Annotated in this window: 53 protein-coding genes (1 of these 53 cut by a window edge); 35 read left to right on the forward strand and 18 right to left on the reverse strand. The window is 75.0% G+C overall.

Annotated elements, in window-relative coordinates:
- On the forward strand, positions 1-418 hold a 418-nt coding region (locus tag MJ876_RS06780), incomplete at its 5' end, for a winged helix-turn-helix domain-containing protein (protein WP_240235481.1).
- Positions 419-558: 140 nt separating this feature from the next.
- Here the strand turns inward: MJ876_RS06780 and MJ876_RS06785 are convergent.
- The 3 genes from MJ876_RS06785 to MJ876_RS06795 are packed head-to-tail and all read right to left on the reverse strand — an operon-like array spanning position 559 to position 4,111.
- A complete protein-coding gene (locus tag MJ876_RS06785; RefSeq protein ID WP_240235482.1) occupies positions 559-1,302 on the reverse strand; it encodes a hypothetical protein in 744 nt (247 codons plus the stop codon).
- Positions 1,299-2,819 (reverse strand): glycosyltransferase family 2 protein, encoded by a 1,521-nt coding sequence (locus MJ876_RS06790; protein ID WP_240235483.1) that lies wholly within the window; start codon positions 2,817-2,819, stop codon positions 1,299-1,301. The genes MJ876_RS06785 and MJ876_RS06790 overlap by 4 nt, the downstream gene beginning before the upstream one ends.
- Complete coding sequence (locus tag MJ876_RS06795) at positions 2,816-4,111, reverse strand: collagen binding domain-containing protein (RefSeq protein WP_240235484.1); 1,296 nt, start codon at positions 4,109-4,111, stop codon at positions 2,816-2,818. The genes MJ876_RS06790 and MJ876_RS06795 overlap by 4 nt, the downstream gene beginning before the upstream one ends.
- Positions 4,112-4,320: 209 nt before the next feature.
- On the opposite strand from MJ876_RS06795, the gene MJ876_RS06800 reads away from it, so the two are divergent.
- Together MJ876_RS06800 and MJ876_RS06805 are read left to right on the forward strand one after the other, a co-directional pair.
- A complete protein-coding gene (locus MJ876_RS06800) occupies positions 4,321-5,205 on the forward strand; it encodes a hypothetical protein (RefSeq protein ID WP_240235485.1) in 885 nt (294 codons plus the stop codon).
- Positions 5,202-5,693, forward strand: a complete 492-nt coding sequence (locus MJ876_RS06805) for a SigE family RNA polymerase sigma factor (RefSeq protein WP_240235486.1) — start codon at positions 5,202-5,204, stop codon at positions 5,691-5,693. The genes MJ876_RS06800 and MJ876_RS06805 overlap by 4 nt, the downstream gene beginning before the upstream one ends.
- Here the strand turns inward: MJ876_RS06805 and MJ876_RS06810 are convergent.
- Both MJ876_RS06810 and MJ876_RS06815 read right to left on the reverse strand, forming a co-directional pair.
- Positions 5,646-6,908, reverse strand: a complete 1,263-nt coding sequence (locus MJ876_RS06810; RefSeq protein WP_240235487.1) for a MalY/PatB family protein — start codon at positions 6,906-6,908, stop codon at positions 5,646-5,648. The two genes, MJ876_RS06805 and MJ876_RS06810, sit on opposite strands and share 48 nt — an antisense overlap.
- Positions 6,909-6,964: 56 nt before the next feature.
- Entirely contained in the window at positions 6,965-7,849 is an 885-nt protein-coding gene (locus MJ876_RS06815; protein WP_240235488.1) for a LysR family transcriptional regulator, read from the reverse strand.
- A gap of 84 nt (positions 7,850-7,933) precedes the next feature.
- On the opposite strand from MJ876_RS06815, the gene MJ876_RS06820 reads away from it, so the two are divergent.
- From MJ876_RS06820 to MJ876_RS06835, 4 genes are all read left to right on the forward strand, one after another.
- Positions 7,934-9,043, forward strand: a complete 1,110-nt coding sequence (locus MJ876_RS06820; protein ID WP_240235489.1) for a mandelate racemase/muconate lactonizing enzyme family protein — start codon at positions 7,934-7,936, stop codon at positions 9,041-9,043.
- An 87-nt stretch (positions 9,044-9,130) separates the two neighbouring features.
- Positions 9,131-11,212, forward strand: a complete 2,082-nt coding sequence (locus MJ876_RS06825) for an FAD-dependent oxidoreductase (RefSeq protein ID WP_240235490.1) — start codon at positions 9,131-9,133, stop codon at positions 11,210-11,212.
- 18 nt (positions 11,213-11,230) lie between these two features.
- On the forward strand, positions 11,231-12,502 hold the full coding sequence (locus tag MJ876_RS06830) for an SRPBCC family protein (protein ID WP_240235491.1): 1,272 nt from the start codon (positions 11,231-11,233) through the stop codon (positions 12,500-12,502).
- Positions 12,499-13,548: a hybrid-cluster NAD(P)-dependent oxidoreductase gene (locus MJ876_RS06835; RefSeq protein WP_240235492.1), complete on the forward strand. Its 1,050-nt coding sequence runs from the start codon at positions 12,499-12,501 to the stop codon at positions 13,546-13,548. Before MJ876_RS06830 ends, MJ876_RS06835 begins: the two co-directional genes overlap by 4 nt.
- A gap of 422 nt (positions 13,549-13,970) precedes the next feature.
- Here the strand turns inward: MJ876_RS06835 and MJ876_RS06840 are convergent, their stop codons facing one another.
- The 3 genes from MJ876_RS06840 to MJ876_RS06850 are packed head-to-tail and all read right to left on the reverse strand — an operon-like array spanning position 13,971 to position 17,643.
- Complete coding sequence (locus tag MJ876_RS06840) at positions 13,971-16,067, reverse strand: xanthine dehydrogenase family protein molybdopterin-binding subunit (protein WP_240235493.1); 2,097 nt, start codon at positions 16,065-16,067, stop codon at positions 13,971-13,973.
- On the reverse strand, positions 16,064-17,068 hold the full coding sequence (locus MJ876_RS06845; protein ID WP_240235494.1) for a xanthine dehydrogenase family protein subunit M: 1,005 nt from the start codon (positions 17,066-17,068) through the stop codon (positions 16,064-16,066). Before MJ876_RS06845 ends, MJ876_RS06840 begins: the two co-directional genes overlap by 4 nt.
- Positions 17,065-17,643, reverse strand: a complete 579-nt coding sequence (locus MJ876_RS06850) for a 2Fe-2S iron-sulfur cluster-binding protein (RefSeq protein ID WP_240235495.1) — start codon at positions 17,641-17,643, stop codon at positions 17,065-17,067. The genes MJ876_RS06845 and MJ876_RS06850 overlap by 4 nt, the downstream gene beginning before the upstream one ends.
- A gap of 70 nt (positions 17,644-17,713) precedes the next feature.
- Between MJ876_RS06850 and MJ876_RS06855 the strand changes: the two genes are divergently transcribed.
- A complete protein-coding gene (locus MJ876_RS06855) occupies positions 17,714-18,535 on the forward strand; it encodes a triacylglycerol lipase (RefSeq protein WP_275694588.1) in 822 nt (273 codons plus the stop codon).
- Positions 18,536-18,712: 177 nt separating this feature from the next.
- Positions 18,713-18,937, forward strand: a complete 225-nt coding sequence (locus MJ876_RS06860; protein WP_240235496.1) for a LuxR C-terminal-related transcriptional regulator — start codon at positions 18,713-18,715, stop codon at positions 18,935-18,937.
- Between the two features lie 4 nt (positions 18,938-18,941).
- Here the strand turns inward: MJ876_RS06860 and MJ876_RS06865 are convergent, their stop codons facing one another.
- From MJ876_RS06865 to MJ876_RS06880, 4 genes are all read right to left on the reverse strand, one after another.
- Positions 18,942-20,348 carry an HNH endonuclease signature motif containing protein gene (locus MJ876_RS06865; protein ID WP_240235497.1) on the reverse strand — a complete coding sequence of 469 codons (1,407 nt, stop codon included), beginning with the start codon at positions 20,346-20,348 and terminating at the stop codon, positions 18,942-18,944.
- 373 nt (positions 20,349-20,721) lie between these two features.
- Positions 20,722-22,536 carry a hypothetical protein gene (locus tag MJ876_RS06870; protein ID WP_240235498.1) on the reverse strand — a complete coding sequence of 605 codons (1,815 nt, stop codon included), beginning with the start codon at positions 22,534-22,536 and terminating at the stop codon, positions 20,722-20,724.
- Complete coding sequence (locus tag MJ876_RS06875; protein WP_240235499.1) at positions 22,533-24,389, reverse strand: hypothetical protein; 1,857 nt, start codon at positions 24,387-24,389, stop codon at positions 22,533-22,535. Before MJ876_RS06875 ends, MJ876_RS06870 begins: the two co-directional genes overlap by 4 nt.
- A gap of 204 nt (positions 24,390-24,593) precedes the next feature.
- Entirely contained in the window at positions 24,594-25,874 is a 1,281-nt protein-coding gene (locus MJ876_RS06880; RefSeq protein WP_240235500.1) for a citrate synthase, read from the reverse strand.
- Positions 25,875-26,105: 231 nt separating this feature from the next.
- On the opposite strand from MJ876_RS06880, the gene rplM reads away from it, so the two are divergent.
- The 12 genes from rplM to MJ876_RS06940 all read left to right on the forward strand — a co-directional run bounded on the left by rplM (position 26,106) and on the right by MJ876_RS06940 (position 37,686).
- Entirely contained in the window at positions 26,106-26,549 is a 444-nt protein-coding gene (gene rplM, locus MJ876_RS06885) for a 50S ribosomal protein L13 (protein WP_240235501.1), read from the forward strand.
- Positions 26,550-26,619: 70 nt separating this feature from the next.
- On the forward strand, positions 26,620-27,135 hold the full coding sequence (gene rpsI, locus MJ876_RS06890) for a 30S ribosomal protein S9 (RefSeq protein WP_240235502.1): 516 nt from the start codon (positions 26,620-26,622) through the stop codon (positions 27,133-27,135).
- Between the two features lie 28 nt (positions 27,136-27,163).
- Positions 27,164-28,513 (forward strand): phosphoglucosamine mutase, encoded by a 1,350-nt coding sequence (gene glmM, locus MJ876_RS06895; protein ID WP_240235503.1) that lies wholly within the window; start codon positions 27,164-27,166, stop codon positions 28,511-28,513.
- Positions 28,514-28,603: 90 nt separating this feature from the next.
- Positions 28,604-29,038: an Ohr family peroxiredoxin gene (locus tag MJ876_RS06900; RefSeq protein ID WP_240235504.1), complete on the forward strand. Its 435-nt coding sequence runs from the start codon at positions 28,604-28,606 to the stop codon at positions 29,036-29,038.
- 52 nt (positions 29,039-29,090) lie between these two features.
- Positions 29,091-30,119: a GNAT family N-acetyltransferase gene (locus MJ876_RS06905; protein ID WP_240235505.1), complete on the forward strand. Its 1,029-nt coding sequence runs from the start codon at positions 29,091-29,093 to the stop codon at positions 30,117-30,119.
- A 30-nt stretch (positions 30,120-30,149) separates the two neighbouring features.
- Complete coding sequence (locus tag MJ876_RS06910) at positions 30,150-30,752, forward strand: ATP-binding cassette domain-containing protein (RefSeq protein ID WP_240235506.1); 603 nt, start codon at positions 30,150-30,152, stop codon at positions 30,750-30,752.
- The gene (locus MJ876_RS06915) at positions 30,749-31,531 is read left to right on the forward strand and encodes an ATP-binding cassette domain-containing protein (RefSeq protein ID WP_240235507.1); all 783 of its coding nucleotides are present in this window, start codon (positions 30,749-30,751) and stop codon (positions 31,529-31,531) included. The genes MJ876_RS06910 and MJ876_RS06915 overlap by 4 nt, the downstream gene beginning before the upstream one ends.
- Positions 31,528-32,796: an MFS transporter gene (locus tag MJ876_RS06920; RefSeq protein ID WP_240235508.1), complete on the forward strand. Its 1,269-nt coding sequence runs from the start codon at positions 31,528-31,530 to the stop codon at positions 32,794-32,796. The genes MJ876_RS06915 and MJ876_RS06920 overlap by 4 nt, the downstream gene beginning before the upstream one ends.
- Positions 32,793-34,319: an ABC transporter substrate-binding protein gene (locus tag MJ876_RS06925; RefSeq protein ID WP_240235509.1), complete on the forward strand. Its 1,527-nt coding sequence runs from the start codon at positions 32,793-32,795 to the stop codon at positions 34,317-34,319. The genes MJ876_RS06920 and MJ876_RS06925 overlap by 4 nt, the downstream gene beginning before the upstream one ends.
- 7 nt (positions 34,320-34,326) lie before the next feature.
- A complete protein-coding gene (locus tag MJ876_RS06930; protein WP_240235510.1) occupies positions 34,327-36,096 on the forward strand; it encodes an ABC transporter permease subunit in 1,770 nt (589 codons plus the stop codon).
- Positions 36,097-36,133: 37 nt separating this feature from the next.
- The gene (locus MJ876_RS06935) at positions 36,134-36,952 is read left to right on the forward strand and encodes a hypothetical protein (RefSeq protein WP_240235511.1); all 819 of its coding nucleotides are present in this window, start codon (positions 36,134-36,136) and stop codon (positions 36,950-36,952) included.
- Positions 36,949-37,686 carry a hypothetical protein gene (locus MJ876_RS06940; RefSeq protein WP_240235512.1) on the forward strand — a complete coding sequence of 246 codons (738 nt, stop codon included), beginning with the start codon at positions 36,949-36,951 and terminating at the stop codon, positions 37,684-37,686. The genes MJ876_RS06935 and MJ876_RS06940 overlap by 4 nt, the downstream gene beginning before the upstream one ends.
- 45 nt (positions 37,687-37,731) lie before the next feature.
- On the opposite strand, the gene coaA is transcribed toward MJ876_RS06940, so the two are convergent.
- Positions 37,732-38,730 (reverse strand): type I pantothenate kinase, encoded by a 999-nt coding sequence (coaA, locus tag MJ876_RS06945; RefSeq protein ID WP_240235513.1) that lies wholly within the window; start codon positions 38,728-38,730, stop codon positions 37,732-37,734.
- A 72-nt stretch (positions 38,731-38,802) separates the two neighbouring features.
- Between coaA and glmS the strand changes: the two genes are divergently transcribed.
- The 8 genes from glmS (at position 38,803) to MJ876_RS06985 (ending at position 46,563) form a co-directional block, all read left to right on the forward strand.
- A complete protein-coding gene (gene glmS / locus MJ876_RS06950; protein ID WP_240235514.1) occupies positions 38,803-40,674 on the forward strand; it encodes a glutamine--fructose-6-phosphate transaminase (isomerizing) in 1,872 nt (623 codons plus the stop codon).
- Positions 40,675-40,686: 12 nt separating this feature from the next.
- Positions 40,687-41,040 (forward strand): holo-ACP synthase, encoded by a 354-nt coding sequence (locus tag MJ876_RS06955; protein WP_240235515.1) that lies wholly within the window; start codon positions 40,687-40,689, stop codon positions 41,038-41,040.
- Positions 41,041-41,107: 67 nt separating this feature from the next.
- Positions 41,108-42,538 (forward strand): NAD(P)H-hydrate dehydratase, encoded by a 1,431-nt coding sequence (locus MJ876_RS06960; RefSeq protein WP_240235516.1) that lies wholly within the window; start codon positions 41,108-41,110, stop codon positions 42,536-42,538.
- 4 nt (positions 42,539-42,542) lie between these two features.
- Positions 42,543-43,709 (forward strand): alanine racemase, encoded by a 1,167-nt coding sequence (gene alr / locus MJ876_RS06965; protein ID WP_240235517.1) that lies wholly within the window; start codon positions 42,543-42,545, stop codon positions 43,707-43,709.
- The gene (locus tag MJ876_RS06970) at positions 43,706-44,749 is read left to right on the forward strand and encodes an alpha/beta fold hydrolase (RefSeq protein ID WP_240235518.1); all 1,044 of its coding nucleotides are present in this window, start codon (positions 43,706-43,708) and stop codon (positions 44,747-44,749) included. Before alr ends, MJ876_RS06970 begins: the two co-directional genes overlap by 4 nt.
- Complete coding sequence (gene tsaE, locus MJ876_RS06975) at positions 44,736-45,233, forward strand: tRNA (adenosine(37)-N6)-threonylcarbamoyltransferase complex ATPase subunit type 1 TsaE (RefSeq protein WP_240235519.1); 498 nt, start codon at positions 44,736-44,738, stop codon at positions 45,231-45,233. Before MJ876_RS06970 ends, tsaE begins: the two co-directional genes overlap by 14 nt.
- A gap of 191 nt (positions 45,234-45,424) precedes the next feature.
- Complete coding sequence (gene tsaB, locus MJ876_RS06980) at positions 45,425-46,060, forward strand: tRNA (adenosine(37)-N6)-threonylcarbamoyltransferase complex dimerization subunit type 1 TsaB (protein WP_240235520.1); 636 nt, start codon at positions 45,425-45,427, stop codon at positions 46,058-46,060.
- Positions 46,057-46,563: a GNAT family N-acetyltransferase gene (locus tag MJ876_RS06985; RefSeq protein WP_240235521.1), complete on the forward strand. Its 507-nt coding sequence runs from the start codon at positions 46,057-46,059 to the stop codon at positions 46,561-46,563. Before tsaB ends, MJ876_RS06985 begins: the two co-directional genes overlap by 4 nt.
- Here MJ876_RS06985 and MJ876_RS22145 read toward each other — a convergent pair.
- Positions 46,548-47,276 carry a GNAT family N-acetyltransferase gene (locus MJ876_RS22145; RefSeq protein ID WP_240235522.1) on the reverse strand — a complete coding sequence of 243 codons (729 nt, stop codon included), beginning with the start codon at positions 47,274-47,276 and terminating at the stop codon, positions 46,548-46,550. The two genes, MJ876_RS06985 and MJ876_RS22145, sit on opposite strands and share 16 nt — an antisense overlap.
- Before the next feature lie 32 nt (positions 47,277-47,308).
- On the opposite strand from MJ876_RS22145, the gene tsaD reads away from it, so the two are divergent.
- The 4 genes from tsaD to MJ876_RS07010 all read left to right on the forward strand — a co-directional run bounded on the left by tsaD (position 47,309) and on the right by MJ876_RS07010 (position 51,331).
- The gene (gene tsaD, locus MJ876_RS06995; RefSeq protein ID WP_240235523.1) at positions 47,309-48,352 is read left to right on the forward strand and encodes a tRNA (adenosine(37)-N6)-threonylcarbamoyltransferase complex transferase subunit TsaD; all 1,044 of its coding nucleotides are present in this window, start codon (positions 47,309-47,311) and stop codon (positions 48,350-48,352) included.
- Positions 48,353-48,467: 115 nt separating this feature from the next.
- Positions 48,468-49,568, forward strand: a complete 1,101-nt coding sequence (locus MJ876_RS07000) for an S-(hydroxymethyl)mycothiol dehydrogenase (RefSeq protein WP_240235524.1) — start codon at positions 48,468-48,470, stop codon at positions 49,566-49,568.
- Entirely contained in the window at positions 49,568-50,188 is a 621-nt protein-coding gene (locus tag MJ876_RS07005) for an MBL fold metallo-hydrolase (protein WP_240235525.1), read from the forward strand. The genes MJ876_RS07000 and MJ876_RS07005 overlap by 1 nt, the downstream gene beginning before the upstream one ends.
- A 102-nt stretch (positions 50,189-50,290) precedes the next feature.
- Positions 50,291-51,331 (forward strand): B12-binding domain-containing protein, encoded by a 1,041-nt coding sequence (locus MJ876_RS07010; protein WP_240235526.1) that lies wholly within the window; start codon positions 50,291-50,293, stop codon positions 51,329-51,331.
- A gap of 27 nt (positions 51,332-51,358) precedes the next feature.
- Here the strand turns inward: MJ876_RS07010 and MJ876_RS07015 are convergent, their stop codons facing one another.
- Positions 51,359-52,549 (reverse strand): class I SAM-dependent methyltransferase, encoded by a 1,191-nt coding sequence (locus tag MJ876_RS07015; RefSeq protein WP_240235527.1) that lies wholly within the window; start codon positions 52,547-52,549, stop codon positions 51,359-51,361.
- Between the two features lie 236 nt (positions 52,550-52,785).
- Between MJ876_RS07015 and groES the strand changes: the two genes are divergently transcribed.
- Together groES and groL are read left to right on the forward strand one after the other, a co-directional pair.
- A complete protein-coding gene (gene groES, locus MJ876_RS07020; RefSeq protein ID WP_240235612.1) occupies positions 52,786-53,079 on the forward strand; it encodes a co-chaperone GroES in 294 nt (97 codons plus the stop codon).
- Between the two features lie 89 nt (positions 53,080-53,168).
- Entirely contained in the window at positions 53,169-54,788 is a 1,620-nt protein-coding gene (gene groL / locus MJ876_RS07025) for a chaperonin GroEL (protein WP_240235528.1), read from the forward strand.
- Between the two features lie 67 nt (positions 54,789-54,855).
- Here groL and MJ876_RS07030 read toward each other — a convergent pair whose 3' ends face one another.
- The 3 genes in view from MJ876_RS07030 to MJ876_RS07040 are tightly spaced (at most 9 nt apart) and all read right to left on the reverse strand, a layout consistent with a single transcriptional unit that may run on beyond the window.
- Positions 54,856-55,317, reverse strand: coding sequence for a VTT domain-containing protein (locus MJ876_RS07030; RefSeq protein ID WP_240235529.1), 462 nt, complete (start codon positions 55,315-55,317; stop codon positions 54,856-54,858).
- A 2-nt stretch (positions 55,318-55,319) separates the two neighbouring features.
- On the reverse strand, positions 55,320-55,961 hold the full coding sequence (locus MJ876_RS07035; protein WP_240235530.1) for a CDP-alcohol phosphatidyltransferase family protein: 642 nt from the start codon (positions 55,959-55,961) through the stop codon (positions 55,320-55,322).
- 9 nt (positions 55,962-55,970) lie between these two features.
- Positions 55,971-56,905 carry the 3' portion of a hypothetical protein gene (locus tag MJ876_RS07040; RefSeq protein ID WP_240235531.1) on the reverse strand. It continues 595 nt past the right edge of the window, so only the last 935 of its 1,530 coding nucleotides appear in the window; its start codon lies off the right edge, out of view; the stop codon is at positions 55,971-55,973.

The following is a 56,905-nucleotide window of genomic DNA, read 5'->3' on the forward strand; positions in this document are numbered from 1 at the left end:
CCCGCCGCCGGTGCCGGCCCCGGCCCCGCCGGCCCGGGTCGGCGCGGGCGCAGCGGTCGAGCCGGACCCCAGCGGCGTCATCTGGCAGGGCGACATCGCGTACGCCGGGCCGCTGGTCGTCGACGCCCGGGCGGGCTCGGTGCTGCTCTCGGGCCGGCGGGTCGCCCTGCCGGCCGAGGAGCTCGACCTGCTCGTCGCCCTGCTGCGCACCGGGCGCCGCGTGCGCAGCCGCGCCGACCTCGTCCTCGCCATGCGAGGTGAGGGAGCGACCTCCCACTTCGTCAACGAGGCCGACAAGCGGGTCGTCGACCAGCACGTCGAGAGCCTGCAGCAGCACCTCGGCGACGACCCCGCGAACCCCCGTCTCGTCGAGACGGTGCGGGGCGTGGGCTTCCGCATGGCCGTCCGGCCCGCCTGATCCTGCGCCTCGACGCGACGAGGCCGCCGGAGCTGACCGGCCGGGCCCGGCGGCGGGGGGCCGCCGGGCCCGACCGGCTCGGTGCCGGCGCCCTGGTGCAGTGGGGGAGGGGCGTGGTCGGAGGGACCCGGCCGACGGGCTCAGTCGCGGGTGACCTTGTCGGACCTCGTCCGCTCGTCGAAGGCGAAGATCGCGACCGGCACGTCGGTGGAGATGGTGCGGCGCACGACGTCGTCGCTGCCCGCGGTGGTCTCGACGTACACGGTCGCGTCGAACGACAGCGTGACGCCGCGGGAGCCGGCGGGCACGGAGCCCAGCTTCTGGTCCTGGAGCTCGAAGGACCCCTTCGGGGAGGTGATGAGCATGCCGTCGGCGTTGCCGGCCGGCTCCGGGTCCAGCGTCACGTCGCGGGCCTCGGCGTCCAGGCGGTAGGGCTCGCGGGCCCGACGGTCGGCCTTCCCGTCCGCGCCGACGACGGTCGAGGTCACGTCGACGTCGCCGAGGTAGACCTCCCGCTTGCTGTCGAACGGGTCCCGCTCGCCGCGGGAGGTGTCGAACGCCTGGATCGTGTAGGTGAAGTACTTGCCGCCCTTGGCGAACCACTCGTGGGTCCGCGGGGTGCGGGCGGTCGGGTACATCGTGAGGACGACGTCGATGTCGTCCTCGCCGCGGACCGACAGGTGCTTCTGGACGGTGCCGTCGCGGGTGAACTCCGAGGCGATCGGGTCGGGTGCGGCCTCGGGGGCCGCGGCGGCCGGCTGCGGGTCGCCGCCGACGAGACCGGCGGCGGTGTCGACGAGCCCGCAGGACGAGGTCGCCACCGCGGTGGCGGCGAGCAGGGCGCCCAGGGCGAGCCTGGTGCGGAGACGGGACGAGACACTCACGACTGGAACCCCCGGTTGCGCTTCATGATCTTGAGGACCATCCAGGCGGTCTGGATGACGGTGACGATGCCGAGCAGCGGCCAGCCCACGGCGAGGACGGCGGAGCGAAGGTCGACGGAGAGCTGGACCCAGATGGCCAGCCCGGCCAGCACGACGACGAGCAGGGTCAGGTAGGGGTACAGCCAGGCGCTGCCGCGCCCGCTCTCCGCCTTGGCCTGGGCCGCCCAGTTGTCGGACTGCTGGTGGGAGAAGAACTTGAGCCAGGCGCGGACGAAGTGCCCCATGCGGACCCACATGTAGACCTCGGCCTGCACGAGCGTGCCCGCGAACAGGTAGTCGCGCTTGTTGGCGTTCGCCATGGAGCGGACGACCTTGAGGTTCAGCAGGATCGCCACCGTCGGCGGGATCAGCCACCAGGCCTGGAACACGAACGCGTCGATGGTGAGCGAGCCGATGAGCAGCAGGAGGAAGCCGACGCGGGTCAGGATGTTGAGGACCATCGAGGCGTGCTCGAACCAGCGCAGCCGCAGGTTCGGGTGGAGCGGTTGGCCGCGGGTGTCGCCGCGCTGGCCGGGCCACATGAGGTCGATGGCGCCGAAGTTCCACTTGACCTGCTGGGCGTCGAGCGAGCGCAGGGTGGTCATGCCGCCGACGTGGGCGCGGGCCGACGCGCTGATCTTGGTGAGGTAGCCGGCGCTCTTGATCTGCAGGGAGAGCAGCGAGTCCTCGACCTCGCTGTCGTTCACCCACGGCGTGCGCTGGTGGCTCTGCGCCATGACCTCGCGCAGGGCGCGGGTCGAGAAGAGCGAGAACTGGCCGCCGAGCACCGCCATGTTGCGGCCCCGCAGCAGGTTCTGCATGTTGAAGGCGGCGAACTGGGCGCGCTGCCCGGCGACCAGCCAGCGGCCGACGCGGGTGTCCATCGCGCTGTCGTCGATGGAGTAGATGGCGGAGATGCCGCCGATCCGGTCGTCGCTGGTGATCTCGGCGACCAGCGCCTCGACGGCGTCGGGCTCCGGCGTGGTGTCGCCGTCGACGCCGAGCATGTAGTCGAAGTCGGAGACCAGGGCGAAGCCGTGGTTCAGGGCGCCGACCTTCTTGTCGGGGTTCACGCCGATGTCGTGGACGTAGATCTCGGTGGTCTGCGTGCCGAGCTCGGTGGTCCGCTCGTGCTTGCCGGCCCAGTGCGACGCGATCTCGACGGTGTCGTCGCTGGTGTTGTTGACGATCAGGTGGATGACGTCGGGCAGCCGGGTCTGCATCAGCAGGCTGTCGAGGACGCCCCCGATGGTCTCGGCCTCGTTGTACGCCGGGATCACGCACCCGACGGTCGGGCGGCGCTCCTCGATCGCAGCGACCTCGGCGAGGAACTGCTCGGCGTAGGCGTTCATGCCGGGGTCGGGGACGCGCACGTAGTGCGGGTCGACCGCGGGGGCGGCGGCCGGGGGGGCCGGCTGCGGGATGACGACCGGGGCCGGGGCCGGGGCGGCGGCGCGGGTGCGGGTGCGGCGTGTCATGAGGGGTCCTCGTCGGTGGTGGTGGGCGAGGGGGGGACGGTGGTGTGGCACTGCTCGCCGTCCTGGTCGGCGTCGGGCAGGTGGGGCAGCCCGAGCCGGCCGAGCACGGTCTCCTGACCGGTCCGGACGGCCACGGGGGCGACGGTGAGGTCGTCGTACTTGCAGTAGCTGGTGCCCCGTCCGAGGTAGGGGCTGTAGGGCCCGGGGCCGACCACGATCCGCAGGTCGGTGCGGGTGGTGAGCTGGCCGCCGAGGCGGAAGGCGCCGTTCTCGTCGGTGGTGGCGGAGGCCAGGACGGTGCCCCGCGCGTCCATCAGCTGGACCTGGCCGTCCTCGAGGGGGGCGTCGGGGCGGTTGGCGTCCACCAGGGTGCCGCGGAGCGAGGCACCGCGCTCGGTGAGCTGCACGGAGTCGAACGCCGGGCGCCCGGGCCGGACCTCCTTGCGCAGGGTGGCCGTGGTGCCCAGGTAGTTGCCGGAGCCCGGGACGATGACGCGGTAGCGCCCGGGGTAGAGGCCGGTGAAGGTGTAGGAGCCGCCGCGCATCCGGGTGACCCAGAACTGGCCGGTCCGCGCCGAGACGGCGGTGGCCCAGCCGTCGCCGGACGCCCTCGAGTCACCGGCGAACACGTCGACGAGCAGGGTGCCGGCCCTCGTTGCGAGCGCGATGTCGACCGGCTTGTAGGCGCCGGCGCGCAGGCGGGGCAGGTAGAGGCTCTTCGCGGTCCAGCCGCCCTTGGCGTCGTAGGTGAACACCGAGTAGGCGCCGGCGGGCAGGCCTCCGAGGGCGTAGCCGCCCGAGCTGTCCGCGGTGGTGGTGAAGACCGTCTGGTCCTTCCGCGCGGCGACGACCCGCGCCCGCGGGGCGACCTTGCCGCCCGCCCTCACGGTCCCGCCGATGGCCGCGCCCTGCACGAGGCGGACGGTGCGCTGCACGGTGCGGCCGGCGACGACGGTGACCTCGACGGTGGACGGCGCCCGCTTGGTGACGTCGTACGTCGGGCGGCGGTCGCTGACCGTGAGGCGGTAGGTACCGGGCGCGAGGTCGAGGGAGTAGACGCCCCCGGTGACCCGGCGCGTGCCGCTCCGGGTGCCGTCGGTGCCCGCCCAGGTCAGGTCGGCCGCGCTGTCGCCGAGGCCCACGATCGCTCCGCGCACGCCGCCCGTGGGTCCGGCGGCCTGCGCCGGGGCCGCCGTGACGACGAGCGCGCTCATCAGCAGGGCCACCACGGTCGGCACGAGGCCGAGCACGATGGTCACGAGGGCCCCCCGGCCCGGCTGGTCAGTTCGCATGTCTCGACGCTAGGAGGCAGTTGACGCCTCAACCAGTGGCTTGGGGAAGCCTGCAGGGGATGTGGAGGGGGCCCTGAGGACGCCCGGCGCAAGTGATGAGGCTGTCTTGAGGAACGGCGTGACCGGGATCTCCTGGGGCCCCGGGGCAACCGATCGGTCGCCCCGTCCGTAGACGGGGTGAGAGGCTGCAGGCACGACGGGGAGGCGACGTGGGGATCGACTGGGAGCGCGAGCTGGATCGCGCCATCGCGCCGGGCGGCGACCGGCCGCCGTCCGACTTCGTGGCGCCGGGACGTCGTGCGCTGCGTCGTCGCCGGACGGCCGTCAGCGCGGCGTCGGCGGCCGCGGTGGCGGTCGTGGTGGGCCTGGGGTCCCTGGTGGGCGGCTCCGCGGGGCTCGTCGGGGAGCCACCCGCGGGCATCGGTGTCGCGGAGGACCCGTCGCAGGGTCCGTCGGAGGGCGGCACGGTCGACCGGGTCGAGGACGGGCCGACCCGCGGGGGCGCCGCGGACCTTCGGATGTCCTGCCGGATGTGGGACGCCGAGCCCCACCCCGCCCGCTACGACGGCCGCGGCACCCTCTGCCTGGCGGAGGGGGCGGAGGTCCTCGAGCGGGTCCCCGACCCCCTGGGCTACGGCTCGGCGGGCAAGTCCGTGGGCCTGCACCTCGCCGTCGACGGCGGCGAGCAGTTCGCCCTCGCGACGTGGCGCCCGGACGACCGCTCCCAGGTCTCGGACCGCGCTGCGGGTGAGCTGAGCGACTGGCTGCCCGCCCAGGTGGCCGCCCAGCGCGACCGCGACGTCGACGCGGCCGCGGAGGGCTGGGTCAGCCTGACCGACGACGGCGAGATGGTCGCGGGCCCGGGCGTCGACCTCGTCGAGCTGGTCGAGGTCGACCTCGGCCCCGGCTTCGCGCCCGACGGTGTCTCGTCGTGGGCGGCCGAGCTGCGGGTCGACGGCGTCCGCGAGCTGGTGCTGCTGCGCAACCTCGCCGACGGCACCGAGGTCGTCCGGCAGAGCGGCGACTTCGCGACCTTCGAGGCGTTCGTCGCCGACGCGGAGGAGCGCTACCCGGAGATCGGCGGTTCCTGGTGAGGAAGGCCGACCGCGAGGCGGAGTACGTCGACTTCGTGGCCGCCCGGCAGGCCCACCTGCGTCGCATCGCGCGTGGCGTGTGCCGCGACCACCACCAGGCCGAGGACGTCCTGCAGAACGCCCTGGTCAAGCTCTACGTGGCGTGGCCGCGCGTGCGTCTCGAGAACGCGGAGGCCTACACGCGCCGCATCATCGTGCGCGCGCACCTCGACGAGGTGCGCCGCCCCTTCCGCTCCCGCGAGGTCGTCGGGCTGGACGGCCACGACCGCGGGGCGCCCGAGGGTGCGTCGTACGAGGACCGCAGCGCGCTCACCGAGGCCCTGCGGGCGCTGCCGGAGATGCAGCGCAAGGTGGTCGTGCTGCGCCACTGGGTGGGGCTGTCGACGAAGGAGACCGCAGCCGACCTGGGCATCGCGGAGGGCACCGTGAAGTCGTACTGCTCACGGGCGCTGACCCGGCTCGAGGTCGCCCTGGCCGCCACGTCGTGACCCTCGGCGCCGTGCCACGGCGGCGCCCGCGCGGGTCAGGGCCTCGGTGAGCACCTCGGTGGTGGTGGCGTAGTTCAGACGCACGTGCCCCGCGCCCCCGGTGCCGAACGCGTGACCGGCGCTGAGGGCCACCCGGGCCTCGTCGAGGAAGAACCGGGCCGGACCGGCGAGGTCGGTCATCTCGCCGGGCCCGTCCACGGTCGTCTCGCCCCCGGACGGCAGGCCGAGCGACCGGCAGTCGAGCCAGGCCAGGTAGGTGCCCTCCGGGTGGGTGAACCCGACACCCGGCAGGTGCTCGGCGACCAGGTCGCCCAGCAGCGCCCGCTTGCCGGCGAGGCCGGCGAGCAGCGCGTCCAGCCACGGCTCGCCGTGCGCCATCGCGGCGGTGTGGGCGAGGACGGCGACGTGGCTCGCCCCGTGACCCACCTCCTCGGGCAGGCGGGCGAGGTCGTCGGCGGCCTCGGGTCCGGCCACGAGGACCGCCGCCTTCAGGCCCGCCAGGTTCCACGTCTTCGACGCCGACGTGACCGCGAAGGCGTCCTCGGCCCCGGCGACGCTCAGGTACGGCGTGAACGAGGCGCCGTCGAGGACCAGCGGCGCGTGGATCTCGTCGGCGACGACCCGGGCGCCGTGGCGGCGCGCCACCGCGGCGACCGCCTCCAGCTCGGCGCGCGTGTGCACGGCGCCGGTGGGGTTGTGGGGGTTGCTCATCAGGTACGCCGCCCGCCCGCCGCCGGCGACCGCCTCGCCCAGCAGCCGGTCGAGGTCGTCGACGTCGAGACGGCCCTCGGCGCTCAGCGCGGCCTCGACGACCCGGCGTCCGTCGTGGGCGACGAAGGCCGCGAACGGCGGGTAGACCGGCGCGCTGACGACGACCGTGTCACCGGGGTCGGTGACCAGCCGCACCGTCTCGACGACCCCCTGCATGACGTCGGGGACCAGCGCGGTGCGCCCCACGTCCACGCCGCTCCAGCCCCACCGCCGCTCGGCGAAGCCGGCCAGCGCCTCGGCGTACGCCGTCCCGACGGGGTAGCCGGTGTCCCCGCGCCGCATCGCGACCGACACCGCCTCGACCACCGGCTCCGCCAGGACGACGTCCATCTCGGCCACCCACAGCGGCAGCACGTCGGCGGGGTACTGCCGCCACTTGATGCTGGTGCGCTGGCGCAGCTCGGCGAGGCTCAGCTGCTCGAGGGGGTCCGCGACGCTCGTCATGGCCCCAGCGAACCACCCCGGCCGCCGCGGTCGCCGGACGGCGGTCGTCGACCACCTCAGGGGGCGGCGCCCATGGCCGCGAGGGCGGTGGCGACGCGGGGGTGGGCGCGGGCGCCGGTGCGGGCCACGCCGAGCAGGTGGCGGGCCGGGCGGGGGTCGCCGGTGAGCGGCACGCGGACGATGTCGTAGACCGAGGGCAGGTTCGCGAGCTGCGGCACCAGCGCGACGCCGAGGCCCGCGTGGACGAGCGCGGCGCCGGTGTCCCACTCGACCGCCTCGTGGGCCAGGTCGGGGGTGAAGCCCGCCGCGAGGCAGGCGCCGGCGACGAGGCGGTGGTACGGGCGGCCGGGCCGGTCCATGATCCACGGCTCGCCGGCCGCGTCGGCCAGCGAGACGGACGCCCGCCCGGCGAGGGGATGGTCCCGCGGGACGAGGAGGTCGAGGGGGTCCTCACCCAGCGGGTGCTGCTCGAAGCGCCGGTCGCTGCGCGACGGCGTCGCCTCCGTCGCCACGACGACGGCGAGGTCCGCGCGCTCGGCGAGCAGCAGGTCGAAGCACTCCACGGGGTCGGCCTCGACGATCCGGACGACGGTGCCGGGGTGCTGGTCGGCCACCGCGCGGGCGGCGCGGGGGAGCAGCGTCGCCGCCGCCGTCGAGAACCCGCACAGCGTCAGGTGGCCGCCGGGGCCGGCCTGCACCCGTGCCCGCGCCGCCTCCCAGCTCGCCGCCACCTCGTGCGCGTGGTCGAGCAGCACGAGCGCCGCCTCGGTCAGCCGGACGCCGCGCCCCTGCGGCTCGACGACCGGGGCGCCGACCTCCTTCGCCAGCGACCGCAGCTGCGCCGAGACCGCGGAGGGGCTGTACCCGCTCGCCTCGGCCGCGGCGGTGACGCTGCCGTGCTGCGCGACGAGGCGCAGGGCGTGGAGGCGCGCGTCGAGCATGCAGGATCCTTGCACGATCGGCCTCGGACCCTCGCGATGGTCCGCATCGTCGAGGGCGGTGGAGACTGGCCCGGTGATGACCCCGTGAGGATCGAGGAGATCGCCGTCTTCTCCCACCCGCTGCCGGTCGTGGGTGGGACCTACCGGATCGCGAGCGGCGAGGTCGACGCCCTCGACAGCACGCTCGTGCGCCTGACCGCGGACGACGGCTCCGTCGGCTGGGGCGAGACCTGCCCGGTGGGCCCGACGTACCAGCCGCACCACGCCCTCGGCGCGCGTGCGGCGCTGGCCGAGCTCGGCCCCGCCCTGCTCGGTGCCGACCCCACGCACCTGCGCGGTTTGCACCGCACGATGGACGGCGCGCTCGCGGGCCACCGCTACGCCAAGGCCGCCGTCGACGTCGCCGCCCACGACCTCGTCGCGCGCGCCCGCGGCGTCCGCGTCGCCGACCTCCTGGGCGGACCGCTCGTCGACTCGGTGCCGTCCTACTACGCGACGGGCGTCGGCGAGCCCGACGAGGTGGCGGAGGTCGCGGCCGCGAAGGTCGCCGCGGGCTACCGCCGGGTCCAGGTCAAGATCGGCGGGCGACCGGTCGAGGTCGACGTCGAGGTCGTCCGCCGGGTGTGGGGGCGGCTCGCCGGCACCGGGGCGCGGCTGGTCGTCGACGGCAACCGCTCGTTGACCACCGCGGACGTCGTCCGGCTGAGCCAGCAGTGTCGCGACGTGCCGCTGGTGCTCGAGCAGCCCTGCGACTCGCTCGCGGAGATCGAGGCGGTCCGTGACCGCCTCGCCCATCCCGTCCTCCTCGACGAGGCGGGCACCGACCTCGCCACCGCCGTCCGCGCGGCCGGCCGCGGCGCCGTCGACGGGTTCGCCATGAAGGTCACCCGGATCGGCGGGCTGCTGCCGATGGCGACGTTCCGCGACGTCTGCGAGGCGACGTCGCTGCCGCACGCCGTGGACGACGCGTGGGGCGGCGACGTCATCGCGGCCGCCTGCGTGCAGCTGGCCTCCACGGTGAGCCCGCGCCTGCTCGAGGGCGTGTGGATCGCCCAGCCCCACATCGCCGAGCACCTCGACCCGGACCACGGCCCCGAGGTGGTCGACGGCCGGATCGCGTTGCCCGACGGACCGGGGCTCGGCGTCGTGCCGCGCGAGGACCTGCTCGGGGTGCCGGTCGTCGTCCACGGCTGACACCGGGCGACCGTGCACTCCAGGCGCACGGTCCTACCTTGTTTCTCGCGATGGTGTGCACGGTCCCTGACTTGCAGACTGACGCTCATGACGACCCTCGCCGCGCGGGAGCACGCGCCCACCGCCGGCCCGGCCGACCCGCTCCTGCAGCCGTTCACGCTCGGCCACCTCGAGCTCCGCAACCGCGTCGTCAGCGCGTCGCACGAGCCGTCGTACACCGAGGACGGCATGCCGAAGGAGCGCTACCGGCGCTACCACGTGGAGAAGGCCCGCGGCGGCGTCGGCCTGACGATGATCGGTGGCTCCTCGGTGGTCTCGCCGGACAGCCCGCCGGCGTTCGGCAACATCGAGGTCCACCGCGACGAGGTCGTGCCGTGGTTGCGCGCGCTCGCCGACGAGGTCCACGACGCCGGGGCCGCGGTGATGATCCAGCTGACCCACCTCGGCCGGCGCTCCAGCAACTTCTCCGGTGACTGGCTGCCGCTGGTGTACCCCAGCGGGATGCGCGAGCCCGCGCACCGCTCGTTCCCGAAGGTCGCCGAGGCCTGGGACGTCGACCGCATCGTCGGGCACTACGTCGCCGCCGCCCGGCGCTGCCGTGCCGCCGGGCTCGACGGCGTCGAGCTCGAGGCGTACGGCCACCTGCTCGACGGCTTCCTCTCACCCGCCACCAACGACCGCGACGACGCGTACGGCGGGGACGCCGACCGCCGCCGCGCGTTCGGGCTGCGCGTGGTGCGCGAGATCCGCGCCGCCGTCGGCGACGACTTCCTCGTCGGGGTGCGGATGAGCATGGACGAGTGCCTCGTCGGCGGCGTCGGCCTCGACGAGGCCGTCGAGACGGTGGACGCGATGGCCGCCGAGGGCGTCGGGTTCCTGTCGGTCATCCGCGGCACCATCGACTCCGACGCGACGCTCGCGAAGGTCATCCCGTCGATGGGCGGCCGGTCCGCCCCGCACCTCGAGTTCGCCGGGCAGGTCCGCGCACGGGTCGGCGTCCCCGTCATGCACTCCTCGATGATCTCGGAGGTCGCCACCGCCCGGCACGCCATCAGCGCCGGCCTGCTCGACCTCGTCGGCCTCACCCGCCCGCAGATCGCCGACCCCCACCTGGTCGCCAAGGTCGCCCGCGGCGAGGAGGACCGCATCCGCCCCTGCGTCGGCGCCAACTACTGCCTCGACGCGATCTACGAGTCCGGCGACGCGAAGTGCCTGCACAACGCCGCCACCGGCCGTGAGCTCCTGTGGCCGCAGCTGGTCCCGCCGACCGAGCGGGCCCGGAGGCGGGCCGTCGTCGTCGGCGCGGGCATCGCCGGCCTCGAGGCCGCCCGGGTCCTGGGGGAGCGTGGCCACGACGTCACCGTCCTCGAGGCCAACGCCGCCCCCGGCGGCCAGGTCCGCCTCGCCGCCGCCGCACCCCGGCGCCGCGACCTCGTCGGCGTCGTCGACTGGCGCGTCGCCGAGGCCGCCCACCTCGGCGTCGAGATCCGCTGCGGCGTGGTCGCCGAGCCGGACGACGTCCTCGCCCTCGACCCCGACGTGGTCGTGGTCGCCACCGGCGGGCTGCCGAACACCGACGTCCTCGACGCCGGCGCCGAGCTCGTCCTCGACACCTGGGACGTGCTGTCCGGCGACCGCCACCCCACCGGCACGGTCCTCGTGTACGACGACCACGGTGGCGAGGCCGCCCTCGGCACGGTCGAGCTGCTGGCCGGCCGCGGCTGCGACGTCGAGCTCGTCACCCCGGAGCGCACGGTCGGCATCGGCGTCGGCGGCATGAACTCCCCGGGCTACCTCACCGCGTTCGCCACCCACGACGTCCGCACCACGCTCGCCACCCGCCTGCGGTCGGTGAGCCGGGTGCCGGGCAGCCGCCGGCTCGTCGCCGAGCTCGGCAGCGACTACACCGACCGCACGTGGCGCCGCGAGGTCGACGCCGTCGTCGTCGAGCACGGCACCGTGCCGGCCGACGACCTCTACCACCGCCTCGTGCCCGGGTCGACGAACCTCGGGGAGGTCGACCAGGACGCCCTGCTCGCCGGCCGGCCGCAGGCGATCGCCACCAACCCGACCGGCGGCTACCAGCTGTTCCGCATCGGCGACGCGGTCTGCAGCCGCAACATCCACGCCGCCGTCTACGACGCGCTCCGGCTCTGCGTCGCGATCTGACCCCGAGAGGCACCCCCGATGACCGCGCAGCCCACCGCCCCGCCGCCCACCGACCTCGAGTGGGACCTCCTCGAGCGGGTCCCCGGGCGCCCGCTGCCCGGCCACCTCTACACCGACCCGGGCGTGTACGACGCCGACCTGCGCCACGTCTTCGGCCGCCACTGGTTCCTCGCCACCACCGAGGCGGAGGTCCGCGAGCCGGGCGACTTCGTCACGATCGACGTCGACAGGCGCTCGATCATCGTCCTCCGCGACGACGAGGGCCAGGTCCGGGCCTTCCACAACGTCTGCCGGCACCGCGGGGCGCGGGTGCTGACCGAGCCGTCCGGGTTCGTGGGCAACCTGACCTGCGGCTACCACTCCTGGACCTACGGCACCGACGGCCGCCTGCTCCACGCCCCCGGCCTCACCGGCGCGGACCCGGCCTGCCTGTCGCTGCGCGCCGTCGCCGTCCGCGCCGTCGCCGGACTCGTCTTCCTCAGCCTCGCCGCCGTGCCGCCGGCCGACATCGACGACTTCGCCGCGCGCGCGACGCCGTACCTGGAGCCCCACGGGCTGGCCCGGGCCAGGGTCGCCGCCCAGGTCGACCTCGAGGAGGCGGGCAACTGGAAGCTCGTCATGGAGAACAACCGCGAGTGCTACCACTGCGACGGGCACCCGGAGCTGTCCTGCTCGTTCTTCCCGACGTACGGCCTCGAGGCCCACGAGGTGCCCGACCGGTTGCGGCCCGCGCACGACCGGTTCGTCGCCGCCGAGGCCCACCTCCACGCGCGCAGCGTCGAGCTCGGCCTGCCCGACGCGCTCGTCGAGGACCTCGTGGAGCCGGACGTCGCCCACCGAATCGCCCGGGAGCCGCTCGACGGGGCGGGGGAGTCGTTCTCGCTGACCGGGCGGGCCGTCGTCCGCCGCCCGCTGGCCGACCTCGGCGAGGCGCGCCTGGGCCGGCTGTCGATCCACACGCAGCCCAACGCCTGGCTGCACGTGCTGTCCGACCACGCGGTGGTCTTCCAGGTGCTGCCGCTCGCGGTCGACCGGACGCTGGTGCGGACGACGTGGCTCGTCCACGCCGACGCCGTGGAGGGCGTCGACTACGACCTCGACGAGCTCACCCACGTGTGGCGCGAGACCAACGCCCAGGACAGCGACTTCGTCGCGCTGACGCAGGCGGGCGTCGCGGACCCGGCGTACGAGCCCGGGCCCTACACCTCCAGCGAGTACCAGGTCGACCACTTCCTGTCCTGGTACACCGCCAGGATGCTGGACGGCCTGGCCGCGGGACGGTCCGCATGAGCGGCTTCGACGCGGACCTGCGCGTCCGCCGGGTCGTGCCGGTGACCCACGACGTGACGACGTTCGTGCTGGAGGCGCCCGCGGGCTGGGACGGCCGCTTCGACGCCGGGCAGCACCTCACGGTGACGGTGCCGCTGGACGGCCCGTGGGGTCGGGGGCCGGTGGAGCGCTGCTACACCATCTCCTCGCCGCCCACCCGCCCCGAGACGCTGGCCATCACGGTGAAGCGCCAGCCCGGCGGCGTCGTCTCCGGATGGCTGCACGAGGTCCTCCGCCCGGGGGACACCCTGCGCGCCCGCGGCCCCGCCGGCGCCTTCTCGTACGTCGAGCACCCGGCGTCGTCGTACCTCTTCCTCGTCGCGGGCAGCGGCATCACCCCGGCGATGTCGATGCTGCGGGCGCTCGCCGACCGGGGCAGCGACGCGAGCGTGGTGCTGGTGAACAGCGCGCGGACGCCGTCCGACCTGGTCTTCCGCCGCGAGCTCGCGGCCCTGTCCGAGACCGGTCTCGACCTGCGGGTCACCTCGGTGTGCGAGGCAGACAGCCTCGGCGACCGCTGGGACGGACCGCTCGGCCGGCTGTCGGCCTCGCTGCTGGCGCTGGCCGTGCCCGACCTGGTCGAGCGGGAGGTGTTCCTCTGCGGACCGCCCGGCTACATGGCGGCCGCGACCGCGCTGCTCGACGGCCTCGGCGCCGAGCCGGAGCGGGTGCACCGGGAGTCGTTCGAGGTGGGGTCCGCCGAGGCGCTCTTCGCCACGGCCGAGCCCGCCGACGGCACCGAGGCCGCCGTCCGGGTCGAGCTGAAGCGCACCGGCCGCACCGTCGTGTGCGCGCCGGGCGAGACCGTCCTCGACGCCGTCACCACCGCCGGCGTGATGCTGCGCAGCTCGTGCCGCCAGGGCATCTGCGGCACCTGCAAGCTGTCGATGGTCGAGGGCGAGGTCGACATGCGTCACCAGGGCGGCATCCGTCAGCGCGAGATCGACGGCGGCCGCATCCTGCCCTGCTGCTCGCGGCCCCTGACGGACCTGGTGCTGGACGTCTGAGTCATCGCCGGGTCACGCGGCTCGTGGCCGTCCCCGGCCGAACCACGAGATCGGAAGTGTGGTGGATCGTCCGAACCAGGTTCGGACAACCCACCACACTTCGGTACGTATCAGGGCCCAGGCCGATCGGACCAGGGTCGAGGGTCCGCGGGTCCAGGGTCCAGGGTCCCGGGCACGGAAGCGACGAGACGGGTGGGTGGCACCGTCCACCTGGCGCTGACCGAGGCCGGAGCGGTCGTGCTGCACGACGCCATCGCCTCGGCCGGGCTCACCGAGGTTCTCGAGGGGGTCGATTTGGACGCGGCAGCCGAGAGAAGGGTCTCCGGGGACGTGCAGCAGGCGTCGGCTTCCCTGATCCCGGGACCCGATCGACCCCTCGCCGTCCTGACGGCCGTGGCGATCACCGCCTCAGCGCGACCGCCTCACCCCAGGAAGTGGTCCGCCGTGACCGGCAGAGCGCGCACCCGCGTGCCCGTGGCGTGGAAGGTGGCGTTCGCGACGGCCGCCGCCGTGCCGACGATGCCGATCTCCCCGATGCCGCGGCTGCCCATCGGGGTGGCGGCCGTGTCCTCCTCGTCCAGCCACTCCACCTGCAGGTCGCCGACGTCGGCGTGGCTGGCGACGTGGTAGGTCGCGAGGTCCTGCGTGACGACGTGGCCGTGGCGGGGGTCGCGGTAGCCGTCCTCGAACAGCGCGCCGGACAGCCCCATCACGAGCCCGCCGAGGAGCTGCGAGCGCGCCGTCGTCGGGTTGATGACGCGGCCGACCGAGTAGACGCCGAGCATCCGCGGCACGCGCACCTCGCCCGTCCACCGGTGCACGCGCGCCTCGACGAACACCGCACCGAACGAGTGCAGCGCGAGGTTCTCCATGTCGGGGTAGCCCTCCGACGTCGACGAGGACTCGACGCCCGCGTCCGGGTCGTCGCCGTGGTCGGCGCGGAGCTGCTGGGCCGCGAGCACGATCGCCGTCCCCCACGACGACGTGCCCGCGGAGCCGCCCGCGACGGTCGCCTTCGGCAGGGCGGTGTCGCCGAGCGACAGCTCGATCCGGCCGGGCTCGACGCCGAGGGCGTCGGCGGCGATCTGGGTGAGCACCGTGCGGGCGCCGGTGCCGATGTCGACGGCGCCGATGTCGACGGCGTACCGCTGGTCGCCGAGCGCACGGATCCGGGCGGTGTTGCCGGGCATGAACAGCGCCGGGTACGTCGCGGATGCCATGCCCAGCCCCACCCGCCAGTCACCGACGAGACGGCTGCCGGGCTCGGGGTCGCGGTCGGCCCAGCCGAACCGGTCGGCGCCGCGCTGCAGGCACTCGACGAGACGCCGCTCGTTGAACGGGTTCCCGGTCTCGGGCTCGACCTCCGGCTCGTTGCGGACCCGCAGGTCGACCGGGTCGACGCCGCAGGCCACGGCGAGCTCGTCCATCGCCACCTCGTGGGCGTACATGCCGGGCATCTCGCCGGGTGCCCGCATCCAGGCGGGGACGGCGACGTCGAGCGGCACGACCCGGTGGGTCGTGGAGCGGGCGTCGGCGGCGTACATCATGCGGGCGGCGGTCGCGGTCTGCTCGACGAACTCCTTGTAGCGCGACGTCTGGCTCAGCGCGTCGTGGGTGATCGCCACGAGCCGCCCGTCGGGCTCCGCGCCGAGACGCACGCGCGACTCGGTCTGCGTGCGGTAGCCCGTCAGCGCGAACATCTGCTGCCGCGTCACCGCCAGCTGCACGGGGCGCCCGTCGGCCGCGAACGCCGCCAGCGCCGCCGCCATCTCCGGGGCGTGGGGGAGGCCCTTCGAGCCGAACCCGCCCCCGACGTACGGCGCCAGCACGCGGGTCTTGCCGCGCGCCAGGCCGAGCGCGCGTCCGAGGACGGCGGCGACGCCGTGCACCGACTGGGTGGAGTCCCACAGGGTGAGCGTGTCGCCGTCCCAGGTCGCGGTGACGGCGTGCGGCTCCATCGGGTTGTTGAACTCGTGCGGGGTCGTGTACGTCGCGTCGACCGTCACCGCGGCGCGGGCCAGGGCGGCGTCGACGTCGCCCTGGACGACGTCGGGCTCGTGGCCGGCGTTGGCGGCCTCGGGCGTGTACGGCTCGCCGTCCTCGATGACCACCTGCGGCGCGGAGTCGGCCGGGGTCTGGTGCACCCGCACCAGGCGGGCGCCCTCGCGGGCGGCCTCGATCGTCTCCGCGAGGACGACGGCGACGATCTGGCCGCGGAACGCGATGGCGTCGTCCTGGAGCACAGCCAGCTCGGCGTCGTCCGGCTTGGCGAGCCGCCGGGCCGAGGTGTGGTCGACGACCGTCACGACGCCGCGGTGCGCCAGGGCGTCGGAGGCGTCGACACGCTCGACGCGGCCACGGGGGATCGTCGAGGTGACGAGCCACGCGTGCAGCGGACGCTCCGGCAGCGTGAAGCCGTGCTCGGCGGCGTACGTCGCGCGGCCGGTGACCTTCTCGTGCCCGTCGAGCCGGGTCAGGTGGGTGCCCATCGAGCGGGCGCGGATCGGGGTGGCGGTCATGCGAGGTCCCTCCCGGCCAGGGCGGCGAGCGCGGCCGTGGTGGCGCCGCGGAGCATCGCGGGCTTGTAGGCGTTCTCGGTCGTCGTCGTGGCGTCGCGCGTCTCGGCGTCGACGGCCTCGCGCACCGCGGCGGCGTCCAGCGGGCGACCGCGCAGCACGTCCTCCGCGGCCGTGGCCCGCCACGGCTTGTGGGCGACCCCGCCCCAGGCGAGGCGGACGTCGCGGACCACGGCGTCCTCGCCGTCGCCGTCCAGCTCGAGGCCGGCGGCGACGGAGACCAGCGCGAACGCGTAGGACGCCCGGTCGCGGACCTTCACGTACGTCGAGCGGAGCGCCAGGTCCGAGCCCGTGAGCTCGACGTGGGTGACGAGCTCGCCGTGCGCCAGGGTCGTGTCGCGCTCGGGGTGGTGGCCGGGCAGCCGGTGGAGCTCGGTCATCGGGACCCGCCGCTCGCCGTCCGGGCCGAGCACGACGACCCTCGCCTCGAGGGCGGCCAGGGCGACGGCCAGGTCGGACGGGTGCGTCGCGACGCAGGCCTCGCTGGCGCCGAGGATCGCGTCGTACCGGCCGAACCCGCCGATCGCCGAGCAGCCCGACCCCGGTTCGCGCTTGTTGCAGGGGGTGGTGACGTCCTGGAAGTAGACGCAGCGGGTGCGCTGCAGCAGGTTGCCGCCGGTGGTGGCCTGGTTGCGGATCTGGCCGGACGCGCCCGCGAGCAGCGCGCGGCTGACCGCGGGGAAGCCGTGGCGGACGAGCGGGTGGACGGCGAGGTCGGTGTTGCGGACGTTCGTGCCGATCCGCACGCCCCCGCCGTCCAGGGGCTCGACCTCGGCGAGCGGGAGCCGGCTGACGTCGACCACGGTGCCGGGGGTGGCGACGCCGAGCTTGAGGTGGTCGACGAGGTTGGTGCCGGCGGCGAGGAAGCGGGCGTCGGGGTCGGCGGCCACCGCCGCCACCGCCTCGGCGGCGTCCGTCGCGCGGACGTAGGTCAGCTCCTTCACGGGCGGGCCTCCTGCTCGACGCGGGCGTCGTCCTGGCGAGGCTCGAGGCCCGCCGCCTCGCGGATCGCGTCGACGATCCCGCGGTAGGCGCCGCAGCGGCAGAGGTTGCCACTCATCCGCTCGGTGATCTCGTCGTCGACCATCCCGCTGTCGTCGGGGTCGCCGTCGAGGTCGACGTCGGCCTTGAGGTCGTCGGTGACGTGGCTCGGGTGGCCCTGCTTGACCTCCTCGAGCATGCCGACCGCGGAGCAGACCTGGCCGGGGGTGCAGTAGCCGCACTGGTAGCCGTCGTGGTTCAGGAACGCCTGCTGCACGGGGTGCAGGTCGTCGCCCTCGCCCAGGCCGTCCGCGGTGGTGATGGTGGCGCCGTCGTGGGCCACCGCGAGGGCGAGGCAGGTGAGGTGGCGCCGGTCGTCGAGCAGCACGGTGCACGACCCGCACTGCCCGTGGTCGCACCCCTTCTTCACCGTGTGGACGCCGAGCCGCTCGCGCAGCGCGTCCAGCAGGGTCGTGCGGGTGTCGACGTCGACCTCGTGGGAGGTCCCGTCGACGGTCAGCGTGACCGTGGAGTCCATGCTGGGACCGTACCCATCGGCGGGCGAGCGAGCGGGTGCTCGAAGCCCCCGGGCCGGGCCATACTGCGTCATGCCCATGCGCCCCCGCCTGCTGGTCCTGCTCCTCCTCGCCGCCGTGGCGCTGGGGCTGGGACCCGTCGCTCCCGCCTCCGCCGGACCCGGGATCAGCCCGCCGGGGGCCAACGACTGGGACTGCCGTCCCGACGCCCGCCACCCGCAGCCCGTCGTCCTGGTCAACGGCACCTTCGAGACGATGGAGAAGAACTGGGCGACGATGTCGCCGTTCCTCGCGGACGCGGGCTACTGCGTCTTCGCCTTCAACTACGGCAACCGCGCCACCGGCCCCATCCCGCGGTCGGCGAAGCAGCTGCGACGCTTCGTGGAGAAGGTCCGTGCAGCGACCGGCAGCCGGAAGGTCGACCTCGTCGGCCACAGCCAGGGCGGCATGATGCCGCGCTACTACCTGCGCTTCCTGGACGGCGCCCGCCGGGTCGACGACCTCGTCGGCATCGCGCCGTCCAACCACGGCACCACCATGTCCATGGACTCCGGCGGCACCTCGCCGTGCCGCGCCTGCGAGCAGCAGGCGCGCGGCTCGCGCTTCCTCCGACGGCTCAACGCCGACGGCGACACCGTCCCCGGTCCGGACTACACGGTGATCTCGACGCGGTACGACGAGATCGTCACGCCGTGGCGCTCGCAGTTCCTCGACGGCCCACGGCAGCGGGTCACGAACATCCTGCTGCAGAACAAGTGCGAGACCGACACGTTCGAGCACGACCAGACGCCGAACGACCCGGTGACCCAGCAGATCGTCCGCCACGCGCTGCGGGTCGACGGTCCGGCGCGGGAGGCGTACAAGCCGGAGTGCGTGCCTGCCCCGACGGGGTGAGCGCCGCCCGGCGATCCCACCGGACCGTCGCCGGGTTCGCCGTGCTCGCGGCCTGGGCCGAGCGGACGGAACGGCCCGCCGCGGTCCGCACGGTCGCCGCCGTCTGGGCCGTCTCGCTGGTGGTCCTGCTGGGCGTCGTGGTCGCGTCCCCCGCCACCGCGGGCGGTCACCCAGGAGGTGCCGGGACTCTCCCCGCGGGAGAACGACGTCCTCGCCGCCGCGGCCACCGGCGCCACGAACGCCGCGGTCGCCGCCGAGCTCTTCCTGTCCGAGCGGACCGTCGAGCAGCACCTGCGCTCGATCTTCACCAAGCTCGACCTCGGTGAGCACGGTGGGTCGAACCGCCGAGTGCGCGCGGCGGCGATCTGGTGGGAGCACCGACGCAGCCGTGAGTCGGCCTGAGGGCTCAGACCGGGGGAGCGGGTCCGGTCGGAGGGCGGGGTGAGCCGCGGGTGGTGCCGCCGTGGGGTCGGGTGTCGACGCGGTAGGTGTCGCGGTGGGGGCTGGTCCATTCGTAGTGGCCGGGTTGCAGGTGGCGGTAGTGCCATCGGCCGTGGGTCTTGAGGCGGTGGTGGTAGCGGCACAGGGGTGCGAGGTTCGCGGCGGTGGTCTCGCCGCCGGCGCCGTACGGCACCGTGTGGTCGAGGTCGCAGGCGTCGGCGGGGCGGGTGCAGTAGGGGAAGACGCAGTGGCGGTCGCGGAGTCGGACCAGGCGGTCGAGGTGGGCGGGGATGCGGTAGCTGGTGGCGTGTCCGATGACCTGCTCGACGACGTCGTCGTCGAGGGTGAGGTCGATGACGGGCTGCACGGTGACGGTCGCTGCCTGGTCGCACCAGGTGCGGGCCTGTTCGGCGAGGGTGAGGACCTCGCCGGTGATGGGGTGGCGCACGGTGACGACCTCGCCCGAACCGTCGAGCGCGGCGCGGGTGAGGTGGACGACGATGCTGATGTTCTTGGTTGGCCGGGCCGGCTTGGCGCTCGAGGACTCTCCCGACGGCACGTCGAGGTCGAGGCCGAGCTGGCGGCGGGCGAGGTCGCCGGCGGCGTGGGCGCGGCGTTCGTCGAGGGGTGCGTCGGAGCCGAGGTCGGCGCGTAGTTGCGCGCCCGCTCGGATCGCGGTCTCGAGGTCGACGGCGTCGTCGAGGTCGAGGCATCCGGACAGGTTCACGGTGGCGGAGAGGTCCCCGTGGGCGCTCGCGTCGGCCGCTCCACCGAAGTCGAGGTCGAGGAACCGCTTGGCGTGGCCCTCGCTCTCGCGGGCTTCGCGGGCGAGGCGTTCGGCGAGGTCGGGGTCGGTGGCGGCGATCGCGGCGCCCACGGCCCGGTCCACCACTGCCGGCCCGGCGCGGTGGGCGACGGGCAGGAGGTGGCGGTCGACGAAGTCGGCGGCGGCGCGGGAGAGCCCGGTGGTGCGTTCGGCGATGCGTCGGGCGCGCCAGGCGGGTAGGCGGCCGTCCATCACCGCGGCGTACAGCCGGGGGAGGCGGTAGGCGAGCTCCAACGCGGTGGTGAGGTAGGCACGGCCGGACTCGGGCGGCAGGCTGAGGGTGGTGGCGAGGTCGGCCAGGCAGAACTCGCCGACCTCGGGGGTGCCTTCCCCGGCCAGCTGCCGGGCTCGCTCACGACCGGGACCGCTGGACCAGGTGGCGGCGTCGTCGACCGACTGTGGCGGGTGCATGGTCGCCCAGGTGACGGCGAGCTTGAGCTGGGTGGCCTCGGCGGCGTCGGCGGTGGTGCGGGCGGTGCGCAGCGCGGCGAGCACGGCGGCCGGGTCGACCGGCTCCGCCTGCACCTCGTCCACGCCTTCGCTCATGTGTTCGATTCTAGGGGCGACCGCCGACAGTGGTGGCCCGACCGGTGGGCGTCGGTGCTCGTCGTGCGGGGTCTCGGCGGGCTCGACCGGCGGTGGTGGGGGTCGCCGGTCGGCTCACTGGGTTTCGAGGCTCGCTGCGCTCGCACCTCAACCGGCGGTGATGGGGGTCCGGCGGTCGGTTCACTGGGTTTCGAGGCTCGCTGCGCTCGCACCTCAACCGGCGGGGGTGGGGGTCGGTGCTCGTCGTGCGGGGTCTCGACAGGCCCGACCGGCGGTGGTGCGGGCCGCCGGTCGGCCACCCGGGTTTCGAGGCTCGCTGCGCTCGCACCTCAACCTGCGGGTGAGCCGGAGGCGGTGCCGGCTCCGCCACGGGTCAGGGGCGGTCGCCGATGCGCGTGTGGGCGCTCGACCCCATCACCCACCGGTCACCCTCGGGGTAGAAGTACGACGTCCCGGCGAACACCGCCGTGACCGAGGTCCGGGGCGCGACCGCGCCGGCGGTGAACCACCCGTCCGGCCCGGTGGTGCGCTCGACGGTGGTGACCGCGCCCCCGGGGGCGGTCGTGGTGACCGCCACCGGCTGGTTCGGCAGCCCGCGGGCGTCGCCGTCGAGCAGGCGCCCGCGCACCCGGCCGTCGTCGCCGGCCACCAGTGCGAGCCGGGAGCCGCGGACGACCAGGGACTCCGGTGCGCTCACGTTGTCCCACCGGTCGACCAGTTGCAGGGTCAGGCGCACGTCGCGACCGGGCAGGAGTCCGTCGACGGCGAAGCGGGACCGCGTCCCGCGGTAGGCGACGCGCTCCGGGCCACCGTCCAACGGCCCGATCCGCAGCACGGCCGTGAGGTCGCCCGCGGCTCCCTGCACCGCCCAGTCGACGTCCAGACCGCCCACCCGTGGCTCGGCTCGGAAGGTGAAGACGACCGGCCGCTCGGTCGGCGGCGGAACCGCGGGCGGACGGCGCAGGGTCGGCGAGGCCCAGGCGAGGGAGGCCCCGACCTCCTCGGTGCCCGACGTCAACCGGTAGGTCAGCAGCAGGGACCGCAGCTCGCCCTCGGGCCCGAAACGCGCCCGGTGGGCGGTCACGGTGCCGGCCCCGTCATCACCCGGTGCGCCGTTGCCGTCGACGACGAGCGACGGCGTGCCGGGACCGCCCCGGGCTGACACCGGGTACGTGCGGCCCTCGCGGATCCCCGCGGGCACCCGGAGCGTGCCGCTGGCCTCGCCGCCGTACTCCCCGTCGTCGACCTGCCAGGAGATGCTGCGGCGCCCGCCGAGCACGAGGATGTCGCTGTCGGCCGGGGTCTGCGTGACCACGGAGCGCCCGTCGTCCGCCTGCCACCGCGTACGACCGGGGCGCACCGTGCCCGCCACCGGCACCTGGGTGGTCCCGCTGCCGTCCCGCACCCGCAGGACGGTCCGCTTCGTCCCGACTCCCCGGGGTCGGAACCCCACGAGGACCCGGCAGGCCTCACCGGCCGCCACCGCTCCGCAGCTCGAGTCGACGAGACGGAAGTGGCGGGTCTCCTCGAGGGACACCTCGACGTCGCGGGCCTCCTCGGCGGGCTGGACGACGACCGGCAGGGCGGGTGCCGGCCGGCCGGCGTGGTCGGCGGGCCAGGTCAGCGCCGACGTGGCGAGCCGGGGTCCCTCGGGGGCGGCGGCGCCGACCCGGACCTCCCCGAACAAGCGCTGCTCCAGCCAGCCGCACCGGGCGTCGACGACCAGCCAGAGTCGGCTGAGGTCGTCGCTGAGGCGGCGGACGTCGACCGAGGCCTGGTCCCAGGTGTCGCAGGTCGAGTCGCTGGCGACCAGTCCGAGGTCATCGAGGTTGCCGTAGGTCCGCTCCTCCAGCTGCTCGCCGGGCGGGGCCACCAGTCGCAGGTCCAGGCCGGCGTCGTCGCTGCGGAGGCCGACGCGGAGCACCCGCCGGTCGTCACCCTCCCACCGGGCGTCGACGCGGGACACGCCCGGCGACCACGTGCGGACGACGTCCGGCACCCGGCGGTCGTTCACGAAGGCGACGGTCGCGTGGTCGCCGGCCGGGCCGCCGGCCCACGGCGAGCGCTGGGCCCGGCCGTCGTCGGCTGCCTCCTCGGCGGAGGTCGGGGCGCCGGCGACGAGCAGCGCGGTGCCGAGCAGGCCGACGGTGAGGCCGCCGAGGGCGCGGCGGGCGGTCGCGCGCCTCATCGGACCGCTCCGACGGAGGTGACGCTGCCGAGGTCGCGACCGACGCCGGAGAACGCGAGCTGCACGACCGCGTCACGCGGGACGGTCAGGGTGAACCGTCCGCCCGGTCCCGTCCTCGTCCGTCGGACCGACGGTGGCCCGGTCGTGCCGGACAGGTCGGCGGTCACCCAGCGGCGGGGGAGGGCCGAGCCGTCGGAGGTCACGAGGCGGCCACGCACCACCCGTCGGCCGCCGTCCACCCGGGTGGTGGTCTCGATCCGGGTCCCCCGCAGGACCACGGTCACCGGCGGCGGGTCCTCGCCCCGCGAGGGGTCGACGAAGAACGTCACGGTGTGGTCCGTCCCGGGGGCCAGACCGTCGATCTGCGCGACGTCCTCACCGTTGGCGGTCGTCGTCGGCTCGAGCGGCTCACCCTCCGCCGGGGAGGTCATCGGCTCGTCGCCCTCCCGCTCCCGCACGGTGACGGCGTCCTGGTCGTCGCCGACGCCCGCGTAGAGCGGCGGCGGGACGAAGGTGATCTCCGCCCGACCGGTCGAGGCGTACGGCCTGACCTGACCCACGGGCTCGGAGCGCCACGGGTCCAGCGGACCCAGAGCGGGCAGCTCGGCGTCGGCCCGCCACACGATCGCTCCCTGGACGGCGCGCTCCGGGCTGTCGTAGCACCCGTGGTGCCAGGAGGCGACCAGCGAGGTCAGGTCACCCGTCCGGGGGTCGTGGGTCGCCCGGCGGACGGTGAACTCCCCGCGCGTCCCGTCGCACCCGTCCGGGAACCCGGTGCTGAGGAAGGCGTGCGCCGCACCCCGGCCCGGGCCGACGCCGATCGGGTACGTCCCGGGCGCGATGGCCTCCCCGCGCGGGGCGCGGAGGCGCACCGACAGCCGCTCGTCGTCGTCGGAGGCCCCGACCTCGACGTAACGATCGCTGAGGTAGGTGGACTCGGCGACGCCGTCGAGGACCTCCCACGTGCCCTGGTCGGAGGCGACGCGCATGCTCGCCGTCGGCGCGGTCGCCACCACCGAGAGCGGGACGACGAGCTCGCCCCGGGAGTGCGTCACGACGACCTCGGCCTGTCGGCGCCCGACCTCGCCGGGAGTCATGGCGACCGTCGCGGTGCAGGCGGCGCCGGGCTCCAGCACCCCGCAGTCGTGGGTGAGGTCGACGTCCTCCGCGTCGTCGCCCCGCACGGTCACCGCCAGCACGGGGACGGGGGCGGGGGAGTCGTTGGCGACCCGGACGGGCACGGGCTCGGCCGTCTCGCCGGGGCGGCGCTCCGGCCAGTCCACGGCGTACGGCGCCGCGACGACGCGGTCGCCGGGCTCGCCGTCCGCGCCGACGGCGGTCGGGCCGACCCGGACCTCGCCGAACGAGCCGCCACGACCGCAGTCGGACGACCACGACACGTGGACGTCGGTGAGGTCGGCGTCCAGCCGGTGCACGGTGAACTCGCCGTCCCCGAGCCCGCAGGCGAGGGTGTCCTGGCTGATGTCCAGACCCGGCTGGTGCAGCGCGGGGGGCCCGGCCTGGGCGTCGACGTAGGTCCCGACCCCCAGCGGCTCCCCGGCCGGCGGCGTGAACGTCACCGACGCGGTCCGGTCGGGCATCCGGGCGGTGACCCTCAGGGCGCCGTCCGGCTCCCGCTCGAGCGCGAGGCTGCTGGTGGCCTCGTCCGCGGCCACGCTCGGGTGGTCCCACCGCTCGCCGCCGAGGTGGAACAGGGAGAACGAGAAGTCGGACTCCGGCACCGCCGTGTCCTCGGCCGCGCTGACGCCTCCCGGCACCAGCAGCGCGACGGTGAGCAGGACGGCGGCCAGCAGCCGCGGCGTCCAGGAGCGGTCGGTCGAGCGTCCTCGCATACGTCCCCCAGGAGTGATCAGCAGCGCCCGAACGCTGCGGTGAACCTAGCCGTCACCGGGGCTCGTGCACAGACGTTCACAGGGAAAGCCCGCGCGGGTACGTGATCCGACCCGGACCGGGACCCCCCGGACGTGCGAGAGGGGCGCACCCCCGGTCGTCGGACCGTCGGGTGCGCCCCTCTCGGGCGAGACGTCTGCGGGAGCTCAGGCCCAGCGCTCGGAGGCGGGGGTGAAGGTGAGCTCGCGGTCGCCCGTGTAGATCTGCTTCGGGCGGGCGATCTTCTGCTCCTTGTCCTGCACGAGCTCCAGCCACTGCGCGAGCCAGCCGGGCGTGCGGCCGATCGCGAAGAGGACCGTGAACATCTCCGGCGGGAACTGGAAGGCCTCGTAGATCAGGCCGGAGTAGAAGTCGACGTTCGGGTAGAGCTTGCGGGAGACGAAGTACTCGTCCTCGAGCGCGATCTTCTCCAGCTCGAGCGCGATGTCGAGCAGCGGGTTGGTGCCGGTGACCTCGAAGACGTCCTCGGCGGCCTTCTTGATGATGCGGGCGCGGGGGTCGTAGTTCTTGTAGACGCGGTGGCCGAACCCCATGAGGCGCTCGTCGCCGTTCTTCACGCCGTTGATGAAGTCGGGGATGTTGTCCTTGGTGCCGATGCGGCGCAGCATCCGCAGCACCGACTCGTTCGCCCCACCGTGCAGCGGCCCGTACAGGGCGCCGATGCCGGCCGCGACCGCGGAGTACGGGTCGACCTGCGAGGAGCGGACGGCGTTCGCCGAGCAGTTCTGCTCGTGGTCGGCGTGCAGGATGAACAGCACGTCGAGGGCCTTCACCAGACGCTCGTCGGCGTTGTACTTCTGCTCGCTCATCTTGAACAGCATCGCGAGGAAGTTCTCGGTGTAGGACAGCTCGTTGTCGGGGTAGACGTACGGCTTGCCCTGCGCGTGCCGGAACGCCCAGGCGCCCAGCGTCGGCATCTTCGCGATCATGCGGATGATCTGCAGGTAGCGGACGTCGTGGTCGTTGATGTTGCGGGCGTCGGGGTAGAAGGTCGACAGCGCGCCGGTGCCGGCCATGAGCATGCCCATGGGGTGCGCGTCGTACCGGAAGCCCTGCATGAAGGTCTTCACGTTCTCGTGGACGAACGTGTGGAACGTGATGTCGTGGACCCACTGCTCGTGCTGCGTCTGCGACGGCAGCTCGCCGTGCACGAGGAGGTAGGCGACCTCGAGGAACGAGGACTTCTCGGCGAGCTGCTCGATGGGGTAGCCCCGGTACTCGAGGATCCCCTTCTCGCCGTCGATGTAGGTGACGGAGCTGCGACACGAGGCCGTGTTGACGAAGCCGGGGTCGTAGATCGCCAGACCCGGGCTGTCCTCGTCGGCCTTGATCTTCCCGAGGTCCGCGGCCTTGATGGCGCCGTCGGCGATCGGGACGTCGTACTCCTGTCCGGTGCGGTTGTCACGGACGGTGAGAGAGTCGGTCACCCGCACAAGGTAATGGGCTCGGCGCCGCGGTGCGACAGCGGTCTCACCCGTTTTGACCGCCCTCGGCGCTCGCCGTAGTCTTGGCGGCTGCGCCTACTGCCGCGTCCGCGTGCCCCCAGGGCCGCGCGACGCAGACCCGGACGAAGTGGAGCCGGGCAGTGTCGGTCAGGAGGTGCATGACCAGGCCCGGTCGCCCCGGGCCGCCACCGACGAGCAGAACTGAGGATGCCCGTGCGCACCTACAGCCCCAAGCCCGGCGACATCGAGCGCGCCTGGCACGTGATCGACGCGAACGACGTCCGCCTCGGTCACCTCGCCGTGCAGGTCGCGACCCTGCTGCGCGGCAAGCACAAGCCCACCTACGCCCCGCACGTGGACGGCGGCGACTTCGTCGTCGTCATCAACGCGGCGAACATCTCGCTGTCCGGCAAGAAGCGGACCGACCGGATGATGCACCGTCACTCCGGCTACCCGGGCGGCCTCACCTCGACCCCCGTGGGCGAGGTCCTGGACAAGGACGCCCGCAAGGTCGTCGAGAAGGCCGTGTGGGGCATGCTCCCCAAGAACCGCCTCGGTCGCCAGATCATCAAGAAGCTGAAGGTCTACTCGGGCCCGACGCACCCGCACCAGGCCCAGAAGGCCACGCCGTACGAGCTCACCCAGGTCGCCCAGTGACCTGTGCGGTGACCTCCGCCGTGACCCTGACCGCCCACCTTCCTGAGCCGACCCGATCGAGGACCATCTGATGGCTGACGAGACCACCACCCCCGCCGCCGACGCCGGCGACGAGACCTACACCACCGACTCCGCCGGGGTCGCCTACTCCTCCGAGACCGCCCCGGCGCCCGACGCCGGCGCCGCGACCTCGGTCATCGCCCCCGGCGCGGCCACCGGTCGCCGCAAGGAGGCGGTCGCGCGCGTGCGCATCGTCCCCGGCACCGGCCAGTGGACCGTGAACGGTCGCACGCTGGACAACTACTTCCCGAACAAGCTGCACCAGCAGGTCGTCAACGAGCCCTTCGTGACGACCCACCTGGAGGGCCGCTTCGACGTCATCGCCCGCATCCACGGCGGCGGCATCACCGGCCAGGCCGGTGCGCTGCGCCTCGGTGTGGCCCGCGCGCTCAACGCCGTGGACGTCGAGGCGAACCGCCCGTCGCTGAAGAAGGCCGGGCTCCTGACCCGCGACGCCCGCGCCATCGAGCGCAAGAAGGCCGGCCTGAAGAAGGCCCGCAAGGCCTCGCAGTTCAGCAAGCGCTGACGCGCGCCGTACGGGATCGGACCTCGTCATGGGGAAGAGGATCTTCGGTACCGACGGCGTGCGCGGGCTGGCGAACGGGGTCCTGACCCCGGAGCTGGCCCTCGACCTCGGGGTGGCCGCTGCGCGGGTGCTCGTCGGACACGGCGAGTACACCGGGCAGCGGCCCCTCGCCGTCGTCGGGCGTGACACCCGCATCTCCGGGCAGTTCCTGGAGCACGCGGTCGTCGCGGGCCTCGCCGCCGCGGGCGTGGACGTCGTCCGCCTGCGCGTGCTGCCCACGCCGGGCGTCGCCTACTTCACCGACCAGCTCGGCGCCGACGTCGGCGTCGTCATCAGCGCCTCGCACAATGCGATGCCCGACAACGGCATCAAGTTCCTCGCCCGGGGCGGCGTCAAGCTGGACGACGCCCTCGAGCGCGAGATCGAGGCCGTCATGGACACCGAGTGGGACCGCCCCGTCGGCGGCACCGTCGGGCGGGTCACGCCCCACCAGGGCACCGTGGAGCGGTACGCCGCCCACCTGGTCGCCACCCTCACCCGCCCGCTGGAGGGGCTGCGGGTCGTGCTCGACTGCGCCAACGGTGCGGCGTTCGAGGTCGGCCCGATGGCGCTGCGCCAGGCGGGCGTCGAGGTCATCGCGATCAACGCCCACCCCGACGGCCTGAACATCAACGAGAAGTGCGGCTCCACCCACCTCGAGCCGCTGCAGGAGGCCGTCGTCCGCCACGGCGCCGCCGCCGGTTTCGCGCTCGATGGCGACGCCGACCGCTGCCTCGCGGTCGACCGCAACGGCGACGTCGTGGACGGCGACCAGATCATGGCGATCCTCGCGCTCGGGATGCGCGACGCCGGGACGCTGCGCGACGACACCGTCGTCGCCACGGTCATGAGCAACCTCGGTTTCCTCGTCGCGATGAAGGAGGCCGGCATCACCGTCGAGCAGACCGCGGTCGGCGACCGCTACGTGCTCGAGGAGATGAAGCGGGGCGGGTTCACCCTCGGCGGCGAGCAGTCGGGCCACGTCATCCTCAGCCGCCATGCGACGACCGGCGACGGCGTCCTCACCGCGCTGCAGCTGCTGGACCGGATGGCCACCGCCGACGCACCGCTGCACCGGCTGGCGGCGGTCATGACCCGCATGCCGCAGGTCCTCGTCAACGTCCCCGACGTGGACAAGGCGCGGGCGGGCTCCGACCCCGAGGTCGTCGCCGCCGTGGACGCCGAGTCCGCGGCCCTGGGCGACCACGGCCGGGTCCTGCTGCGCCCGTCGGGCACCGAGCCGCTGGTCCGCGTCATGGTCGAGGCCCCCACGTCGGACGCCGCCCAGGAGGTCGCCGACCGCCTCGCGGGCGTCGTCCGGGAGCGTCTGGCGCTGTAGGCGCCGCCGACCACCCGGCCGACGCGGTGCCGGAGGACACCCGGGAGCGTCGCGGGAACAGAGAGGCCGGCCCGCGTCGTTGACGCGACCATGACCAACACACCGGAGAAGATCGTCTACACCGCCCACGCCTCCGTCACCGGCGGCCGTCGCGGCGGCACCGCCCGCACGGACGACGGCAACGTCCAGGTGACGCTGAACGCGCCGAAGGAGATGGGTGGCTCCGGCGACGGGACGAACCCCGAGCAGCTGTTCGCCCTCGGCTACGGCGCCTGCTTCAACGGGGCTCTCGCTGCCGTCGCGAAGAAGAAGGACGTCGACGCCTCGGGCGCCGAGCTGGAGATCGCCATCGGCTTCGGCCCGGACGACGTCTCGTACGCGCTGACCGCCGACATCACCGTGCGCATCCCGGGTGTCGACGACGAGACCGCGCAGGGCCTGGCGAACGACGCCCACGCCTTCTGCCCGTACTCCCGCGCCATCGACGGCAACGTGCCCGTCACCGTGACGGGCGTCGGGGCCTGAGCCCCACCGCACCGTCGACCTCGACCCCGGACGCCCCGTAGCGTCCGGGGTCGTGTCGTCTCCCACGGTCGAGGTCCGTGTCGTCGACGTCCACGACGAGGCCGACCTGCAGGCCTGGTGGGCCGTCGGTCACGCGGCGTCCGCCGAGCGCCCGTACGACGCGTGGCCGCCGTGGGAGCTCGCGCGCCGGGCGCTGCCGCGACCCCGTGACGACCAGCGTCACGTGCTGCTGCTCGCCCGCTCGGGTGGTCGGGAGGTCGGCTGCGGGCTGGTCGTGCTCCCCGCGCTCGACAACACCCACCTCGCCCAGGTCGAGGTGCACGTCGTCCCCGACGCCCGCCGCAGGGGCGTCGGGAGCGCGCTCCTCGCGCAGGCCGAGGCGGTGGCCGCGGACGACGGTCGCACCACCCTCCTGGGCGACACCGCGGCGCCGCCGACCGGCACGGGCCCGGGCCCGGCCTTCGCCGCGGCCCACGGCTACGTCGTCGCCGAGACCGACGAGGCCAAGCTGCTCGACCTCGCCGCGGCGCCCGCGGGGTGGAACGCCCTGGAGGTCGAGGTCGCCGAGCGGCTCGGCGGTCACCGGGTGGTCGGGGCCCTCGACCGCGTGCCCGACGCGCTGGTGGAGGGCGTGTGCGGCGTGCTGTCGGTGTTCGTCGGCATGCTCCCGCCGAGCGAGCGCGACAAGGGCGACATCGCCTGGGACGCCGAACGCCTGCGGGCGGGGGAGGCCCGCAACGCCGCGAACGACCGCCGGCAGGTCATGGCGGTCGCCCTCGACCCCGGGGGTCGCGTCGTCGGTCTCTCCGACGTCCGCGTCGACGCGCCCACCGCGCCGCTGGCGACCGTGGGGATCACGCTGGTGCTGCCCGAGGCGCGCGGGCACCGCCTGGGCCTCGCCATGAAGCTCGAGACCCACCGGACCCTGCTGCGCCTGCGCGAGGAGGGTCGCGTCGCCTGCACCCACGTCGAGACGCAGAACGCCGAGGCCAACGGGCCGATGAACGACGTCAACGACCGGCTCGGCTACCGCGTGGCCGAGCGGGTCCTGGAGGTCCAGAAGCGGACCCTCGCGACGTAATGACTATCGTTCTCAGTTAGTCTGCGGGGCGTGCCCGCGCCCGCCCTCTCCGTCCGCGGCCTGCGCGTGCGTCTCGGCGCGCAGGTCCTCGCCGGACCCGTCGACCTCGAGGTCGCGCCCCGCGAGCGGGTCGCGCTCGTCGGGGGTTCGGGGGTCGGCAAGTCGCTGACGCTGCGTGCCGTCGCGGGGAGCCTCCCGCCCGCCCTGAGCCACGACGGGGAGATCGCCGTCGACGGCCGGGTCGCCTGGCTGGCGCAGGACTCCGCCGTCGCCCTGCACCCCCTCGTGCCGCTGGCCCGCCAGCTCGCCCTGCCGCTGCGTCGGCGCGGCGTGCGCCGCGACGTGGCGGGCGTCCGCGTCGCCGACGCGCTCGCGCGGGTCGGCCTCGACGCCCGTCACGGCGGGTCCCGGCCCGGCGAGCTCTCCGGTGGCGAGCGGCAGCGCGGCTGCCTCGCCCTCGCGCTGCTGACCGAGCCGACCCTGCTGCTCGCCGACGAGCCCACCACCGCCCTCGACACCGTCGCCCAGCGGCAGGTGCTCGACGCCCTCGGGGCGCTCGACGCGGCGGTCCTGCTCGTCACCCACGACCCCGCTGTCGCCCACCACGTCTGCGACCGGGTGGTCGCCGCGTGACCGCCCTGCTCGCGGCCGTGGGGGCGACGACCCGGTTTCCGGGGGGAGCCCGGGTGGGGCCGGCGGACCTGGCCGTCGACGTCGGGCACGCGCTCGGCGTCGTCGGCCGGTCCGGGTCCGGCAAGACCACCCTGGTGCGGATGCTCCTCGGGCTGACGCCCCTGCGGTCCGGGACCGTGCTCTGGCGAGGCGCACCGGTCCCCGCCGGGGCCGGCGCCGCCGCCCGCGCCGTCCGGCGTGAGCTGACCTACGTCCCGCAGGACCCCGCCGGCAGCCTGGACCCCCGGCGCACCGTGCGCCGTGCCCTGACCGACCCGCTGCGCCGCCTCGGGGTGGACGGCGACCGCGCCGCCCACGAGGCCCGCGTCGCCGAGGCGCTGGCCGCCGTGGGCCTGAAGCCGGACGTCGCCGACCGCCGTCCGCCCACGCTGTCCGGCGGTCAGGCCCAGCGGGCCGCGATCGCCCGCGCGCTCGTGACCGGCGCCCGGGTCGTGGTCGCCGACGAGCCGGTCAGCGGGCTCGACCACGCCCTGCGCGACCAGGTGCTCGACCTCCTCGCCGGACTGGTCCGCAGCGGCCGGATCGGCCTGGTCTGGGTCTCCCACGACCTCGACGCCACCGCGCGGCTCTGCGACGACCTGCTGGTCCTGGACGCCGGGGCGGTCGTCGAGCGCGGGCCGGCCGACGTCCTGCTGCGCAGGCCCGCGCACCCCGCCACCCGGGCGCTCGTCGAGGCACGGCTCGAGGGTCCCACCCCGGCGGCGGTCCCGGCGCGGTGAGCGCCGCCTCCACGACCCCCCACACCCCGCTGCGGCCACTGCTCGGGGCGCAGCTGGTCTTCAACACCGGCTTCTACGCCGTCGTCCCGTTCCTGGCGGTGGTCCTGCGCGACGACTTCGCCCTCGGCGGCGCCGCCGTCGGCCTGGTGCTCGGCCTGCGGACCTTCGCGCAGCAGGGCATGTTCCTCGCGGGCGGCCTCCTGGTCGACCGGCTCGGCGCCCGCACCCTCGTCGTCCTCGGCTGCGCGGTGCGGACCGTCGGCTTCGCCCTGCTCGCGGTCCCCGGCGACCTGTGGCTGTTCGTCGTCGGCGTCGTCGCCACGGGTCTCGGTGGCGCCCTGTTCTCCCCGGCGCTCGAGACCCTCGTCGCCCACGCCGACCGTGCCCGGACCGGCCGGTCGACGGCCTTCGCGCTGCTGAGCGTCGTCGGGGAGACCGGCGCGGTGCTCGGACCGCTGCTCGGCGCCGCCCTGCTCGGGTGGGGCTTCGCCGCCGTCGCCGGGACGGGGGCGCTCGTCTTCGCCGTGACCGGCGTCGTCCTCGCCGTCGTCCTGCGGGGGGTACCGCAGGCCCGCCGGCCGGCGCGAGCGTCCACGGGCTCGCGTCGGCTGCCGCCGGCGCCGCTGGTGCTCCTCGCGGCGGTGTGCTCGGTCAACCTGCTGGCCTACAACCAGCTCTACCTGGGGCTTCCCTACGAGCTCGAGCGCGTGGGGCTCGGCACCGGCGCGCTCGCGGGGCTGTTCGCCCTCGCCTCCGTCCTCACCGTGGCCGGCCAGCTCCCGCTGGCCCGCCTGGCCCGCCGCGTCGGGACGCCGCGTGCCGTCCGGGCCGGGTACGTCGTCATGGCCACCGGGTTCCTCGTCCTCGCCGTCGCCGCACCCCTCGCCGCGCCGGGTCCGGCGTGGCTGCCGGTCACCGTCGCCGTGGTCCTGCTGACGGCCGGTCACCTGCTCGTCACGCCGACGACCCTCGAGGCCGTCGGACGGCTGGCCCCGGCGGGCGCCCTCGGGGCGTCGTACGGGCTCATGGCGACCGCCGGCGGCGTCGCCGTCCTGGTCGGCAACACCGGCCTCGGCCTGCTCTACCCGGCCGCCGCCGCGTCCGGGCCCGGTGCGGGCGCGGTCTGGACCGTGCTCGCCGTCCTCCCGCTCCTGCCTGCCCTCGTGGCCCCGCGCGTCCTGCGCACAGCCCCCACCTCCGATCACACCCCCGATCCCGACCCCGCCCCCGACCCCGCCCCCGACCACCAGGAGACCCACCGATGAGGACCCCCGTCCGCCTCGCCGCCACCGCCCTGCTGCTGACCCCGCTGACCGCCTGCTTCGCCGGTGGCCAGAGCGGCTCCGAGGGCGCGGGTGACGACCGGATCCGGCTCGCGATGCTGCAGCCGCCCCGCTCCGGCCTCAGCCCGCTCAGCGACGACGCGTTCAAGCTGTCGCGCTGGAGCACGGCCGAGACCCTGGTCGAGCTCGACGACCTCGGCGACCCCGTGCCGGGCCTCGCGACGTCCTGGGAGCGCCTCGACGACCGCACCTGGCGCCTCGAGCTCCGCGACGACGTCCTCTTCCACGACGGCACCCCGCTGGACGCCGACGCCGTGGTCACCGCCCTCACCGCGGCGAGCGAGGCCTCGCCCGTGCCGCGCATCCTCGACGGCTTCCGGCTCGACGTCGAGGCCGACCCCGACGACCCCGACGGTGCCGTCGTCCTCACCACCGGCGAGGTCGACCCGCTGCTGCCGGCGCGGCTGTCCAGCCCGCAGCTGTCGGTCCTCGCGCCGAGCGCGTACGCCGGCGACGGACCCGTCGACCCCGTCGGCACCGGCACCGGGCCCTTCGAGCTCGTGTCCTCGGAGGGGACCGCCGGCGCCACGCTCGACCGCTTCGACGACTACTGGGGCACCCCGGCCGCCGCGAGCGGGATCGACGTCTCCTACGTCCCGGACGGGACGGCGCGTGCGGCGGCGCTGCGCACCGGCGAGGCCGACGTCGTCGAGGCCGTGCCGGTGGCCCAGCTGCCCGGCATCGAGCCGTCGCTGCTGCACGAGGTGTCGATGCCGCGCACGAACACGCTGTACCTGAACACCGACACCGGCCCGTTCGCCGACCCCGCGGTGCGCGCCGCGGCGCGCACCGCGCTGGACCGGGCGCGCCTCGTCGCCGACGTCTACGAGGGTCGCGCCGACGAGGCCGAGGGCCTCCTGGGCCCGGCGCTGCCGTGGGCGGCGCCGCTGCGCGAGGACCCGGCGTACGCCGCCGAGCTGGACCGGCGCGTGGAGCCGGCCACCCCCGCCGAGGTCGACGGCGCCGAGGTCCTGCTGGGCACCTTCACCGACCGCGCCGAGCTGCCCGAGGTCGCCGTCCTGCTGGAGCAGCAGCTCGAGGCGGCCGGCTTCGAGGTCACCCAGGAGGTCCGCGAGTACCAGTTCATCGAGGCCGACGCCCTCGACGGCGCGTTCGACGCGTTCCTGCTGTCGCGGGCGACGATCCTCGACTCGGGCGACCCCGTCGCCTACCTGGCCAGCGACTTCTCCTGCGACGGCACGTTCAACCTGTCGCAGTTCTGCGACCCGGCCGTCGACCGCGCCATCGACCGGGCCGCCGCGACCCCGGCGGGTGACGAGCGCCGCGCCGCGATCGTCGCCGCGGAGGCGGCCGTCCTGTCGCGCGACGCCGCGCTGCCGCTGCTGCACGAGCGGGTGGTGCAGGGCGAGGCCGCGGGCGTCGAGGGCGCCCTGCGGGACCCGCGGGAGCGCGAGCTGGTCGACGAGACCACCCGGGTCGGGTGAGCCGCGGGTGAGGCTGCCGCTGGCCGCGGCGTCCCGGGCCGCCGCGGTCGTCGCGGTGGCCGGCGTGGTCGCCGTGCTGCCCTGGCTGTCCGGCCGCGACGCGGCGTACACGGTGCTGCGCGCGCGCTACGCCGACCGGGAGGCCACGCCCGAGGCCCTCGCCGCCGTGCGGGCCGAGCTCGGCCTGGACCGCGGGCCCCTCGGCATCGCCGTCGACTGGCTGTCGGGCGTGCTGCGCGGGGACCTCGGCACGTCGTGGATCAGCGGCCGGCCGGTGGCGCCGGGGACGGCGGAGGCCGTGGGCGTCTCCCTCACCCTCACCCTGGCGGCCCTCGCCGTCGCCCTGGTCGTCGCGGCGCTGCTCGTCGTCCCGGCGCTGCGGGCCGCCCTGGCCGGGCGCCCGCGGGCAGGGACCGGTGTCACCGCGACCGTGCTCGTCGCCCTCCCGGAGTTCCTCCTCGCCACCCTGCTGCTGCTCGTCGGCGCCGTGTGGCTCGGGTGGTTCCCGCCGTACGGCTGGGCGGGACCGGGTCACCTCCCGCTCCCGGCGCTCGCCCTCGGCCTGCCGGCCGGCGGCCTCCTCGGACGTCTCCTCGCCACCGCCGTCACCGCCGCCGCCACCGAGCCGTGGGTGCGGACCTGGCTGCTGTCCGGGCACGGCGCCCCGGCCACCGGCGCCGCGCTGCTGCGGCGGGCGCTGCCGTCCGTGGCGGGCCAGGTCGGGCTCGTCGTCGTCGGCCTCACCGGGGGAGCGGTGGCCGTGGAGGAGGTCTTCGCCGTCCCCGGTCTCGGCCGGCTGACCCTCGGCGCGGCCTCGTCGCAGGACCTGCCGGTGCTGCAGGCCGGGCTGCTCGCCCTGCTGGTCCTCGCCGCCGCGCTCGGCGGGGCCGTCGCCGTCCTCCGCCGGGCCCTGCTCGGCGGAGCCGCGGCGCCCGCCCTGCCACCGGCCCTGCCCCCGGCGGCAGGCCGCCGCCGCGACCGGACCCTCGCCCTCGGCGCCGCGCTCCTGCTGGCCACCGTGGTCGTCGCCGGGCTGCTGCGGGACCCGTACGCCTCGGCCCACCCCCGCCTCGCCCCGCCGTCGGTCTCGCTGCCGTTCGGCGCCGACGCCTCCGGGCGCGACCTGCTCGCGCGCGTCGGCCACGGCGCGGTGTCGACGGTGGGCACCGCGCTGCTGGTGGTGGCCGTCTGCACCCTCGTCGGGCTGCTCCTCGGCTGCCTGCCCCGGCTGGCCGCCGGGCCGGTCGAGGTCGGCAACGCCGTGCCCCCGGTGGTCGTCGGCCTCGTGGTCGGGGCGCTGCTCGGGGCCTCCGTGCCGGCGGCGGCGCTCGCCGTCGGCCTGGTGTCCTGGGCGCCGCTGGCCGCCCACGCGTCCGCGCTGCTCGAGGAGGCCCGGCGGGCGCCGTACGTCGAGGTGCTGCCCCTGCTCGGGGTGGGGCGGGCCCGCCTGCTGCTCGTCCACCTGCTCCCGGTCGTCGCCGGGCCGGTGGTGCGGCACGCCGCCCTCCGCGTGCCCGGCGTGGCCCTGGCGCTCGCCGCGCTCGGCTTCCTCGGGCTCGGGGCCCGACCGCCGAGCCCCGAGTGGGGGCTGCTGCTCGCCGAGGGGTCGTCGTACGTCGAGCGCGCGCCGTGGACCGTGCTGGCGCCCGCCGGGGCCCTCGTGCTGGTCGCGGTGGCGGCGGTGAGCGCGACCTCCCTGGCGCCCCGACGCCCGCACGCCTCGCGCGCGGCCCCGGCCCGGCGGCGCCCGGGTGTGGGCGTCGGCGGGCCGGGGTAGGTTCCTGCGCGTCGGCCAGGCGGAGCGGAGGAGGGGCGTGTCCGGGTACCAGCGCTCGTCGGGGACCGCCGGCGCGGTCGCCGCGGCGCTCGCCGTGCTCGCCGTCCTCGCGGTGGCCGCCGCGGGGGTGACCGCGGGCGTCGTCGCCACCGGGTCCTCGGAGGCCGACGCGCCGCCGCCCTCCTCGACGGACGGGTCCAGCACCGGCGGCGAGCCCGAGGACGACGAGCCCGCGACGTTCTTCCCCGACGGCCAGGTGATCGTCGGCGACCGGCGTGACAACGCCGACCTCGAGGTCCCCTCCGTCGACGAGGGCTGGGAGGTCGAGACCGCGGGCAGCATCCGCGGCTACGAGGTCGAGCTGCCGAGCGGCGACTTCGCGCGCGTGGCGGTGACCGGCCCGGCGGTGTGGAAGGTGGTCCAGTGCCGACGCGACGGCTTCGAGGTCGACGCACCCCGCGCCTTCACCGGGTTCACCGCGCCCAGCGAGGACGACGGACGCCCCGAGCCGGCGCGGCGCGCGAACGACGAGACCGTCGACCGGTGGCTCGACGTCCTCGAGGCCATCCCGGGCGGCTCCCAGCGCGAGCTGGAACGGACCACGACGACGATCAGCGACGGCACGCCCGCGCGGTTGACCCGCATCCTGAGCCTGCCGGCGGACGGCGCGGAGCCCGGGCGGTGCGGCGACAAGGCCGTGGAGCTGAGCTTCCTGTCGTTCGACACCGGCGACTACAGCGCCAACATCGTGGTCTCGCGCCTCGTGGCCGAGGACGGCTCGGACCTTCCCGGGGCCCTGTCCGCGGACGTCGTCCAGCAGGTCCTCGCGAGCCCCCGCCTGCAGGACGTCTCGTGAACCAGGCGGGCCTGCGGGTCGCGACGAGCGCGCTGGCGCCGCTCGCCGTGCTCGCCGTGCTGGTCGCAGGGGCGGCCGCGGCGGTCACGTACCCCGGGGACGACGACCCCCCGACCGGGCCGGACGAGCCGACCAGCACCTCGGCCGAGGGGTCCAGCCCGGCGAGCCCCACCGCCCCCGAGGGCGGGCAGCTGGTCGGGGGCAGCGCCGTCGACGCGACCGTCGTCGTCCCCGAGGACGGCTGGACGCTCGCCGACGGCACCTCGATCGGCTACGAGCGGCCCGACGGCGACGGATCGGTGGGCACCGACAGCCCGGCGCTCTACGACCAGGGGTTCTGCGAGACCGAGGACGGCCTCACCTACCGCGCCCTGGCCGGCTTCACGGACCTGCCCTCGGCCCGCGACGTGACCGTCCAGGACTCCGCGCAGGACGCCCTCGACGCCTGGACGGGCGCGCTGGGCGGCGGCGTCGGGGACGCCGTCGTCACCCCGGTGAGGCTGGACGACGGCTCCGCGGGCTGGACCGGGGCCCAGGTCGTCGAGGTGACGGAGCCCGAGACCGACTGCGACCCCGAGGCCCGCGAGCTCCGCGTCGTCTCCGTGGCCACCGACGGCGACGTGGCCACCGTGGTCATGCTGCGCGACGTCCGCGCCGACGGCGACGACCTGCGCGGCGGGCTGTCCGCAGCCGACGCCGACGACGTCCTGCGGACCCTCACGCCGACGTCCTAGGCACCCGACGTCGGCCCCGGCCGCCCGGGCCCGCCGGGACCGGGCTCAGAGCTTCCGGAGGCGCACGTACCGGACCGAGTGGTCGGCGTCCTTCCGGAGCACGAGGGTGGCGCGGGGACGGGTGGGGAGCACGTTCTCGCGGAGGTTCGGGCCGTTGATGCCGTCCCAGATGCTCTCCGCCCGGGCGCGGGCCTCGGACTCGGTCAGGGAGGCGTACTTCGCGAAGTACGACGCCGGGTCGCGGAACGCGGTCTCCCGCAGCCGCAGGAACCGCTCGACGTACCACCGGCGGATCTCGGAGGTGCGGGCGTCGACGTACACCGAGAAGTCGAAGAAGTCGCTCAGCGCGAGGCCCTGGCGGCCGTCCTCGCGGGTGCGGGCGGGCTGGAGGACGTTGAGGCCCTCGACGATGAGGATGTCCGGGCTGCGGACGACGACCTTCTCGTCGGGCACGACGTCGTAGCGCAGGTGGTCGTAGATGGGGGCCTCGACGGTCTCGCGGCCGGACTTGATGTCCACGACGAAGCGCAGCAGGGCCTTGCGGTCGTAGGACTCCGGGAAGCCCTTGCGCTGCAGCAGACCGCGGCGCTCGAGCTCGGCGTTGGGCAGGAGGAAGCCGTCGGTGGTGACGAGCGCGACCTCCGGGTGCTCGGGCCAGTGGGCGAGCATCTGCTGCAGCACGCGGGCGGTCGTCGACTTGCCGACCGCGACGGAGCCGGCGACGCCGATGACGAAGGGCGTGCGCGGGGGCTGCGGGCGGTGCAGGAACGTCTCGGTCTCGCGGTGGAGGCGGCCGGACGACTCGACGTACAGCGAGAGCAGACGCGACAGCGGCAGGTAGACCTGCTCCACCTCGTCGAGGTCCAGCGCGTCGCCGAGGCCGCGCAGCCGCTTCAGCTCGGTCGCCGTCAGCGGGTTCGGCGTCTCCCGGGCCAGGCGCGCCCACGCCGCACGCTCGAGCTCGACGTACGGGGAGGTCTCGGCGAGGTGGGCCGGGGGTACCGAGGCCGCGAACGGGTCACCACTGGTCGCCGAGGGCCGCACCCACGCATTCTTGCAGCGCCCCCGACGGCCGGAAGCGGAGCCCTGCCCTCTCTCGCCCTAGACTCGGGCCCCATGTGCGGCATCGTGGGGTACGTCGGCGGCGCGAGCTCCTCCCTCGACGCGAAGGACGTCGTGGTGGAGGGCCTGGCGCGGCTCGAGTACCGGGGTTATGACTCGGCCGGCCTGGCGCTGGTGCTCGAGGGGTCCGGTGACGGCCCCGGTCTCCACGTCGACAAGAAGGCCGGGAAGCTCGCGAACCTGCGCGCGATCCTGGACGAGGCGCCCCCGCCGACCACCCGGACCGGCATCGGCCACACCCGCTGGGCCACCCACGGCGCGCCCACGGACGCCAACGCCCACCCGCACCTCGGTGCGCACGGACGCCTCGCGCTGGTCCACAACGGGATCATCGAGAACTACGCCGTCCTGCGCGAGGCGCTGGAGGCCGAGGGTCACGAGATGGCCTCCGAGACCGACACCGAGATCGCCGCGCACCTGCTGGAGCGCCGGCTCGACGCCGGGGACGACCTCACCACCGCGATGCAGCAGGTCTGCTCCCAGCTCGAGGGCGCCTTCACGCTGGTGGCCGTCGACAGCCAGGACCCCGACCGCGTCGTGGCCGCCCGCCGCAACTCCCCGCTCGTCGTGGGGCTCGGCGAGGGCGAGAACTTCCTGGGCAGCGACGTCGCCGCCTTCATCGAGCACACCCGTGAGGCCCTCGAGCTGGCCCAGGACCAGGTCGTGACCCTCCACCCCGACCGCGTCGAGGTCACCGGCTTCGACGGCAGCCCCGCCGAGGGCACCCGCTACCACGTCGACTGGGACCTCTCGGCCGCCCAGAAGGACGGCTACGACTGGTTCATGCGCAAGGAGATCTTCGAGCAGCCCCGCGCGCTCGCCGACTCCCTGCTCGGTCGCCGCGGGCTCGACGGCAAGCTCCAGCTCGACGAGATGCGCCTGACCGACGGCGAGCTCCGCGAGATCGACCGCATCGTGATCATCGGCTGCGGCACGGCGAACTACGCCGGGCTGGTCGCCAAGTACGCCATCGAGCACTGGACCCGCATCCCGTGCGAGGTCGAGCTGGCCCACGAGTTCCGCTACCGCGACCCGATCCTGACCCGCAACACCCTGGTCGTGGCGATCAGCCAGTCCGGCGAGACCGCCGACACGCTGATGGCGATCCGCCACGCGCACCTGCAGCGCGCCAAGGTGCTGGCCATCTGCAACACCAACGGCTCGACGATCCCGCGCGAGTCCGACGCGGTGATCTACACCCACGCGGGCCCGGAGATCGGCGTCGCGTCGACCAAGGGCTTCCTCACCCAGCTGATGGCCTGCTACGTGCTCGGCCTCTACCTGGCACAGGTGCGCGGCACGAAGTTCGGCGACGAGATCGCCGACGTGATGGCCGAGCTGGAGCAGATGCCCCGCCACGTGCAGACGATGCTCGACAAGGCCGAGGACGTCTACAAGCTCGCCCACGCGCACGAGGACTCCTCGACCGTGCTGTTCCTCGGTCGCCACGCCGGCTTCCCGGTCGCCCTCGAGGGTGCGCTGAAGCTCAAGGAGCTCGCCTACCTGCACGCCGAGGGCTTCGCCGCCGGCGAGCTGAAGCACGGCCCCATCGCGCTGATCGACGACGGCCTGCCGGTCTTCTGCGTCATGCCGCCCCGTGGCCGCGACCAGCTGCACGACAAGATGCTGAGCGCCGTCCAGGAGATCCGCGCCCGCGGCGCCCGCACGCTGGTGCTCGTCGAGGACGGCGACGAGGGCGTCGCCCGGTACGCCGACGAGGTCGTCTACCTGCCGAAGGTGCCGACCCTGCTCCAGCCGCTGGTGGCCGTCGTCCCGCTGCAGCTGTTCGCGTGCGAGCTCGCCACGGTGCTCGGCCACGACGTGGACCAGCCCCGCAACCTCGCCAAGTCCGTCACGGTCGAGTAGCCGGCGGCGTCCGTGCCGGTGGTCGGCGTCGGCATCGACGTCTGCGAGATCGAGCGCTTCGCGGCCGCGCTGCGTCGTACGCCGGGGCTGCGGGCGCGCCTGTTCACCCCCGACGAGGCGGGTCGTGGCGACGCCTCCCTGGCGGCGCGCTTCGCCGCCAAGGAGGCGCTGGCCAAGGCCCTCGGGGCCCCGGCAGGCCTCGAGTGGCAGGACGCCGAGGTGGTGAGCGAGTCCTCCGGCCGCCCCCGCCTGGAGGTCCGCGGGACCGTCGCCGCGGCCTGCGCCGCCCTCGGCGTCGCCTCCCTGCACGTCTCGCTCTCCCACGACGCCGGCGTCGCGTCAGCCGTCGTCGTGCTCGAGTCGTAGGACCCCGCCGCCGCCCCGACCACCGCCGGTCGAGCCCGTCGGGGCCCCTCTCGGCATGATGGACCCGATGAGGCGCGCACACACCGTGGAGGAGATCCGGGCGGCCGAGGCGGCGCTGATGGCGACGCTGCCGGAGGGCGCCCTGATGGAGCGGGCCTCGACCGGTCTGGCGCACCACGTCGCGGACCTGCTCGGCTCCTGCTACGGCCGCACCGTCCGGCTGCTGGTCGGCTCCGGTGACAACGGCGGCGACGCGCTCCACGCCGGCGCCGTGCTGGCCCGCCGCGGGTGCCGGGTCGAGGTGCGGGCGCTGTCCGAGTCGCCCCACCCGGCCGGTCTCGCCGCGCTGCGCGCCGCCGGCGGACGGGTGCTCGAGGCGGGGGAGGCCGGGCGTCGTCCCGACCTCGTCCTCGACGCGATCGTCGGCATCGGCGGCCGTCCCGGCCTGCGCGCGGACGCCGTCGCGGCCCTCGCCGAGGTCGCGGGCGTGCCGGTGGTGGCGGTCGACGTCCCGTCCGGGGTCGGCGTCGACACCGGCGAGCTGCCGGACGGCGGGGGCACCCACGTGACCGCCGACGTCACCGTCACGTTCGGCACCCACCGCGTCTGCCACCTCGTCGACCCCGCCGCCGCGGCCGCGGGCGCCGTCCACGTCGTCGGGCTCGGCGGGCCGTCGGGCGACCTGGCGCTGCCGCCGTCCGCCGTCACCGCGCTGCAGGCCGCGGACGTCGCCCGGCTCGTGCCGAGGCCCGGCGGCGCGGACCACAAGTACTCCCGCGGCGTCGTGGGGGTCCGCGCCGGGTCGGCCCGCTACCCGGGCGCCGGGCTGCTGTGCGTGGCGGGCGCCGCGTCCGGGCTCGCCGGGATGGTCCGCTACGTCGGGGACGACGTCGTCGGCGACCGCGTCCGCTCCCAGCACCCCGAGGTCGTCGGCGCCGGGCGCGTGCAGGCGTGGGCCGTCGGCTCCGGCACCGACGCCGGCGCCCGCCGCACGCTGCAGGAGGCCCGCGCGGACGACGTCCCCCTCGTCGTCGACGCCGACGCGCTCGCCCACGTCACCGACTTCGGCGGCCCGCTGGCCAGCGCCGTCGTCCTCACGCCGCACGCGGGCGAGCTCGCGACGATGCTCGACGTGTCGCGCGGCGAGGTCGAGGCCCGGCCCCTCGCGTCCGCCCGCCGCGCCGCGGAGACGTTCGGCGCCGTCGTCCTGCTCAAGGGCCGCCGGACGCTCGTCGCCGACCGCGACGGCGACGTCAGGGTCAGCGCCAGCGGCACCCCGTGGCTGGCGACCGCCGGTGCCGGCGACGTGCTCACCGGGCTCGTCGGCGCCCTGCTCGCCGCCGGCCTCACGCCGTACGACGCCGCGTCCGTCGGTGCCTGGCTGCACGGCTCGGCGGCGACGCTCGCCTCGTCCGGCGGACCGCTGGTGGCCGGCGAGGTGGCCCGGGCGATCCCGGCCGCGGTGCGTGCCCTCACCCCCGGAGCCGCCCGGGGCTGAGAGGATGCCCCGCGTGCCGCACCAGCCCCGCGTCGAGATCGCCGTCGACCTCGACGTGGTCAGCGCCAACGTGGCGCTGCTCACCGAGCGCGTCGCACCGGCCGCGATGATGGCCGTGGTCAAGGCCGACGGCTACGGCCACGGGCTCGTCGAGGCGGCCCGCGCCGCCCGCCGCGGCGGCGCGCCCTGGCTCGGCGTGGCCACGCCCGAGGAGGCGATGGCCCTGCGGGACGCGGGCGACGACGGCCCGCTGCTCTGCTGGCTCACCACCCCGGGCGACGACCTCGCCCCGGTCGTCGCCGCCGGCGTCGACGTCACGGCGTACGACGCCCGCGAGGTCGCCGTCCTCGCCGAGGCCGGCGCCGCCCTCGGCCGCCCCGCCCGGGTGCAGCTCAAGGCCGACACCGGCCTCTCCCGCGGGGGAGCGACCCCCGACGACTGGCCCGACCTCGTCGCGGCGGCCGTGCGCGCCCGCGACGCAGGCCACGTGGAGGTCACCGGGACCTGGTCCCACCTCGCCTGCGCCGACGAGCCCGACCACCCCGCCAACGACGCCCAGCAGGACGTCTTCGAGGCCGCGCTCGCCGTCATGGCCGAGCACGGGCTCGACCCGGGCCTGCGCCACCTCGCCAACTCCGCCGCCGCTCTCCTGCGTCCCGGCGCGCGCTACGACCTGGTCCGCTGCGGCATCGCGACGTACGGCGTCGACCCGGCGCCCGGCGCGCACGACCTGGCGGCGTCCGGGCTGCGGCAGGCCATGACCGTCCGCGCCCGCGTGGCGCAGGTGAAGCGGATCCGCGCCGGCGCAGGCGTCTCCTACGGCCACCGGTGGACCGCGCCGTCCGACACCTGGGTCGCGCTCGTGCCCGCCGGGTACGGCGACGGCGTCCCGCGGCACGGCACGAACGTGCTCGAGGTGCTGCTCGGCGGGCGACGGCGACCCGTGCGGGGCGCGGTCTGCATGGACCAGGTGGTCGTCGAGCTGGGTCCGGACGAGGCCGACCGGGTCGAGCCGGGCGCCGAGGCGGTCCTGATCGGCGACGCGGCCACGGGTGCCCCGACCGCCGACGAGTGGGCGGCGGCCTGCGGCACGATCGGCTACGAGATCGTCACCCGCATGGGTGGCTGGCGGACGGTGCGCACGCACCACGGCGAAGGGACGGGCCCGTGAGGCGCGGCGGCATCATCGGTCTGGCGGCGGGTGCGGTCGGCCTCACCGCGACGGGGCTCGCGGCCGGCGCCGCCGTCCAGCGGCGTCGCAGCATCCACCGCCGGTCGCCCGGCGAGGAGGTCGAGCTCGGCTCGCTCCGCGCCCCCGCGCTCACCGTCGTCGCGGACGACGGCGTCCCGCTGCACGTCGAGATCGACGAGGTCGACGGGCAGGGGCCCGGCGACCTGACCGTCGTCCTCGTGCACGGCTACGCCCTCAACATGGACTGCTGGCACTTCCAGCGCGCCGCCCTGCGTGGACGGGTCCGCACGGTGCTCTACGACCAGCGCTCCCACGGCCGGTCGGGCCGCTCCGCGCCGGAGCAGGCCACCATCGAGCAGCTCGGCCTCGACCTCGCGCGCGTCCTCGACGAGACCACCGAGGGGCCCGTCGTCCTCGTCGGCCACTCGATGGGCGGGATGACGCTGCTCGCGCTCGCCGAGGAGCGGCCCGAGCTGTTCGGCGACAGGGTGGTCGGCGCCGGCCTCGTCGCGACGGCCGCCGGCGGGCTGCACCCCCACAAGACGGTCTTGCCGATGCTGCCCTCGACCATCGGTGGTGGCCTCTCCACCCGGATCGTCGCCCTGCTCGGGCGCAACCACCACACGGTCGACGGCATCCGCCGCCTCGGCAAGGACGTCGCCTTCGTCGCGACCGACATCTTCGCCTTCGGCGGCCCCGTGCCCGAGGCGTGGCTGGCGTTCGTCGACGACATGATCAACGCGACGCCGTTCGACGTCCTCGCCGAGTTCTTCCCGGCGTTCCGCAGCCTCGACAAGTACGCCGCGCTGAAGGCCTTCGAGCGCATCCCGACCGTCGTCATCGGGGCGACGAAGGACAAGATGACGCCGATCAAGCTGTCGCGGAAGCTCGCCCAGGCGCTGCCCGACGTCGACCTCGTCGAGTGCGAGGGCGCCGGTCACCTGGTGATCCTGGAGCAGCACGACGAGGTGCAGCGGGCCCTGGAGGCGATGGTGGAGAAGGCCCGTGTCCTCGTCTGAGGCGATGACCGTCCGCGACGGCGACGCCATGCGCGACGTCGGCGAGCGGCTCGCGCCGCTGCTGCGCGCGGGGGACCTGCTGGTCCTCGTCGGCGGCCTCGGCGCTGGCAAGACGACCTTCACCCAGGGCCTCGGCCTCGGCCTCGGCGTCCGCGGCGCGGTGACGTCCCCGACCTTCGTGCTGTCGCGGGTCCACCCCTCGACGGTCGGCGGACCCGCCCTGGTCCACGTCGACGCCTACCGCCTCGGCCTGGGCGCCGGGGACGGCGACGACCTCGGCGTCGTCCTCGACGACCTCGACCTCGACGCCTCCGTCGAGGACTCCGTCACCGTCGTCGAGTGGGGCGAGGGCCTCGCCGAGCGTCTCGCCGACGACCGCCTCGAGGTCCGCATCGACCGTTCCTCCGACCCCGCCGACGAGACCCGCCGGGTCCGCCTCGTCGGTGTCGGTGCGCGCTGGCACGGCGTCGGGCTGGACGTCTGACGCGGCCCCGCGCGGCAGTCACAGGGGCCTCAGGAGCCTCGGGTTTCACCAGCCGGCCGGTGAACCACCGACTCGGCTGACGAAGCTTCGTGGGCCAGGTCGCGACATCACCAGCCGGCTGGTGAAACCCCCGGGCGGCCCGGGCCGGCCACCACCGGGCGGGACCGCGCGCGGGCGATAACCTCGACCCCGTGCTGCTCACCCTCGACACCGCGACGGCGTACGTCTCGGTCGCGCTCCACGACGGCACCGACGTGGTCGCGGAGGCGGCGGGCGAGGAGCGGATGCGGCACGGCGAGCAGCTGGCGCCGGCGATCGCGCAGGTGCTGCGCGAGGCCGGTGCCGAGCGTGGCGACCTGACGGCGGTCGGTGTCGGGGTCGGGCCGGGGCCGTTCACCGGTCTGCGGGTCGGCGTCGTGACCGCGCGGGTGCTGGGCCACACCCTCGGCATCCCCGTGTACGGCGTGTGCAGCCTCGACGTCCTCGCCGTCGAGGCCGTCGCGCGCGGGCAGGTCGAGGGCGCGTTCGTCGTGGCCGGCGACGCGCGCCGCAAGGAGGTCCACGTGGCGACGTACGACCAGGGCACCCGCCTGGAGGGCCCCGTCGTCGCGAAGCCGGCCGACGTCGCCACCGAGCTGCCGGTCGTGGGGGAGGGCGCGCGGCTCTACCCCGACGCGTTCCCCGGCGCGGTCGGGCCGACCCGGGTCTCGGCGGGGTTCCTGGCCCGCACCATCCACGGCGAGCACGCCGAGCTGCTCGACCCGGAGCCGATGTACCTGCGCCGCCCGGACGCCGTCGCCGGGCTGAGCTCCAAGCGCGTCTCGTGACCGGGGACGGCGCGCCGGTGGTCCGCGTGCGCCGCGCCACCCGCGCCGACGTGGACGCCGTGGCCGCGTCGGAGACGGTCAACCTCGGCGCCGACGCCTGGTCGCCGGCCCTCGTGCGCGCCGGGATCCTCGGCGACCTGCCCACCGTGCGCTACCTGCTCGCCGAGGTGGACGACGAGGTGGACGACGAGGGTGCGGGGGAGGTGGTCGGCCACGCCGTCGCCAGCCTCGTCGCCGACGTCGCCGAGCTCCAGCGCATCGCGGTCGACGCGGGCCACCGCCGCGCCGGCGTCGCCACCGACCTGCTCGCCGCCGTCGAGGCCGAGGCCCTCGCCGTGGGCGCCGAGCGGCTGCTGCTCGAGGTCCGCGAGGACAACCGCGGCGCCCAGGCGTTCTACGCCGCCCACGGGTTCGCCAAGATCGCCCGGCGCCGCAGCTACTACGGGGACGGCACGACGGCCGTCGTGATGGAGCGGCGGCTGCGGTCTCAGCCCGCGAGCTGACCCGAGTAGAACGTGTGCCGGGTCGCGAACCCGAGCCGGGCGTAGACCGCGATCGCGGGCGCGTTGTCGACGTACACGCCCAGCGTGGCCACGCCCGACGCCCCCGCCAGCGCGCGACGGGTGAGCGCGGCCGAGAGCGCCGTGCCGAGCCCCCGCCCGCCGTACGACGGCAGGACGGCGATGCCGCGCAGGTTGCCGGTCCCGTCGGGCTGGCGGGCCACGGCGCCGACGCCCGCGAGGACGCCGTCGGCGGCGCGCACGCCGAGCCAGCACTCGATCCCGACGGTCCCGGGGCGGGCGTGGGTCTCGGGCATGGCCGCATCGAGCACGCCGTCGATCTCGGCGGCGTCCTCCACCTCGGTCACGGCGTCCTCGCCGACCACGGGCGCGGGCGGGGTCCGGGTCAGCATCCAGTGCCACGACCGCGGCTCCGACGGCCGCCAGGCGGGCGGCAGGGACGCCGCGGCGTCCTCGTCCACGATCAGCCGCCACGGCCGGTCGGCCTCCGCCGCGACCTCGACGAGCAGCGGCCCCAGGTCGGCGGTGGGCCCGACCCCCGCGGTCATCACCCGGACGCCCTCCGCGACGGGCCGCTCCATCTCGACCACGGCCGCCTCACCGCGCCGCCAGGCCCGGCGGACGGCGTCGGGGGCGACGTGGTGCAGCAGGAACGGGTCGTCGAGCCCCGCGAGGGCGGCAGGCACCTGCGTCACCCGGCCATCATGGCCACCGCCACAATGGGGGCGTGGACGAGCCCCTGGTCCTCGGCATCGAGACCTCCTGCGACGAGACCGGCATCGGGATCGTGCGCGGTCGCACGCTCCTGGCCGACGCGGTCGCCAGCAGCGTGGACGAGCACGCCCGCTTCGGCGGCGTCGTCCCGGAGGTCGCCAGCCGCGCCCACCTCGAGGCGATGGTCCCGACGCTCGACCGGGCCTGCGAGACCGCCGGCGTCCGCCTCCAGGACGTGGACGCCGTCGCCGTCACCTCCGGTCCCGGCCTGGCGGGCGCGCTGCTGGTCGGCGTCGCCGCCGCGAAGGCCCTGGCGATCGGCCTCGGCAAGCCGCTGCACGGCGTCAACCACCTGGCGGCCCACGTCGCCGTGGACCAGCTGGAGCACGGTCCGCTGCCCGAGCCGTGCCTCGCGCTGCTCGTCTCCGGCGGGCACTCCAGCCTGCTCCGCGTGGACGACGTCACCGCCGGCGTCGACCCGCTCGGCGCCACCATCGACGACGCGGCGGGGGAGGCGTTCGACAAGGTCGCCCGCCTGCTCGGCCTCGGCTTCCCCGGCGGCCCGCTCGTCGACAGTGCGGCCGCGTCCGGCTCGTCGGTCGCCATCGACTTCCCGCGCGGTCTCACCAGCCGCCGCGACCTCGAGCGCCACCGCTTCGACTTCTCCTTCTCCGGCCTGAAGACCGCGGTCGCCCGCTGGGTCGAGGCCCGCGAGCGCGCCGGCGAGCCCGTCCCGGTCGGCGACGTCGCCGCGTCCTTCCAGGAGGCCGTGTGCGACGTCCTGGTCCGCAAGACCCTGGACGCCGCCGCCACCTCCGGCGTCGAGGACCTGCTGATCGGCGGCGGCGTCGCCGCCAACTCCCGCCTGAGGGTCATGGCCGTCGAGCGCGCCGAGAAGGTCGGCGTCCGCGTCCGGGTGCCCCGCCCGGGCCTCTGCACCGACAACGGGGCCATGGTCGCCGCCCTCGGCGCCGAGGCCGTGCGTCGCGGCCGGGCGCCGTCCGACCTGGACCTGCCCGCCGACTCCTCCCTGCCGGTCACCGAGGTCCTCACCTAGCTCCGGGTGCTCGCCGGGTGCCCGCCGTCGACTTCCTCCCCCTCCGGCGGGTACAGCAGGAGGTGTGCAGCGTTAGGTTGTGCACGTCACAACACGGCGCAACGAGGGAGAGCCCATGCAGCAGGTCAAGGCGGTCGTGGCGAAAGCCAAGGGCGAGCCGGTCTCGATCGAGACCATCAACGTCCCGGACCCCGGTCCCGGCGAGGCACTGGTGCGGATCCAGTCCTGCGGGGTGTGCCACACGGACCTGCACTACCGCGAGGGCGGCATCAACGACGAGTTCCCGTTCCTGCTGGGCCACGAGGCCGCGGGCGTCGTCGAGGCGGTCGGCGACGACGTCACCGAGGTCGCCGCGGGTGACTTCGTCGTCCTGAACTGGCGCGCGGTGTGCGGCGAGTGCCGCGCCTGCGACCGCGGCGAGCCGCAGTACTGCTTCGCCACCCACAACGCGACGCAGAAGATGACGCTGGAGGACGGCACCGAGCTGTCCCCGGCCCTGGGCATCGGCGCCTTCGCCGAGAAGACGCTCGTCGCCGCCGGCCAGTGCACCAAGGTCGACCCCGAGGCCCGGCCCGCCGCGGTCGGCCTGCTGGGCTGCGGCGTCATGGCCGGGCTCGGCGCGGCCATCAACACCGGCGGCGCGACCCGTGGGCGCAGCGTCGCCGTCATCGGCTGCGGCGGCGTCGGCGTCGCGGCGGTGGCCGGTGCCGTGCTCGCCGGCTCCAGCCCGGTCATCGCCATCGACATCGACGCCAAGAAGCTGGACGCCGCGAAGAAGCTGGGCGCGACGCACGTGATCGACTCCTCGACCGAGGACGTCGCCGCCCGGGTCAAGGAGATCTGCGACGGCTACTACCCGGGCGCCGAGGGTGCGGACGTCGTCGTCGAGGCGGTGGGCCGGCCCGAGACGTGGAAGCAGGCGTTCTACATCCGCGACCTCGCCGGCACCGTCGTCCTGGTCGGCGTCCCGACCCCCGACATGACCGTCCCCGAGATCCCGCTGATCGACGTGTTCGGCCGCGGCGGCTCGCTCAAGTCCAGCTGGTACGGCGACTGCCTGCCCAAGCGGGACTTCCCGATGCTCGTCGACCTCTACCGCCAGGGCCGTCTCGACCTCGACGCCTTCGTCACCGAGGAGATCGCGCTGGACGACGTCGAGGCGGCGTTCGAGACCATGCACCACGGTGGCGTCCTGCGCTCGGTGGTGGTCCTCTGATGGCCGCCGGCACCGGGCTCCGCGTCGACCACGCCGTCACCAGCGGCACCTTCAGCCTCGACGGCGAGACCCACGAGGTCGACAACAACGTCTGGGTGGTCGGCGACGACGACGAGTGCGTCGTCATCGACGCCCCGCACTCCGTCGACGACATCCTCGCGGTCGTCGGGGGGCGCACCGTGAAGGCGATCATCGCCACCCACGCGCACGACGACCACGTCCGCGTGGCGCCGGAGCTGCGCCGGCGGGTCGGCGCGCCGATCCTGCTGCACCCCGCCGACAAGCCGGTCTGGGAGCTCACCCACGCCGACGAGCTGTGGGACGTCGACCTCTCCGACGAGCAGTCCATCAAGATCGCCGGCGCCTCGATGAAGGTGCTGCACACGCCGGGCCACGCCCCCGGTGCGGTGTGCCTCTACGTCCACGACCTGGGCTGCGTCTTCACGGGCGACACCCTCTTCCACGGGGGCCCCGGGGCGACCGGCCGGTCCTTCAGCGACGCCGACCTCATCAAGGAGTCCATCCGCGCCCGGCTCCTCGAGCTGCCGGACGACACCGTCGTCCACACGGGGCACGGGGAGGACACCACGATCGGTCAGGAACGCGTGAACCTCGAGTGACCACCGACCGCACGTGCCCCCGCAGCCCGTACCGCGGCGTTCCTGGAGACGCCGCGTGGACGGCGGAGGTACCGTGCGGTCAACTCGACGCTGGATGGGGCCATGGACGCTGAGTACTGGCAGGCGCTCTGCGACGGCGACCGCCACGCGTCGCTCGCGGCGGTCCGCCGGCTGCGCTCCTCGGGCCTCACGAACTCGCAGGTCATCAGCGAGCACATCCTCCCCGCACAGCGTCGCGTCGGGGACCTCTGGCTCGAGGGCGCGTGGAGCGTCGCGCAGGAGCACGCCGCGACCGCGATCAACGAGGGGCTGATCCACTGGCTCGGGTCGTTCAGCGACCCGCCGGCCGCCGGGCGGCCCCTGGTGCTCGTGTCCTGCCTCGAGAAGGAGTCGCACGCGCTGCCGGCCCTCATCGTCTCCGAGGCCCTGGTCGAGGCCGGCTACCGCGTCAACTACCTCGGCGGGGCGCCGGAGCCCGACGACCTGCTGCGCCAGGTCCTGCGGCTCAAGCCGCGCGCGGTCATGTTCAGCGCCTCCCTGACCTCGTCGCTGGGCCGCCAGAAGCGCATGCTGAACCAGATCCGCTCCCTCGGCCTGCCCGTCATCGTCGGCGGGCAGGGCTTCGGGGGCGACGGGTCGCGGGCCGAGGCCCTCGGGGCCACCGCCTGGTGCGCCAGCCCCGCCCACGCCGTCGCGCTCCTCGAGACGCTGCCGGAGCGCACCGAGCGGCTCCCGGTGCCCGAGCCCACGATGGCCGACGAGGAGGCCGCGTGGATCGAGGAGCACCGCGCGCAGATCGCCGGGTACGTCGTCGCCGGCCTCCGCGACGCCGACCACTTCTCCGACGAGCTCGCGCGATCCTCGCGCAGCTGGCTGGTCGAGCTGGAGGGCCTGGCCGACCACCTCGTCGGGTGCCTGTCCGCCGCGCTGGTGACCGGCGACGAGACGATCATGGTCGAGGCCCACTCCTGGCTCGCCCGCGTCCTCACCGCCCGCGACGTCGACACCGTCCTGCTCGTCGAGGCGTGGTCGCTGCTCGCCGAGTCGCTGCGCGGCCACCCGCTCGCCCGTGCCGCCGTGGCCTCCGCGGCGAGCTACGCCGAGCAGGCCATCACCGACGACTCCGACGACCGCCCGGCCTGAGCCCGCCGGCCCGGGGACAGGCCGGGGTCAGACCGGCTCGACCAGCAGCGCCGTCCCGGCCCCGGCGACCCGGGTGAGCACGAGCGTGGCCGTCACGTCGCCGCTGAGGTCGAGCCGCTTGCGCAGCTGCGCGGGGACGACGTCGACCCCGCGCTTCTTGATGGTCAGGGCGCCGATCCGGCGGAAGCGGAGCGCCGCGCGCAGCTGCTTCTCGCGGTAGGGCAGCTCCTCGAGGACCCGGTACGACCGGGACAGCGCGGCCGGCCCGGGGGCGTGGGCGCTCACGTAGGCGAGGTGGGGGTCGACGAGCCAGCCGTCGCAGCGCGCAGCGACGGCGGTGACCAGGCCGGCCCGGACGACGGCGTCGTCCGGCTCGACCAGGTAGTCGCCGACCGCGCCGGTCGGGGCCGGCACCCGGTCACCGACGGGGTCGTCCTCGTCGGTGAGCGTGGCCAGGCCCGTCGCGCCCAGCACCGTCGCGCGACGTGACGCCGTCGCCAGGGCGGGACCCCACAGCGCGGCCTCCTTGAGGTGGCCGCGGTCGCTGACCCACTCGGCCTCGACGCCCTCGGGGACGAGGTCGTGGGGGAGGCCCGGTGCGACCTTGGCGACGGCGGGGACGGGGCCGGTGAGCAGCCCGGTCACGACGTCCCACGAGGGCTCCCAGGCGTCCGCGCGGAAGGTCCTGCCGGTGCCGTCGCGGCGCGCGGGGTCGATCATCGCGGCGTCGAACGGCGCGAGGTCGAGCGTCGTGCCGTCGCGGACGTCGACCGCGACGGGCAGGCCCAGCGAGGCGACGTTGGCGCGGGCGACGGCCGCGGTGACGGGGTCGAGGTCGGTGCCGACGCAGGTCGCCCCGGTGGCGGTCGCGACCGCCATGAGGTCGCCGCCGATGCCGCAGGTCAGGTCCGCGAACGCGTCGACGCCGTACGCCGCCAGGCGGCGCGCGCGGTGCGCGGCGACGGCGGGCCGGGTGGCCTGCTCGAGGCCGGCCGGGGTGAACCAGAGCAGGTCGGCGGCCTCCCCGAACTTCGCGCGCGCCCGGCGCCGCAGCGAGGCCTGGGTGAGTGCGGCCGTGACGAGGTCGCCGTCCGCGCGCCGCCGCAGGCGCGCCTGCACGGTCAGCTCGTTCGCGCCGTCCTCGAGCGCCGCGGCGGCCTCGGCGACGAGGCGGGTCCCCTCGTCGGTCAGCAACCACCGGAAGGCGTCGGCGTCCATGCGGTCATCCTCGCAACCCGGCCGCCGCCGCCGTGCGGCCGGGACGCGACCCTCCCTGGCACTCGCCTGCGCTGAGTGCTAGTTTCGCCATTGGCACTCTCGCCACGAGAGCGCCAGCCCGCACCGGGGTGCGGCACCCGCGACGGCGCTCCCCACCGCAGGCCCCCAGCATCGGCACCCGGCGCGAGCCGGGGCCACCCACACCCGTACCAGTGGAGAAAGTGGAGGTCGACATCGTGTCGGTCAACATCAAGCCCCTCGAGGACCGCCTCGTCGTCAAGCCGCTCGACGCGGAGCAGACGACCGCTTCCGGCCTGGTCATCCCGGACACCGCCAAGGAGAAGCCCCAGGAGGGCGAGGTCCTGGCCATCGGCCCCGGCCGCGTGGACGACAACGGCAACCGCGTGCCGCTCGACGTGAACGTCGGCGACAAGGTCATCTACAGCAAGTACGGCGGCACCGAGGTCAAGTACTCCGGCGAGGAGTACCTGATCCTGTCCGCGCGCGACGTGCTCGCGGTCGTCGGCTGACGATCGGCCCAGCAGCGCCGTAGGGCGGGTCCGTACCGCTCGCGGTGCGGACCCGTTTTCCTTTCCCCAGCTCATCCAAGGAGCAAGCAGTGCCCAAGATCCTGGAGTTCGACGAGGACGCCCGCCGCGCGCTCGAGCGCGGCGTCGACGCCCTCGCCAACGCCGTCAAGGTGACGCTCGGCCCGAAGGGCCGCTACGTCGTCCTCGACAAGAAGTGGGGCGCCCCCACCATCACGAACGACGGCGTCACCGTGGCCCGCGAGGTCGAGCTCGACGACCCGTTCGAGAACCTCGGCGCGCAGCTGACCAAGGAGGTCGCCACCAAGACGAACGACGTCGCGGGTGACGGCACCACCACGGCCACCGTGCTGGCGCAGGCGATGGTCCACGAGGGCCTGCGCGCCGTGGCCGCCGGCGCCAACCCGATGTCGCTGAAGCGCGGCATGGACAAGGCGACCGAGGCCGTCGGCGAGGCGCTCCGCGAGGCCGCCCGCGACGTCGACTCCCGCGAGGACATGGCGTCCGTCGCGACCATCTCCAGCCGCGACGCCCACATCGGCGACCTGCTCGCGCAGGCCTTCGACAAGGTCGGCAAGGACGGCGTGATCACGGTCGAGGAGTCCAGCACCATGGGCACCGAGCTCGAGTTCACCGAGGGGATGCAGTTCGACAAGGGCTACATCTCGCAGTACTTCGTGACCGACCCCGAGCGGATGGAGGCCGTCCTCGACGACCCGTACATCCTGCTGCACCAGGGGAAGATCTCCTCGATCTCCGAGCTGCTGCCGCTGCTCGAGAAGGTCATCGCCGCCGGCAAGCCGCTGTTCATCCTCGCCGAGGACGTGGACGGCGAGGCGCTGTCGACGCTGGTCGTCAACAAGATCCGCGGCACCTTCAACGCCGTCGCGGTGAAGAGCCCGGCCTTCGGTGACCGCCGCAAGGCGATGATGCAGGACATCGCGACCCTGACCGGTGGTCAGGTCGTCGCCCCCGAGGTCGGCCTCAAGCTCGACCAGGTGGGCCTCGAGGTCCTGGGCCAGGCGCGTCGCGTCGTCGTCACCAAGGACGACACCACGATCGTCGACGGCGCCGGTGACGCCGACGCCGTCGCGGGCCGCGTCAACCAGATCAAGGCCGAGATCGAGAACACCGACTCCGACTGGGACCGCGAGAAGCTCTCCGAGCGCCTCGCGAAGCTGGCCGGCGGCGTGTGCGTCGTCAAGGTCGGCGCCGCCACCGAGGTGGAGCTCAAGGAGAAGAAGCACCGCATCGAGGACGCCGTCTCCGCGACGCGCGCCGCGATCGAGGAGGGCATCGTCCCCGGCGGTGGCTCCGCCCTCGTCCACGCCGTCTCGGTGCTGGAGGACGGCCTCGGCCTCACCGGCGACGAGGCCCTCGGCGTCCGCATCGTGCGCCGCTCGGCCGACGAGCCGCTGCGCTGGATCGCCGAGAACGGCGGTTACCAGGGCTACGTGGTGACCTCGAAGGTCCGCGAGCTCGGCGTCGGCAGCGGCTACAACGCCGCCACCGGCGAGTACGGCGACCTGGTCGCCCAGGGCGTCCTCGACCCGGTGAAGGTGACCCGCTCCGCGCTGGTCAACGCCACCTCGATCGCGGGCATGCTGCTCACGACCGAGACCCTGGTCGTCGACAAGCCCGCCGAGGAGGAGCCCGCCGCGGCCGGTCACGGCCACGGTCACGGCCACTGAGCCCAGGCTCCACCCGCAGCACGTCGTACGGCGCCCCCGGTCCGCTCGGACCGGGGGCGTCGTCGTGTCAGGCCAGCAGCCAGGCGTAGCGCGCGGCCTCGAGCACGATCCAGAAGCGCAGGAAGCGGCCGGCCAGGCCGGCGAGGACGAAGACCTCGATGCGGGTGCGCAGGAGGCCGGCGACGACGGAGACGACCGCGAAGGGCGGCAGGCCGGTGAGGCTCGAGGTGAAGAGCAGGGCGGCCGTCGTCCACGGGCGGCCCTCGGTGCGGGCGCGCCACCGCTCGACGGAGGTCCGCCAGGACTCCTTCGCCATCTTCCGCCGCAGCCACGGCACGCGGTCGAGGCGGTCGCCGGCGTAGTACCAGACCACCTTGCCGACCATCTGCCCCACGGCCGCGGCGCCCACGAGGAGCAGCGTCGGGGCGGTGGAGTCGGCGGCCGCGACGGCCAGGTAGGCCTCCACGTTCAGCACGGGAATCAGGGCGGAGGCCACCGAGAAGCCGAACGTGAGGGCGAGGAGCCACACGGTCAGGTGCTCCCGGGCACGGGCAGCCCCAGGCGCAGCAGGCGCACCAGCGAGGCCGTCTTCAGCACCACCAGCGCGAGCGCGAGCGCCAGGCCCACCCACATCGACCCCGTGACGAGCAGCAGCACGGCGACGATGGCCGAGTTCACGGCCTTGCCCGGCGGCGACCAGTTCCACAGCCACAGCCGCCGGTCGACGACGTAGAAGTAGTTGGGGGAGCGGATCGGCCACGCGACGAAGGCGATGGACAGCAGGCAGTCGATCACCATGAACTGCGCGAGGTAGACGAAGACCGCCGGGGCGAGGTCGGGCTGCAGCCAGGCCAGGCCGATGTAGAACGACGCCGCGCAGAGGCGGTCCGAGAAGATGTCGAGCAGCGCCCCGACCCGGCTCTCCTGGCCGAGCGCGCGGGCCACGGCCCCGTCGAGGACGTCGCCGATCCAGTAGACGACCAGCCCGGCCACCAGCAGGACCAGCGAGGACTGCTGCGCCGCCACGGCCGAGAGGGCCACGGCGCCCACCGTGCGCGCCAGGGTGACGACGGTGGGGACGGTGAGCAGCCGCTCGTTGTGGGCGAGCACCCCGACCCGCGGGTCGTCCGGCGCGACGTCCCGCGGCGGGTCGAGGAGATGGTCGAGCGCCACGGGCACAACCTAGCCAGCCACGCCGGCGTCGCAGGGGATCTGCGGGCTCGGCCGGTCGGCGTCGTCCCGCAGCCACACCCGCGCACCGTCACCGCACACCTGGGCGACGACCCGGTAGCGGGCGTCGACGTCGGCGAACAGGACGGGTGCGGCGGGGTTGCCCCAGGAGCCGAACCACGACTGCTCGACGATCCAGGTCGGTGCGGCGGCGGAGTCGACCACGGACCTCAGCTCGCGGTAGTCGGGGTCCAGCGTGCGCATCGGCAGGCTCCACAGGTGCCGGTACGGCGACGCCATCCCCGACAGCAGCTGGATGTCGGCCCGGCCCCCGAACACGACCAGGGTGTCGCCGGGCTCGGCGACGTCCGCGAGCGCCTCGCCGGTGCGGGCCTCCTGGGCCCGGTCCGGCCCGACGACGTTGACCGCGACCCAGGCGGCGGAGGCGACCACGCAGGACACGACGCTGGCGACGATCACCGCCCGCATGGCCACGCCCCGCTTGCTGGTGCGCCCGCGGCGGACCAGCATCGCCGCGCTCAGCGCGCTGCCCGGGACCAGCGTGAACAGGTAGGCCCGCCAGAAGCTGCCGCCGAGGAGCAGCGCGACGACGTCCACGGCGATCATCACCGCGATCGCCGTCGTCAGGGCGGGGCGGTCGCGCCACTCGTCGCGGGCGTGGACGACGAAGCCGCCGATGAGCAGGACGACCCCGGCCACGACGGCGTACGACAGGAGCTCGAGGAAGCGGACCTCGTTGGCCTCCGAGGAGTACTCGGCGATGACCGCGAACGCGTCGGAGCGGAAGCCGTAGACGTCGTACCAGAGGGTCCTCAGCCGGACACCCGCCGCGAGGGCCCACGCCACGGTGGCGACGACGGGGACGGCGGCCCCGGCGACGGCCGCCCCGCCGAGCCGGACGGCGCGCGGCCCGGGCAGTCGCGCGT

This window comes from Nocardioides sp. CFH 31398 (assembly GCF_022436705.1).
In the GTDB taxonomy this organism is placed as follows: domain Bacteria; phylum Actinomycetota; class Actinomycetes; order Propionibacteriales; family Nocardioidaceae; genus Nocardioides.

Excerpts from the sequence above, each read along its gene's own strand:
- MJ876_RS06795 (WP_240235484.1), bottom strand. The coding sequence starts at position 4,111 with ATGCGAACTGACCAGCCGGGCCGGGGGGCCCTCGTGACCATCGTGCTC.
- MJ876_RS06840 (WP_240235493.1), bottom strand. The coding sequence starts at position 16,067 with ATGACCGCCACCCCGATCCGCGCCCGCTCGATGGGCACCCACCTGACC.
- MJ876_RS06925 (WP_240235509.1), top strand. The coding sequence starts at position 32,793 with ATGAGGACCCCCGTCCGCCTCGCCGCCACCGCCCTGCTGCTGACCCCG.
- glmS (WP_240235514.1), top strand. The coding sequence starts at position 38,803 with ATGTGCGGCATCGTGGGGTACGTCGGCGGCGCGAGCTCCTCCCTCGAC.
- MJ876_RS06875 (WP_240235499.1), bottom strand. The coding sequence starts at position 24,389 with ATGCGAGGACGCTCGACCGACCGCTCCTGGACGCCGCGGCTGCTGGCC.
- MJ876_RS06870 (WP_240235498.1), bottom strand. The coding sequence starts at position 22,536 with ATGAGGCGCGCGACCGCCCGCCGCGCCCTCGGCGGCCTCACCGTCGGC.
- glmM (WP_240235503.1), top strand. The coding sequence starts at position 27,164 with ATGGGGAAGAGGATCTTCGGTACCGACGGCGTGCGCGGGCTGGCGAAC.
- MJ876_RS06790 (WP_240235483.1), bottom strand. The coding sequence starts at position 2,819 with ATGACACGCCGCACCCGCACCCGCGCCGCCGCCCCGGCCCCGGCCCCG.
- MJ876_RS06850 (WP_240235495.1), bottom strand. The coding sequence starts at position 17,643 with ATGGACTCCACGGTCACGCTGACCGTCGACGGGACCTCCCACGAGGTC.
- MJ876_RS07015 (WP_240235527.1), bottom strand. The coding sequence starts at position 52,549 with ATGGACGCCGACGCCTTCCGGTGGTTGCTGACCGACGAGGGGACCCGC.
- MJ876_RS07005 (WP_240235525.1), top strand. The coding sequence starts at position 49,568 with ATGGCCGCCGGCACCGGGCTCCGCGTCGACCACGCCGTCACCAGCGGC.
- alr (WP_240235517.1), top strand. The coding sequence starts at position 42,543 with ATGCCCCGCGTGCCGCACCAGCCCCGCGTCGAGATCGCCGTCGACCTC.
- MJ876_RS06835 (WP_240235492.1), top strand. The coding sequence starts at position 12,499 with ATGAGCGGCTTCGACGCGGACCTGCGCGTCCGCCGGGTCGTGCCGGTG.
- MJ876_RS06900 (WP_240235504.1), top strand. The coding sequence starts at position 28,604 with ATGACCAACACACCGGAGAAGATCGTCTACACCGCCCACGCCTCCGTC.
- MJ876_RS06960 (WP_240235516.1), top strand. The coding sequence starts at position 41,108 with ATGAGGCGCGCACACACCGTGGAGGAGATCCGGGCGGCCGAGGCGGCG.
- MJ876_RS06810 (WP_240235487.1), bottom strand. The coding sequence starts at position 6,908 with ATGACGAGCGTCGCGGACCCCCTCGAGCAGCTGAGCCTCGCCGAGCTG.
- MJ876_RS07010 (WP_240235526.1), top strand. The coding sequence starts at position 50,291 with ATGGACGCTGAGTACTGGCAGGCGCTCTGCGACGGCGACCGCCACGCG.
- MJ876_RS06830 (WP_240235491.1), top strand. The coding sequence starts at position 11,231 with ATGACCGCGCAGCCCACCGCCCCGCCGCCCACCGACCTCGAGTGGGAC.
- MJ876_RS06865 (WP_240235497.1), bottom strand. The coding sequence starts at position 20,348 with ATGAGCGAAGGCGTGGACGAGGTGCAGGCGGAGCCGGTCGACCCGGCC.
- MJ876_RS06855 (WP_275694588.1), top strand. The coding sequence starts at position 17,714 with ATGCCCATGCGCCCCCGCCTGCTGGTCCTGCTCCTCCTCGCCGCCGTG.
- MJ876_RS06825 (WP_240235490.1), top strand. The coding sequence starts at position 9,131 with ATGACGACCCTCGCCGCGCGGGAGCACGCGCCCACCGCCGGCCCGGCC.
- MJ876_RS07000 (WP_240235524.1), top strand. The coding sequence starts at position 48,468 with ATGCAGCAGGTCAAGGCGGTCGTGGCGAAAGCCAAGGGCGAGCCGGTC.
- MJ876_RS06815 (WP_240235488.1), bottom strand. The coding sequence starts at position 7,849 with ATGCTCGACGCGCGCCTCCACGCCCTGCGCCTCGTCGCGCAGCACGGC.
- rpsI (WP_240235502.1), top strand. The coding sequence starts at position 26,620 with ATGGCTGACGAGACCACCACCCCCGCCGCCGACGCCGGCGACGAGACC.